This window comes from Streptomyces sp. NPDC048462 (assembly GCF_043200175.1).
GTDB lineage: Bacteria > Actinomycetota > Actinomycetes > Streptomycetales > Streptomycetaceae > Streptomyces.
The window spans coordinates 401,182-458,312 of record NZ_JBICXG010000002.1; the positions used below are offsets into that span (position 1 = coordinate 401,182).

At 71.3% G+C, this 57,131-nt stretch carries 48 protein-coding genes and 1 pseudogene (2 of these 49 only partly in view); 19 read left to right on the forward strand and 30 right to left on the reverse strand.

Annotated elements, in window-relative coordinates:
* The 3 genes from ACGFU6_RS04925 to ACGFU6_RS04935 form a co-directional block, all read right to left on the reverse strand.
* Positions 1-7,466, reverse strand: partial view of an amino acid adenylation domain-containing protein gene (locus ACGFU6_RS04925; RefSeq protein WP_393608098.1) — the 5' portion only. The gene continues 6,817 nt to the left of window position 1, outside the view; only the first 7,466 of its 14,283 coding nucleotides appear in the window; it begins with the start codon at positions 7,464-7,466; the stop codon falls past the left edge of the window.
* A 123-nt stretch (positions 7,467-7,589) separates the two neighbouring features.
* Positions 7,590-8,633 carry an iron-siderophore ABC transporter substrate-binding protein gene (locus tag ACGFU6_RS04930; RefSeq protein ID WP_393608099.1) on the reverse strand — a complete coding sequence of 348 codons (1,044 nt, stop codon included), beginning with the start codon at positions 8,631-8,633 and terminating at the stop codon, positions 7,590-7,592.
* Between the two features lie 283 nt (positions 8,634-8,916).
* Positions 8,917-10,266, reverse strand: coding sequence for a lysine N(6)-hydroxylase/L-ornithine N(5)-oxygenase family protein (locus ACGFU6_RS04935; protein ID WP_393608100.1), 1,350 nt, complete (start codon positions 10,264-10,266; stop codon positions 8,917-8,919).
* 249 nt (positions 10,267-10,515) lie between these two features.
* Between ACGFU6_RS04935 and ACGFU6_RS04940 the strand changes: the two genes are divergently transcribed.
* Positions 10,516-11,463, forward strand: a complete 948-nt coding sequence (locus ACGFU6_RS04940; protein WP_393608101.1) for a methionyl-tRNA formyltransferase — start codon at positions 10,516-10,518, stop codon at positions 11,461-11,463.
* Between the two features lie 177 nt (positions 11,464-11,640).
* Entirely contained in the window at positions 11,641-12,705 is a 1,065-nt protein-coding gene (locus tag ACGFU6_RS04945; protein ID WP_393608377.1) for a biotin/lipoate A/B protein ligase family protein, read from the forward strand.
* A 45-nt stretch (positions 12,706-12,750) separates the two neighbouring features.
* Here ACGFU6_RS04945 and ACGFU6_RS04950 read toward each other — a convergent pair whose 3' ends face one another.
* Positions 12,751-14,211 carry an amidase gene (locus tag ACGFU6_RS04950; RefSeq protein ID WP_393608102.1) on the reverse strand — a complete coding sequence of 487 codons (1,461 nt, stop codon included), beginning with the start codon at positions 14,209-14,211 and terminating at the stop codon, positions 12,751-12,753.
* 206 nt (positions 14,212-14,417) lie between these two features.
* Here ACGFU6_RS04950 and ACGFU6_RS04955 point away from each other — a divergent pair, with 206 nt between their 5' ends.
* Together ACGFU6_RS04955 and ACGFU6_RS04960 are read left to right on the forward strand one after the other, a co-directional pair.
* Positions 14,418-14,540 carry a hypothetical protein gene (locus ACGFU6_RS04955; RefSeq protein WP_393608103.1) on the forward strand — a complete coding sequence of 41 codons (123 nt, stop codon included), beginning with the start codon at positions 14,418-14,420 and terminating at the stop codon, positions 14,538-14,540.
* A 108-nt stretch (positions 14,541-14,648) separates the two neighbouring features.
* Entirely contained in the window at positions 14,649-14,816 is a 168-nt protein-coding gene (locus tag ACGFU6_RS04960) for a hypothetical protein (RefSeq protein WP_393608104.1), read from the forward strand.
* A 188-nt stretch (positions 14,817-15,004) separates the two neighbouring features.
* Here the strand turns inward: ACGFU6_RS04960 and ACGFU6_RS04965 are convergent, their stop codons facing one another.
* Complete coding sequence (locus tag ACGFU6_RS04965) at positions 15,005-15,373, reverse strand: MerR family transcriptional regulator (protein WP_393608105.1); 369 nt, start codon at positions 15,371-15,373, stop codon at positions 15,005-15,007.
* Between the two features lie 79 nt (positions 15,374-15,452).
* Here ACGFU6_RS04965 and ACGFU6_RS04970 point away from each other — a divergent pair, with 79 nt between their 5' ends.
* The 3 genes from ACGFU6_RS04970 (at position 15,453) to ACGFU6_RS04980 (ending at position 17,104) form a co-directional block, all read left to right on the forward strand.
* The gene (locus ACGFU6_RS04970; RefSeq protein ID WP_393608106.1) at positions 15,453-16,262 is read left to right on the forward strand and encodes an alpha/beta fold hydrolase; all 810 of its coding nucleotides are present in this window, start codon (positions 15,453-15,455) and stop codon (positions 16,260-16,262) included.
* Between the two features lie 67 nt (positions 16,263-16,329).
* Positions 16,330-16,659, forward strand: a complete 330-nt coding sequence (locus ACGFU6_RS04975) for a hypothetical protein (protein WP_393608107.1) — start codon at positions 16,330-16,332, stop codon at positions 16,657-16,659.
* A 187-nt stretch (positions 16,660-16,846) separates the two neighbouring features.
* Positions 16,847-17,104: a hypothetical protein gene (locus tag ACGFU6_RS04980; protein ID WP_393608108.1), complete on the forward strand. Its 258-nt coding sequence runs from the start codon at positions 16,847-16,849 to the stop codon at positions 17,102-17,104.
* Between the two features lie 43 nt (positions 17,105-17,147).
* Here ACGFU6_RS04980 and ACGFU6_RS04985 read toward each other — a convergent pair whose 3' ends face one another.
* Positions 17,148-17,510: a hypothetical protein gene (locus tag ACGFU6_RS04985; protein WP_393608109.1), complete on the reverse strand. Its 363-nt coding sequence runs from the start codon at positions 17,508-17,510 to the stop codon at positions 17,148-17,150.
* A gap of 240 nt (positions 17,511-17,750) precedes the next feature.
* Here ACGFU6_RS04985 and ACGFU6_RS04990 point away from each other — a divergent pair, with 240 nt between their 5' ends.
* The 3 genes from ACGFU6_RS04990 to ACGFU6_RS05000 all read left to right on the forward strand — a co-directional run bounded on the left by ACGFU6_RS04990 (position 17,751) and on the right by ACGFU6_RS05000 (position 20,730).
* The gene (locus tag ACGFU6_RS04990) at positions 17,751-18,524 is read left to right on the forward strand and encodes a hypothetical protein (RefSeq protein WP_393608110.1); all 774 of its coding nucleotides are present in this window, start codon (positions 17,751-17,753) and stop codon (positions 18,522-18,524) included.
* Positions 18,525-18,865: 341 nt separating this feature from the next.
* Entirely contained in the window at positions 18,866-19,219 is a 354-nt protein-coding gene (locus ACGFU6_RS04995; RefSeq protein ID WP_393608111.1) for a PRC-barrel domain containing protein, read from the forward strand.
* A gap of 242 nt (positions 19,220-19,461) precedes the next feature.
* Entirely contained in the window at positions 19,462-20,730 is a 1,269-nt protein-coding gene (locus tag ACGFU6_RS05000) for a cation:proton antiporter (RefSeq protein ID WP_393608112.1), read from the forward strand.
* A gap of 73 nt (positions 20,731-20,803) precedes the next feature.
* On the opposite strand, the gene ACGFU6_RS05005 is transcribed toward ACGFU6_RS05000, so the two are convergent.
* From ACGFU6_RS05005 to hydA, 4 genes are all read right to left on the reverse strand, one after another.
* A complete protein-coding gene (locus tag ACGFU6_RS05005; protein ID WP_393608113.1) occupies positions 20,804-22,849 on the reverse strand; it encodes a CocE/NonD family hydrolase in 2,046 nt (681 codons plus the stop codon).
* Between the two features lie 35 nt (positions 22,850-22,884).
* On the reverse strand, positions 22,885-24,198 hold the full coding sequence (locus ACGFU6_RS05010; protein ID WP_393608114.1) for an acetyl-CoA carboxylase biotin carboxylase subunit family protein: 1,314 nt from the start codon (positions 24,196-24,198) through the stop codon (positions 22,885-22,887).
* Between the two features lie 119 nt (positions 24,199-24,317).
* Positions 24,318-25,319: a TIGR03842 family LLM class F420-dependent oxidoreductase gene (locus ACGFU6_RS05015; protein WP_393608115.1), complete on the reverse strand. Its 1,002-nt coding sequence runs from the start codon at positions 25,317-25,319 to the stop codon at positions 24,318-24,320.
* A gap of 10 nt (positions 25,320-25,329) precedes the next feature.
* Positions 25,330-26,730, reverse strand: a complete 1,401-nt coding sequence (hydA, locus tag ACGFU6_RS05020) for a dihydropyrimidinase (protein WP_393608116.1) — start codon at positions 26,728-26,730, stop codon at positions 25,330-25,332.
* Positions 26,731-27,018: 288 nt separating this feature from the next.
* Here hydA and ACGFU6_RS05025 point away from each other — a divergent pair, with 288 nt between their 5' ends.
* A complete protein-coding gene (locus tag ACGFU6_RS05025; protein WP_393608117.1) occupies positions 27,019-27,957 on the forward strand; it encodes a hypothetical protein in 939 nt (312 codons plus the stop codon).
* Positions 27,958-28,049: 92 nt separating this feature from the next.
* Here the strand turns inward: ACGFU6_RS05025 and ACGFU6_RS05030 are convergent, their stop codons facing one another.
* From ACGFU6_RS05030 to ACGFU6_RS05050, 5 genes are all read right to left on the reverse strand, one after another.
* A complete protein-coding gene (locus ACGFU6_RS05030; protein WP_393608118.1) occupies positions 28,050-29,333 on the reverse strand; it encodes an aspartate aminotransferase family protein in 1,284 nt (427 codons plus the stop codon).
* A complete protein-coding gene (locus tag ACGFU6_RS05035; protein WP_393608119.1) occupies positions 29,330-30,172 on the reverse strand; it encodes a nitrilase-related carbon-nitrogen hydrolase in 843 nt (280 codons plus the stop codon). Before ACGFU6_RS05035 ends, ACGFU6_RS05030 begins: the two co-directional genes overlap by 4 nt.
* Positions 30,173-30,430: 258 nt before the next feature.
* Positions 30,431-31,738: a hypothetical protein gene (locus ACGFU6_RS05040; protein WP_393608120.1), complete on the reverse strand. Its 1,308-nt coding sequence runs from the start codon at positions 31,736-31,738 to the stop codon at positions 30,431-30,433.
* A gap of 183 nt (positions 31,739-31,921) precedes the next feature.
* Positions 31,922-32,302, reverse strand: a complete 381-nt coding sequence (locus tag ACGFU6_RS05045; RefSeq protein ID WP_123531351.1) for a PPOX class F420-dependent oxidoreductase — start codon at positions 32,300-32,302, stop codon at positions 31,922-31,924.
* A gap of 171 nt (positions 32,303-32,473) precedes the next feature.
* The gene (locus tag ACGFU6_RS05050; RefSeq protein ID WP_393608121.1) at positions 32,474-33,049 is read right to left on the reverse strand and encodes a TetR/AcrR family transcriptional regulator; all 576 of its coding nucleotides are present in this window, start codon (positions 33,047-33,049) and stop codon (positions 32,474-32,476) included.
* A 70-nt stretch (positions 33,050-33,119) separates the two neighbouring features.
* Between ACGFU6_RS05050 and ACGFU6_RS05055 the strand changes: the two genes are divergently transcribed.
* Complete coding sequence (locus ACGFU6_RS05055) at positions 33,120-34,013, forward strand: NADP-dependent oxidoreductase (RefSeq protein ID WP_393608122.1); 894 nt, start codon at positions 33,120-33,122, stop codon at positions 34,011-34,013.
* Between the two features lie 24 nt (positions 34,014-34,037).
* Here ACGFU6_RS05055 and ACGFU6_RS05060 read toward each other — a convergent pair whose 3' ends face one another.
* Positions 34,038-34,307, reverse strand: coding sequence for a helix-turn-helix domain-containing protein (locus ACGFU6_RS05060; protein WP_393608123.1), 270 nt, complete (start codon positions 34,305-34,307; stop codon positions 34,038-34,040).
* A gap of 41 nt (positions 34,308-34,348) precedes the next feature.
* On the opposite strand from ACGFU6_RS05060, the gene map reads away from it, so the two are divergent.
* Entirely contained in the window at positions 34,349-35,116 is a 768-nt protein-coding gene (gene map / locus ACGFU6_RS05065; RefSeq protein ID WP_393608124.1) for a type I methionyl aminopeptidase, read from the forward strand.
* Between the two features lie 5 nt (positions 35,117-35,121).
* Here the strand turns inward: map and ACGFU6_RS05070 are convergent, their stop codons facing one another.
* Positions 35,122-35,955 (reverse strand): glycoside hydrolase family 75 protein, encoded by an 834-nt coding sequence (locus tag ACGFU6_RS05070; protein ID WP_393608378.1) that lies wholly within the window; start codon positions 35,953-35,955, stop codon positions 35,122-35,124.
* A 151-nt stretch (positions 35,956-36,106) separates the two neighbouring features.
* A complete protein-coding gene (ggt, locus tag ACGFU6_RS05075) occupies positions 36,107-37,915 on the reverse strand; it encodes a gamma-glutamyltransferase (RefSeq protein ID WP_393608125.1) in 1,809 nt (602 codons plus the stop codon).
* A gap of 104 nt (positions 37,916-38,019) precedes the next feature.
* Here ggt and ACGFU6_RS05080 point away from each other — a divergent pair, with 104 nt between their 5' ends.
* Entirely contained in the window at positions 38,020-38,760 is a 741-nt protein-coding gene (locus ACGFU6_RS05080; protein WP_393608126.1) for a hypothetical protein, read from the forward strand.
* 347 nt (positions 38,761-39,107) lie between these two features.
* Here the strand turns inward: ACGFU6_RS05080 and ACGFU6_RS05085 are convergent, their stop codons facing one another.
* The 8 genes from ACGFU6_RS05085 to ACGFU6_RS05120 form a co-directional block, all read right to left on the reverse strand.
* The gene (locus tag ACGFU6_RS05085) at positions 39,108-39,449 is read right to left on the reverse strand and encodes a thioredoxin family protein (RefSeq protein WP_393608127.1); all 342 of its coding nucleotides are present in this window, start codon (positions 39,447-39,449) and stop codon (positions 39,108-39,110) included.
* 435 nt (positions 39,450-39,884) lie between these two features.
* Positions 39,885-42,005: a phosphocholine-specific phospholipase C gene (locus ACGFU6_RS05090; protein ID WP_393608128.1), complete on the reverse strand. Its 2,121-nt coding sequence runs from the start codon at positions 42,003-42,005 to the stop codon at positions 39,885-39,887.
* A 320-nt stretch (positions 42,006-42,325) separates the two neighbouring features.
* Positions 42,326-44,014, reverse strand: coding sequence for a murein biosynthesis integral membrane protein MurJ (gene murJ, locus ACGFU6_RS05095; RefSeq protein WP_393608380.1), 1,689 nt, complete (start codon positions 44,012-44,014; stop codon positions 42,326-42,328).
* 491 nt (positions 44,015-44,505) lie between these two features.
* Positions 44,506-45,378, reverse strand: coding sequence for an amino acid ABC transporter permease (locus ACGFU6_RS05100; protein WP_393608129.1), 873 nt, complete (start codon positions 45,376-45,378; stop codon positions 44,506-44,508).
* A complete protein-coding gene (locus ACGFU6_RS05105) occupies positions 45,375-46,019 on the reverse strand; it encodes an amino acid ABC transporter permease (RefSeq protein WP_393608130.1) in 645 nt (214 codons plus the stop codon). The genes ACGFU6_RS05100 and ACGFU6_RS05105 overlap by 4 nt, the downstream gene beginning before the upstream one ends.
* Before the next feature lie 16 nt (positions 46,020-46,035).
* Entirely contained in the window at positions 46,036-46,947 is a 912-nt protein-coding gene (locus ACGFU6_RS05110; RefSeq protein ID WP_393608131.1) for a glutamate ABC transporter substrate-binding protein, read from the reverse strand.
* A 14-nt stretch (positions 46,948-46,961) separates the two neighbouring features.
* Entirely contained in the window at positions 46,962-47,705 is a 744-nt protein-coding gene (locus ACGFU6_RS05115; RefSeq protein ID WP_393608132.1) for an amino acid ABC transporter ATP-binding protein, read from the reverse strand.
* Between the two features lie 158 nt (positions 47,706-47,863).
* The gene (locus ACGFU6_RS05120) at positions 47,864-48,304 is read right to left on the reverse strand and encodes a DUF6278 family protein (RefSeq protein ID WP_393608133.1); all 441 of its coding nucleotides are present in this window, start codon (positions 48,302-48,304) and stop codon (positions 47,864-47,866) included.
* A 506-nt stretch (positions 48,305-48,810) separates the two neighbouring features.
* Here ACGFU6_RS05120 and ACGFU6_RS05125 point away from each other — a divergent pair.
* Positions 48,811-50,031 (forward strand): Cmx/CmrA family chloramphenicol efflux MFS transporter, encoded by a 1,221-nt coding sequence (locus ACGFU6_RS05125; protein ID WP_393608134.1) that lies wholly within the window; start codon positions 48,811-48,813, stop codon positions 50,029-50,031.
* The gene (locus tag ACGFU6_RS05130) at positions 50,024-50,296 is read left to right on the forward strand and encodes a glutaredoxin domain-containing protein (RefSeq protein WP_393608135.1); all 273 of its coding nucleotides are present in this window, start codon (positions 50,024-50,026) and stop codon (positions 50,294-50,296) included. The genes ACGFU6_RS05125 and ACGFU6_RS05130 overlap by 8 nt, the downstream gene beginning before the upstream one ends.
* 13 nt (positions 50,297-50,309) lie before the next feature.
* Here the strand turns inward: ACGFU6_RS05130 and ACGFU6_RS05135 are convergent, their stop codons facing one another.
* The 4 genes and pseudogenes from ACGFU6_RS05135 to ACGFU6_RS05150 all read right to left on the reverse strand — a co-directional run bounded on the left by ACGFU6_RS05135 (position 50,310) and on the right by ACGFU6_RS05150 (position 53,584).
* Positions 50,310-51,089, reverse strand: a complete 780-nt coding sequence (locus ACGFU6_RS05135; RefSeq protein WP_393608136.1) for an exodeoxyribonuclease III — start codon at positions 51,087-51,089, stop codon at positions 50,310-50,312.
* A gap of 48 nt (positions 51,090-51,137) precedes the next feature.
* Positions 51,138-51,791, reverse strand: coding sequence for an MBL fold metallo-hydrolase (locus ACGFU6_RS05140; protein WP_393608382.1), 654 nt, complete (start codon positions 51,789-51,791; stop codon positions 51,138-51,140).
* A gap of 22 nt (positions 51,792-51,813) precedes the next feature.
* Positions 51,814-53,091, reverse strand: a pseudogene (locus tag ACGFU6_RS05145) (alpha/beta fold hydrolase).
* 337 nt (positions 53,092-53,428) lie between these two features.
* A complete protein-coding gene (locus tag ACGFU6_RS05150) occupies positions 53,429-53,584 on the reverse strand; it encodes a hypothetical protein (protein WP_123531410.1) in 156 nt (51 codons plus the stop codon).
* 482 nt (positions 53,585-54,066) lie between these two features.
* Here ACGFU6_RS05150 and ACGFU6_RS05155 point away from each other — a divergent pair, with 482 nt between their 5' ends.
* The 3 genes in view from ACGFU6_RS05155 to ACGFU6_RS05165 are tightly spaced (each overlapping or abutting the next) and all read left to right on the forward strand, a layout consistent with a single transcriptional unit that may run on beyond the window.
* Positions 54,067-55,719, forward strand: a complete 1,653-nt coding sequence (locus ACGFU6_RS05155) for a PP2C family protein-serine/threonine phosphatase (protein ID WP_393608137.1) — start codon at positions 54,067-54,069, stop codon at positions 55,717-55,719.
* A complete protein-coding gene (locus ACGFU6_RS05160) occupies positions 55,716-56,810 on the forward strand; it encodes a B12-binding domain-containing protein (protein ID WP_393608138.1) in 1,095 nt (364 codons plus the stop codon). The genes ACGFU6_RS05155 and ACGFU6_RS05160 overlap by 4 nt, the downstream gene beginning before the upstream one ends.
* Positions 56,807-57,131: the 5' portion of an STAS domain-containing protein gene (locus tag ACGFU6_RS05165; protein WP_393608139.1), read on the forward strand. It continues 95 nt past the right edge of the window; only the first 325 of its 420 coding nucleotides appear in the window; the start codon lies at positions 56,807-56,809; its stop codon lies off the right edge, out of view. The genes ACGFU6_RS05160 and ACGFU6_RS05165 overlap by 4 nt, the downstream gene beginning before the upstream one ends.

Here is a 57,131-nt window from a genome sequence, read left to right on the forward strand (position 1 = left end):
CGGCGCAGCAGGCCGAGGAGCGGCTCGTGCGGGGTGAAGGCGACGCGGGCCGGGATGGTGTTGAGGAACATCCCGATGATTCCGGCCGCGTCCGGGACGTCCGCGGGCCGTCCGGCGACGGCGGTGCCGAAGACGACGTCGGCGCGGCCGGTCATCGCGGAGAGCACCAGCCCCCAGGCCGCGTTCAGCACGGTGTTCAGGGTGAGCCCGTGGCGGCGGGCCGCGGTCCGCAACAGTTCGCTGGTCTCCGGGCCGAGCACCGTGTCATGGTCGGCCGGGATGACCGGGCCGGTGTCGCGGCCGGACGGGGCGAGCAGCGTCGGCTCGTCGAAGCCGGAGAGCGACCGGCGCCAGGCGTCCAGCGCGGCGCCGGTGTCCTGCTCGTCCAGCCAGCCGAGGTAGTCGCGGTACGAGCCGGGCACCGGCAGCCCGGTGGCGTCGCCGGCCCGCTCGTAGAGCGTGAACAGCTCCTCCAGGAACAGCCACGCGGACCAGCCGTCCCACAGGATGAGGTGGTGGGTGATCACGAGCCGGTCCCGGCCGTCCCCGAGCCGGATGAGGAGCAGCCGGCACAGCGGGGGCGCGGACAGGTCGAAGCGCTGCCGCCGGTCGGCGGCCAGCAGTTCCCGGACCCGGGTGTGCTGCTGCGGCGCGGGCAGCCCGGAGAGGTCCGCCTCGACGAGCGGGATCTCGGCCCCGTCCACGATGAACTGGACGGGGCGGGGCAGCCCGTCGGCGGTGAACCCGGCCCGCAGTCCGGTGTTGCGGGCCAGCAGCGCCCGGCAGGCGGCGCGCAGCCGGTCGGCGTCGACGCGGCGGTCGAAGTCCAGGGTCTCCTGGGAGAGGTAGACGTCGAGCGCCTCGCCCGCGTCGTAGGTGGCGTGGAAGTACATGCCCTCCTGGAGCGGGGAGAGCGGCCAGATGTCGTCGACCGGGAGCCCGGCGGTGGCGGCGACCCGGTCGGTCTCCTGCGCCGAGAGCTCCAGGCCGCCCAGCGGGGCGGGCCGGACCGGCTCGGGCTCGGGGCCGGCGGCGGAGGTCAGCTGGGCGAGCAGGGCCCGCAGGGCGGGGTCCACGTCGGCGCCGGACTGCTCCTGGAGGGCCAGCACGGCCTGGAGTGCGGCGGCGGCCTGTCCGGCCTCGGCCGCGGGCACGGTCACGGCGTCGGCGGGGGCGGCCGGTTCGGCGGCGCAGGGTTCGGACGGGGCGCAGGGGCCGGGTGCCGCTGTCCGCGCGGCGGCGGCCAGGGCGGCCGGGGTCCGGCTCTCGAACACGTCGCGGGGGCCGATCACCAGACCCCGGGCGCGGGCCCGGGTGGCGACGGCGATCGAGCTGAGGCTGTCGCCGCCGATGACGAAGAAGTCGTCGTCGACGCCGATCCCGGGCACGCCGAGCACCTCGGTGAAGATCTCGCACAGGGCGCTCTCGCGCTCGTCGCGCGGGGCCCGGCCGCCGCTGCGGGGGACGGGCGCGGCGGACGGCAGGGCGTTCTGGTCGAGCTTGCCGTTGGGCGTCAGCGGCAGGGTGTCCAGGACCAGGACGGTGCCCGGCACCATGGGCGCGGGCAGCGCGCCGGCCAGCGCCGCGCGCAGGGCGTCGGTGTCCAGGACCGCGCCGGGTACGGGCACGGCGTAGCCGGCCAGCGCGCCGTCCCGGACGGTCACCGCCGCACGGGCGACGCCCGGCAGGGCGGCCAGGGCGGCCTCGATCTCGCCGGGTTCGATGCGGTTGCCCCGGATCTTGACCTGCCGGTCGGTGCGGCCGAGGTACTCGACGGCACCGTCGGCGCGGCGCCGCACCAGGTCTCCGGTGCGGTACATGCGCTCGCCCGGTCCGCCGAAGGGGTCGGCCACGAAGCGTTCGGCGGTCGTGCCCGGCCGGTCGTGGTAGCCCCGCGCCAGCTGAACACCGGCGAGGTAGAGCTCTCCCGGCACCCCGTCGGGGACCTGGCGCAGGTACGGGTCCAGCACGTGCAGCCGGGTGTTCCACACCGGGCGGCCGATGGGCACGGCGGGCTCCGGGCCGCCGTCGTGGACGTAGGCGAAGGAGGTCACGTCCACCGCGGCCTCGGTGGGTCCGTAGAGGTTGTGCAGCGGGACGGGGGGCCGCCCGGAGCGGGACGTCAGCTCCGACCAGTGCGCGGCCTGGGCCCCGGTGAGCGCCTCGCCGCTGCAGAACACCCGCCGCAGGCTCGCCGCCCAGTCCGGGTGGTCGGCGGCGGAGTCCAGGGCCTGGGTGAACGCGGCCAGCATGGACGGCACGAAGTGCAGCGTGGTGATCCGCCGCGTCCGGATCAGCCCGGCCAGGTAGCCGGGGTCGCGGTGCCCGCCGGGGCGGGCGAGTACGACGGTCGCGCCCTCCAGCAGGGGCCAGAAGAACTCCCATACGGAGACGTCGAAGGCGGCCGGGGTCTTCTGCAGGACCCGGTCGTCCGCGCCGAGCCCGTACTCCCCCTGCATCCACGCGAGCCGGTTGACGACGGCCCGGTGGGTGACGGCGACGCCCTTGGGGCGGCCGGTGGAGCCGGAGGTGTAGATCAGATAGGCCGGGTGGTCGGGACCGGCGTGCCGCACGGGGGCCTCGGGGGCGCCCGTGTCCAGGTCGTCCAGGTCGTCCCCGTCGACGAGCAGCAGGTCGGTGTCCGGTACGGCGGGCAGCCGCCCGGCCGCCTCCGCCGTGGTCACGACGGTAGGTGTGCCGGAGTCGGCGAGCACGAGGGCGACCCGCTCCGCGGGGTAGTCGAGGTCGACCGGCAGATAGGCCGCGCCGGTCTTCAGGACGCCCAGCAGCGCCACCATCAGTTCGGCCGAGCGGGGCACGGCCACCGCGATGTACTGCTCGGGCCCTGCCCCGCGCGACCGCAGCCGCCGGGCCAGCGCCTCGGCGCGCCGGTCGAGTTCGGCGTAGGTCAGCGTGGTGTCCTCGAAGACCACTGCCGGGGCGCCGGGGGTACGGGCCGCCTGCTCGGCGAACAGCGAGGCGAGGGTGGCCCCGGGGACGGGCCGTGCGGTGGCGTTCAGCCCGGCGAGGTGCGCGTGCTCGCGCTCGGACAGCAGGCCGGTCCTGGCGACGGTGCGGCCGGGTTCGGAGACCAGGGTGCGCAGCAGTGCGGTGAACCGGTTGGCGAGGACGGCCACGGTCACCTGGTCGAAGCGGGCCGCGTCGTGCTTGAACCGCAGCAGCAGCGCGCCGTCGCCCGGCTCGACGACGAGCGCGAGGGGGTAGTGCACGGCGTCGGTGACGTCGTTGCCGGTGATGCGCAGCGCCTCCGTACCGTGGTCGGCGGGCGTCTGCGGGGCGGGGTGGTTCTCGAACACCACGAGGGTGTCGAAGAGTTCGCCGCCGCCGGCGATCCGCTGGATGTCGGCCAGGCCGAGGTGCTGGTGGTCCAGGAGCGCGGTGTGCTCGTCCTGGACGCGGCGCAGCAGTTCGGTGAGGGACTCCTCGGGCCGCAGGACCACCCGGGCGGGGACGGTGTTGATGAACAGGCCGACCGCCAAGTCCAGGCCCGCGACCTCGGTTGTCCGGCCGGACACGGTGGTGCCGAAGACGAGGTCGTCGCTGCCGGTGAGCGCGCCGAGCAGCAGCGCCCATACGCCGTGCATGACGGTGCTCAGGGTGAGGCCGTGGGTGCGCGCGTACGCGGTGAGGGCGGCGGTGAGCTCCTCGGGCAGCCGGGTGTCCACCTGTTCCGGCCTGGCGGGGGCCCGCTCGCCGTCCGCCGCGGCGGGGGCGGCGAGCCGGGTCGGCCCGTCCAGTGCGCGGAGCGCGTGGCGCCACGCCTCCCGTGCGGTGTCCCGGTCCCGGTCGGCCAGCCAGGCCAGGTAGGGACGGGGGTCGGCCGGTGCGGGGAGCTGGTCGCCCCGGTAGGCGGCGGTGAGTTCGCGCAGCAGTACGGAGACGGACCAGCCGTCGGCGACGATGTGGTGCAGGGTGAGCAGCAGCCGGTGGCGGTGGCCGTCACGGACGAGGGTGGCGCGCAGCAGCGGCGGCCGGGCCAGGTCGAAGGGCCGGGCGCGGTCGGCCCGCAGGACGTCGTCGAGGGCGGTCTCGGCGGTGTCGGCCTCCTGCCAGGGCAGGGTGACGTGGTCCGTGAGGCGCTGGACGACCTCGCCGCCGGGCAGCTGGCGGAACGAGGCGCGCAGCAAGGGGTGCCGGTCCAGGAGCAGTTGGAGTGCCGCACGCAGCCGGTCCGGGTCGACGAGCCCGTCGAGTTCCAGGAGTTCCTGGACGAGGTAGAGGTCGGCGGTGCCCTCGTCGAGGGCGGCGTGGAAGAAGAACCCCTCCTGGAGTGGGGAGACGGGCAGCGCGTCCTCGTCCAGAACGGTCGCCGGTGTCTGCGGGGCGGTCTTCGTCCCGGCGGCGCGGGCCAGGGCCGCCACGGTGCGGAGCCGGAAGACCTCGCGCGGGGTGATCGTGAGGCCGGCCTCACGGGCCCGGTTCACCAGCTGGATCGCGACGATGCTGTCGCCGCCGAGCTCGAAGAAGCTGCTCCGGACGCCCACGGCGGGCAGGTCGAGCAGTTCCGCGAACAGGGCGGCGAGGGTGGTCTCGGCCGGTCCGGTGGGCTCGTCGGTGCCGCTGACCGCGGTCCACCGGGGCTCGGGCAGGGCGCGGGTGTCGAGCTTGCCGTTGGGCGTGAGCGGTAGGGCGCCGTCCAGGACGACGACGGCGGTCGGCACCATGTGGTCCGGCAGGGCCGCGGCCACCTGGGCGCGTGCGGCGGTGACGGCGGCCTCGGTGGCGGCGGCGTCGTGTCCGTCCCCGACCAGGTAGGCCACGAGGCGCTTGACGCCCCGGTGGTCGTCGCGGACCAGGACGGCGGCCTGGGCGATCCCGGGGGCGGCCATGAAGGCGCTCTCGATCTCGCCCGGTTCGATCCGGTGGCCCCGGATCTTGATCTGGCCGTCGGCCCGGCCAAGGAACTCCAGATTGCCGTCGCTCCCCCAGCGGACCCGGTCGCCGGTGCGGTACATCCGGGTGCCGGGCTCGCCGTACGGGTCGGCGACGAAGCGTTCCGAGGTCAGGGCGGAGCGGCCGAGATAGCCGCGGGCGAGGCCGCGCCCGGCGACGTACAGCTCGCCCTCGACGCCCACCGGCACCGGCCGCAGCGCGGCGTCCAGGACGTAGGTGCGGGTGTTGGGGTCGGGCCGCCCGATGGGCGTGGGGCCCGGCCGGCCGGAACGGGCGAGCCACAGGGTGGAGTTGACGGTGGCCTCGGTCAGCCCGTACGCGACGACGACCTGGAGCCGCCCGGACCAGCGGGCGATCAGCTCGCCGGGGACCGCCTCGGTGCCGACGACGAGGACGGCGCCCTCGGGCAGTTCGCACTCCGGCGGCAGCGCCGAGACGAGCGAGGGGGGCAGGATCATGTGGGTGGCGCGGTGGTGTGCGATGTAGTCGGTGAGGGCTGGCCCGGCGACCCGCCGCTCGGCGGGGACGACGATGATCCGGCCGCCGGCGCACAGCGACATGATCAGGTCCCAGACCGTCACGTCGAAGCCGGCGGAGGCGAACTGCACGACGCGGCTGTCGCAGGTGACGCCGATCCGGTCGGTGGCCGTGGCGATGAGGCTGCCGACGCCGTCGTGGGTGACGATCACGCCCTTGGGGCGGCCGGTGGAGCCGGAGGTGTAGATGACGTAGGCGGCCTGGTCCAGGACGACCGGGGTGCCGGGGTCGGCGGGCTCCTGGGCGGCGAGGGCGGCGGCGGTCTCCGGGTCGTCGAGCAGCAGGTGGCGGGCGTCGGACTCCGGGAGGTGGGGCGCCAGGTCCCGGACGGTGAGCACGGTGGTGGCCCCCGCGTCGGACAGCATGTAGGCGGTCCGGTCCCGGGGGTGGTCGGCGTCCAGCGGGAGGTAGGCGGCGCCGGACTTCATCACGGCGAGCAGCGCCACCACGAGTTCCGGGGAGCGCGGGAGGGCCACGGCGACGACATCGGCGGCGCCCACGCCGCGCGAGACCAGGAGCCGGGCGAGCCGGTTTGCGGCGGCGTTGAGTCCGGCGTAGCTGAGCTCGCGGTCCTCGCACACGAGCGCGACGGACTCGGGCGTGCGCCGGACCTGCGCCTCGAAGGCGGCGGGCCAGGAGAGTTCGGCCACCTCGCGCGGGGAGGCGGCCAGCTCGCCCAGCAGCCGGTCGCGTTCGGCGCCGGAGGTGAGCTCGATCCGGCCGACGGGCCGGCCGGGGTGGTCGGTGAGGGCGCTCAGTACGGTGCGGAAGCGGCGCTCGTGGTCGCGGAGGGTCGCCTCGTCGCAGAGGTCCGCGTCCGCGTCGAGGTGGACGGTGAAGCCCCGGCCGTCCCGGGTCTCGGTGAGGGCGAAGGCGAGGTCGCTGACCGGGCCGAGCCACTCGGGCCGCAGCTCGGCGTCCAGCCCGTCGAAGCCGTATCCGTCGTTCCTGGGCAGGATGTTGACGGTGGGGCCGACGAGTTCCCGGACGCCGTCGACCAGTCCGAGGTCCCTGGCCAGGTGCTCGGCGCGGTGGCGTCCGTGCGCGGCCGCTTCGGAGATCTCGCGGCGCACGTCCGCGACGAGGTCCGCGCCCGTGGTGCCGGGGCGGACGGTCAGCCGCAGCGGGACGAGGTTGGAGACCATGCCGGGGACGACGGCCGACACCGCGTCCTGGCGGACGGCGACCGGCAGCCCGAGGACCAGGTCCTGTTCGCCGGTGACCCGGTGCAGGTAGGCGGCGACGGCCGCGACCAGCAGCCGGGAGGGCCGGACGGCGGCGTTCGCGGCCGCGGTGTGCAGCCGCTCGGCTTCCTGCGGGGTGAGTTCGACGGTGCGGCGCAGCCGTCGCGCCATCAGGGAGTGGCCGCGTTCGACGAGCCGTACGGGCTCGGGCCGGCCCTCCATGCGCTCGTGCCACCAGGCGCGGTCCGCCTCGTGCTGCGCGGAGTCGCGGTACTCCCGGTCGGCGTCGGCCAGCCGGCCGAGGGACCAGTCGGCGCCAGGGGCTCCCGCCGCGCCCAGGGTGTAGAGCTCACCGGCCCGGCGGGTGATCAGGGTCACGCCCATGCCGTCGAGGACGATGTGGTGGTAGCGCTGGTACCAGCGGACCCGGTCGTCCGCGAGCCGCAGCAGGGCCTGGGCGAAGAGCGGTGCCCGGTCCAGGGGTGCGGGCCGTTCGCGTTCCGCCGCCGCCCAGTGGTCGGCGGCCGCCTCGGGGTCGGGGGCGTCGCGCAGGTCCACGACGGGGACCTCGAAGCCGGTGGTGACGGCGCTCTGGAGCGGGCCGCCCTCCCCCGGGGTGAACTCGACGTGCAGGCAGCCGGCTTCCGCGACGGCCTGGCGGACGGCGGCGGAGAGCCGGCCGAGATCCGTGTCGCCGTGCAGGTCCAGGGCGAAGACGATGTTGTAGGCGGAGCTGTCTGGCTCGATCTGCTGGGCCGGCCAGATCCCGGCCTGCCCACCGGTCATGGGGGTCCCGGCGGTGGTCGTCCGGTCCGGCTCGGCGTCAAACATCGTACGAAATGGCCTTTCCCTGATGATGTGGGCAAGGAGAGGACGTCCCGTCCGATGGCGTGCCCGGCAGGCACGCCATCGGACGAGCACCCCTGTTCGGTCCTGCTGAGGTGGGGCGGTGTGCTACTTGACCGAGGTCAGCAGCGGCACGATCTCGTCGATCGCGTAGGGGATCGAGAGGACCGTGTTGAAGGAGAACGCGGCGCCGATGTCCGGGTCCTGGTAGGGCACGAACAGATCGCGCTTGTCCTTGCTCACCTTGAGGTTCTTGTAGAGCGGCTCGGCCTTGATCCGGTCGTTGGCGTCGGTGCTGGAGGTCACCCAGACCAGCCGGTCGACGTCGAGTACGTTCAGCTTCTCGGAGCTGAGTTCGGCGGCGTTCCAGCCCGGCTTGGCCAGCTTGTCGATCTCCGGCTTCAGCTTGAAGCCCAGCTCGGAGAAGAAGATCGACTTGGGGTCGGTCTTCGTGAACGCCGAGTACTTGCCCGCCTCGAAGCTGTCGGCCACGGCGAGGGTCTTGGCGGCGAACTCGGGGTGCTCGTCGCGGACCTTCTTGAAGTCGGCGTCGATGCCGGTGATCAGCTTCTCGGCCTGCGCCTTCCTGCCGAGCGACGCTCCGATCTGCCGGGTCATCACCTGCCAGGAGGCCCCGTAGTCGGGCAGGTCCTTGGGCTGGGCGACGACCTTGGTGAACTTGGAGAGCGTGTCGTACTGCTCCTTCTTCATCCCCGAGTACTGGGCGATGACCAGGTCCGGCTTGAGTGCGGCGATCTTCTCCATGTTGTACTCGTCGCGCTCACCGACGACGTCCGGTGTGTCGGAGCCCCACTTGGCCTTGGTCCAGGGCCACTTGCCGTACGGCTTCTCCTTGAACCAGTCCACCGATCCGACGGGCTTGATGCCGAGCGCGAGGACCGCGTCCTGGTCCGAGAGGCCCAGGGTGACGATCCGCTTGGGCTCCGACTCGATCGTCGTGCTGCCGTACTTGTGCTGCACCGTCACCGGGAAGGCACCGGACTTCGCGCCCGACTCGGCCGAGGCACTGGACGAGGCCTTGTCGTTGCCGCCCCCACAGGCGGCCAGAGCGACGGCGGCGACCGCCGCGACCGCCACTCGGGGTGCGAATCTGACGAGCCGCGTCAGAGCGGGGCGTGTACCAGTGGACACGGATGTTCCTTTCAAGGGGTTTTCACTGTGCGTGCCGGACCCGCCGCGTACGGGCGGCGGGCCTGGCGAAATGTGGGGGGGGGGGGGGGGGGGGGGGGGGCCCGGGGGGGGCCCCGGGGGGGGGGGGGGGGGGGGGGGGGGGGGGCCCCCGCCCCCGCCCCCGCCGCGGGGGCCGCCCCCCCCCCCCCCCCCCCCGCCCCCCCGCCGCCCCCCCCCCCGCCCCCGCCCCCCCCCCCCCCCCCCCCCCCCCCCCCCCCCGAGGGCGGACCGGGAACGGGGCGGGTCAGGGCGCGGCGAGGTCCCCGGCGAGCGGGCGGGGCCCGTCCGAGGCGTCCTTCAGGCCGCGCTCGAGGATCGAGTCGAGGATCTCGCCGACCCTGATCGCGGTGTTGGACAGCAGCGAGGAGGTGATGCCGTGGGTGTGCTCGGTGCCGCCCTGGAGGTAGATCCCGCAGCGCAGTTCGTCGTCCGTCGCGATGCGGTAGTCACGCTCGACCCGGACGCGGCCCGCCCCGTCGCGGTGGCAGTGCCGTGCGACGTCACCGAGGAGGCTCAGGGGGTCGACGGGGCTGTAGCCGGTGGCGAGGACCACGACGTCGGCCTCCAGCGTGCTCTCCTCGCCGGTGACCAGGGAGGTGACGGTGGCGCGGACCTTGTCCCCGTCCTCCTCGACGCCCGTCAGCCGGGAGATGTTGATGAAGTGCAGCCGCTCGGTGCCGAGCACCTTCTCCTGGTAGGCCTGGCGGTACAGGTCGTCGATCAGGTCGATGTCCACGACGGAGTAGTTGGTGTTGCCGTGATAGTCCATCAGCTTGCGCTTGACGTCGTCCGGGGCGGTGAAGTACTCGTCGACCGCTTCCGGGTCGAAAATCCGGTTGGCGAAGCTGCTGTCGTCGGCCGGGCTGTAGCCGTAACGGGAGAAGACCGCGCAGACCTCGGCCTGCGGGAAGCGGCGGTGCAGGTAGGCGACGTTCTCGGCGGCGCTCTGGCCGGCGCCGACCACCACGAACCGGGCGGGGTCGGTGCCCTCCAGGGAGTCGACCTTGGCCAGCAGGTCGGAGTTGTGCCAGACCCGGTCGGTGCGCTCGACGCCCTCCGGCATCAGCGGGCGCAGCCCGGTGCCGACGACCAGGTTGCGGGCGCGGTGGACCACCGTCTCGTCGCCCGAGCGGGCTGTCACGTCGACGTACTCCACCACCCCGTCGACCAGGACGGGTTCGACGGAGATCACGTCGTGTCCGTAACTGACCATGTCGTCGACCTTCGCCGCGGCCCACTCGAAGTAGTCGTGGAACTCGACGCGCAGCGGGAAGAGGTTCTTGCCGTTGACGAAGTCGATCAGCCGTCCCCTGCTCTGCAGGTAGCGCAGGAAGGTGTACTCGCTGGACGGGTCCCGCAGCGTCACCAGATCCTTGAGGAACGACACCTGCATCGTCGCGTCGTCGATCAGCATGCCGCGGTGCCAGCCGAAGGCCGGCTGGCGCTCGAAGAACTGCGCCGTGACCGCCTCCTGCCTGTCCACTCGCGCGTTGTGCTCGCTGAGCGCGATCGCCAGGGCCACATTGGACGGCCCGAAGCCGATTCCTATGAGGTCGTGGATCAGAGGTGCGTCGCCAGGATCAACCTGTGACATGTCACTCCCATCGTGCGGGACAGCCGCCTGTCAGGCGTGGACGAAAAGAACGGGACGCGGGCACACCGGATGCGGCAGCCAGTCGAACTTAGGTAAAGCTAACCTGACTTCAATGAGTCTGTCGACCAGACAAAACCGGACTAATCAGCAGGTGCCCTACCTAACGCGCCGGAAATCAGGGCCCGTTGCGCCATTAGGTAAGGCTTGCTTTACTTGACGTCGATCATTCGCTCACCTGAGGAGGAACCCATGCGGGTCGCCATGTTCGGTTACCAGACCTGGGGCCACCGCACCCTGCGAGCCCTCCTGGAGTCCGAGCACGACGTGGTGACAGTCGTGACGCATCCCAAGAGTGAGCACGCGTACGAGAAGATCTGGAGCGATTCCGTAGCGGACCTGGCCGAGGAGCACGGCGTCCCGGTGATCATCCGCAACCGGCCCGACGACGAGGAGCTGTTCCAGCTGCTCCAGGAGGCCGCTCCGGACATCATCGTCGCCAACAACTGGCGCACCTGGATCCCGCCGCGCATCTACAACCTGCCCCCGCACGGAACGCTGAACGTCCATGACTCGCTGCTGCCGAAGTACGCCGGGTTCTCGCCGCTGATCTGGGCGCTCATCAACGGGGAGACCGAAGTCGGTGTCACGGCCCACATGATGGACGAGGTGCTCGACGCCGGCGACATCGTGGACCAGCGCGCGGTGAAGGTGGAGCCCGCCGACACCTCCGTGGACCTGTTCCACAAGACGGTCGACCTGATCGCCCCGGTCACCATCGGCGCGCTGGACCTGATCGCCTCCGGGCAGACGGAGTTCACCCGGCAGGACCGCTCGCAGGCGACGTTCTTCCACAAGCGCGCCGAGGAGGACATCCGCATCAACTGGGACTGGCCCGCCGAGGTGCTGGACCGGCTGGTCCGCGCCCAGACCTCGCCGTACCCGAACGCCTTCACCTTCCACCGGGGCAAGCGGCTGGAGGTGATGTCCGCCGTCGTGTCCGAGGGCCGGTACGGCGGCACGCCCGGCCGCATCTTCTACCGCGAGGGCGAGGGCGTGGTGGTAGTCGCCGGCGCCGACGCGCGCACGGGCCTCAACCACGGCCTCGCCATCACCCGGGTGCGGACGGAGGACGGCCGGGAGCTGCCCGCGACCGAGTACTTCACCGCCATGGGCGGATACCTCACCAGCCGCCCCTGAGCACCGCGGAGCCCGCCGCCGGCCCGCACCGGACCGGCGGCGGGTTCCGGCCTGCCGCCGCGTGCCGGTGCACGCCCCGGGGGCGGCCGACACGGGATGATTCGGGCGCAGAAGCGCGTTATCGGTGCGTGCGTCCGGCTCACCCCGCGAGCCGTTCCCCGAGGTGGAGGCATGACTGTGCACGGTGAGTACAAGGTCCCCGGCGGCAAGCTCGTCGTGGTGGACCTGGACGTCGAGGGCGGCGCGCTGCGCGGCGTACGGGTGGCCGGGGACTTCTTCCTGGAACCGGACGAGGCGATCCTCGCGATCGACGCGGCGCTGGAGGGAACCCCGGCCAACGCCGGCACCGCCGACCTCGCCGCCCGGATCGACGCGGCGCTGCCCGCCTCGACCGTGATGTTCGGCCTCACCTCCGAGGGCATCGCCGTCGCCGTACGCCGGGCGCTGGCACACGCCACCGAGTGGGGCGACTACGACTGGCAGCTCATCCACGAGCAGCCGCAGTCCCCCGCCCTGCACATGGCCCTCGACGAGGTCATCACCGCCGAGGTCGCGGCCGGACGCCGCCCGCCCACCCTCCGGGTCTGGGAGTGGGACTCGCCCGCCGTGATCATCGGCAGCTTCCAGTCGCTGCGCAACGAGGTCGACAGCGAGGCCGCCACCCGGCACGGGGTGAGCGTCGTACGCCGGGTCTCCGGCGGCGGGGCGATGTTCGTGGAGCCGGGCAACACCATCACGTACTCCCTCTCCGTCCCCGACTCACTCGTCTCCGGGCTCTCCTTCGCCGACAGCTACGCCTACCTGGACGACTGGGTGCTCGAAGCCCTCGGCGACATGGGCATCAAGGCCTGGTACCAGCCGCTCAACGACATCGCGACCGAGGTCGGGAAGATCGCCGGGGCGGCGCAGAAGCGCGTCGTGGGCCACGACGGAGGGCCCGGCGCGGTGCTGCACCACGTGACGATGTCCTACGACATCGACGCCGACAAAATGCTCGACGTGCTGCGGATCGGCCGCGAGAAGATGTCCGACAAGGGCACCAGGAGCGCGAAGAAGCGCGTCGACCCCCTCCGCCGCCAGACCGGCCTCGCCCGGGGCGTCGTCATCGACAACATGATCGAGTCCTTCCGCACCCGCCACGGGCTCACCACCGGCAAGGTGAGCCGGGAGGAGCAGGACCGGGCCGAGGAGCTCGTCCGCACCAAGTTCGGCACGGCCGAGTGGACGGCCCGGGTGCCGTAGAGCCGGCGGCCGGGAACGGTCCGCGCCCGGCGGCGGACGCCCCGGTCAGGGCAACGGAGGCGCGGCCGGCGGGCGGTGTTCGTACCAGCGCCGGTCGGCCTCCAGCTGGGCGGCCAGCGAGATCAGCCGCTCCTCGCTGCGGGAGGGGCCGAGCAGCTGGGCCCCGACGGGGAGCCCGTCGGAGGTGAACCCGGCGGGGACGTTGATGCCGGGCCAGCCCAGCACGTTCCAGGGCCAGGCGTACGGGCACGCCTCCGTGATCGCCACGTCGGTGCGCCAGGCGCTCAGCCCGTCGAAGCTGCCGATCCGGGGCGGCGGGAGGGCGGTCGTCGGGGTGAGCAGCACGTCGAAGCCCGATCCGGCCCGGCCGCGCGCGGGGTGGAACAGTGCCCCGATCCGGCGGTGCTGGCGCAGCTCGCGCTCCCTGGCCGCCCGCACCACCCGGCCGCCGAGCCGGGTGCCGGTGCGCAGGGCGCTGCGGGTGCGCGCGTCCAGGAGCGCGGGTTCGGGGTGCAGTGCGGCCAGTTCGGCGATCCCCGCGGTGGCGCGGGGCACGAAGCCCAGGCCGATCAGCCCGTAGCGGGGTCGGGCCTCCTCGACGTGGTGGCCGAGCGCCGCCAGGGCCTCCGCGAGCTCGGCGACGGCGCGCCGTACCTCCGGGTGGGGCGCGGTCCTGGTCAGGGTGAGCGGCGGCCGCCAGGCGACGGCGATGCGCAGCCGGCCCGGGTCGCGGCGGGCGGCGGCACGGGCCTCGACGGGCGGCGGGCGGTGCGGGTCGTCGGGGTGCGCTCCCGCGACGGCGTCCAGGAGGAGCGCGGCGTCCGCGACGGTCCTGGCCAGCGGCCCGTTGACGGTGAGGCCCTGGAAGGCGTCGCTGTGGGGGTGGACGGAGATCCGGCCGCGCTGCGGTTTGATGCCGACGAGGTGGGTCCAGGCCGCCGGGATGCGGACGGACCCGGCGCCGTCGGAGCCGAGCGCGGCGGGCACCAGGCCGGCGGCGACGGCGGCCGCCGATCCGCCGGACGATCCGCCGGGGGTGTGGTCGGTGTTCCAGGGGTTGCGGGTGGCGCCGAAGGCCGGGCCCTCGGTGAACGGCCACTGGCCCAGTTCGCAGGAGTTGGTCTTCCCGACGATCACGGCCCCGGCGGCCCGCAGTCTGCGTACGGCCTCGCTGTCGGCGGTGGCGGCGGGCACCTCCCCCGCGCAGCCGAAGTAGGTGGGCATCCCGGCGACATCGGTGTCGTCCTTGACCGCGACGGGCACCCCGAGGAGCGGCAGCCGCTCCCCCGCCGCCAGCCGGCGGTCGGCCTCGGCCGCCTCGGTGAGCGCGGCCTCGGCGCGCAGGTGCCGGAAGGCGTTGAGGGTGCCCTGGCTCGCCTCGATCCGGGCGAGGGCCTCGGAGACCAGCCGCGTGGCGGTGCCGCGCCCGTCCGCCAGGGCCCGTGCGCTGTCGGCCAGCCCGGCCGGGGCCGCCGTATCCGTCTCGATGGACTCCGCTGAGGACATGTACTGCCCGCCTCCCTCGTGCCGTCAGGTGCGCGCACCTGTCCGCCCGGTCGCTACTGGAGGGTAACGAGTCGGGGCGGTCCGCTCAACCGTTCGGCGTGCAGTGTCCGCAGCGCTTGCCGGGTTCGCTGCCGGAATCTATGGGCCGTATACGGGGCAACAGCGCCGTGGACGGTGATGAACGACGAAGGCACAGGTGGGGACGCGTGGAGGCGGAGTTCGCGGGCGAGTTCGAGACGCACCTGACGGTGCGTCCGTTCCCCGGGCGCGGCGCGGGTGATGCCGAGGAGTCCGTCCGGCTGGGGCGCTGGGCGGCGGAGCACGTCTGAAGTTCACCCGCATAGGGGTGCGACCGAGGTACGCACCAAAAGGGCAACGGGATGGTCTTGAAACCCTGGGCACTCGTCGCCCGCCACCCATTCGGCCCAGTGCCGTTGGTGGTGATGTTGAGCGTCGTCCGGGTCCTGGTCCGCAAGCAGGCCGGGGTGACGTACGACCAGGCCAAGGCCCGCGGGATCATCGAGCAGTCGATCCGCAAGGAGGCCGCGGCGAAGAACCGCCAGGCAGATCTGATCAACATCGCTGGTCAAAGCTCAAGAATCTGACCAAGCGTCTGGAATGGCTGGACGATCTCGGCGGCACCGACGTGTGGACAGTCTTGGCGGTGACGCCAGTGAAGTTCTGGTTGCGTTCTGGTCAAACATCAACCCTTAGGACGCCTTCCGCCTGGGAACGGCAAGCGGCTCGATCAGGGGCTTCCTTCTTACCTCGGCAGCGGGAGGTTGAAGCGGACTCAGTGTCCCGGCGCTCCTGAGGGCGCGGCGGTGATGATGGTGTCGAGGATCGCGCGCGAAGCCTGTAGATCTTCGATGGTGTGGGTGATTCGCTCGCCTTCCCGGCGCAGTTGGGCGAGCAGGTCCGGGCAGGTGGGCACGAGGTGCTCGTCGTCCGCCCGGATGCACGGCAGAACCTGGGCGATCAGAGCGGTCGGAAGCCCGGCCGCCAGCAGACAGCGAATGCGGCGCACTGTCTCGACGTCCGACTCGCCGTAGATGCGGTAGCCGCTGGGCAGCCTGTCGGGCGTCAGGAGTCCTTGCTGTTCGTAGTAGCGCAGCAGCCGTTCATGGACCCCGGTACGCCGCACCATCTCCTTCATGCGCATGGCGCTCGCCCCATTCCTGCTCCCCTTGCCCACGCCGCGACTTGACTCTGACACTGATGTCGGAGTTTAGCTTCGGCGCATGACCACTGATCACGTGCTTCCCACTTCTCACCTCGACGTTCTCGTGCAGGGGCGCGGCCCCGCACTCCTGCTCGCACACGGCGCCGGCGGCGGCATCGAGGGGAACTTCGGCCTCGTCCTCGACGACCTCGCCCAGGACCACACCGTCGTCGGCCCGCACTACCCCGGGGCCGGCGGCTCTGCCGTAGCCGTCGAACCCCTGGCCCTGGACGACCTCGCCGACCGCCTGGTCGCAGCCGCCGTAGCGGCCGGCCAGGACTCGTTCGCCGTCCTCGGGGAATCCCTCGGCAGCGCCGTGGCCGTCCGGATCGCCACACGGCACCCCGCCCGTGTCCGGGCCCTCGTCCTCACCGCTGGCTTCGCTGCCGCCGATCCCGTCCTGGCGCTCGCCGCCCAGCTGATCAAGTCCCTGGCAGCCGCGGGTCAGTGGGAGGACGTGGCACGGCTCGCCCTTCTGTCCTGCATGTCCCCGGTGGACCTGGCGGACCTCGAACCGGCCGCACTCGACAAACCGGTCGCCCAGACCCTGACCGCGATGCCCCCCGGCATGCTCGACCACTTCGACCTGGTGTCGCGCGTGGACGTCCGGGCCGACCTGGCCAAGGTATCCGCCCCCACCCTGGTGGTGGTGCCGACCGGCGACCGACTGGTGCTGCCCGAGAGTTCGTACCGTCTGGCGGCCGGCATCCCGGGCGCCCGGCTGGTCGAACTGCCCGGTGCCGCCCACGTCCTGAACCCGGCAGACCGGGCGACCTGGCTCCGCCACGTACGCGAATTCCTCGCCGCACTCCCCACCACATCGGCGTGAGCGCACCATTCCTCACGGGCCAGGCCGTTCCGCCCCGCACACCGTCCTGCTCGGCACCATCGCCCTGATGGTCGGCTCACTGGTGCTGCTCGGCGCGAGCATCCGACTGCGGCCACTCGCCGTGGTGGCCGTGGCCCTATGGGGCGTTGCCTTCGCCGCTCTGCCGATAGCGCTGCAATCGAGCGTGCTCCGTCTGGGCGCCACCGCACCCGACGCCGCGTCCTCCTGGTACGTCTCCGCGTTCAACCTGGGCATCGGAGGAGAAGCCCTGACCGGCGGACTGCTGAGCAGTTCCCCGGTGGCGATGCTCGCGTGGATGGCGCTGATCGCCGTGGTACCGGCCTTCGCCTTTGCCTGGACCACACAGGCAGCCCTCTCGCATTCACAGCCGCGGTAAATGCCGGATTTACTGCGGCGACGCGGGAAGGGCGGAGCGGGCGGGACGATCGAACTGAGGCCGCTCCGCGGAACGAGGACGTACCGCGGACGGCCGAGGAGGCCGCCGCGCTCGATCCCCTCTGCCACTTCGAGCATCACATCAAGCTGCTGCTCGGGGCGGGGCGGAGGTCGCCGCCGCCCGCTCGGTGGCCGTCCGGCACGGCGCCCACCTCTCGCGCAACGCCCGGCGCGCCGTCGGCGGGGGCCGTCACGAACGGTTCGTCACCCAGCGCTGCCACGCGGTCGGCCGGGCGGGGGCCCGCGCCGGGCTCGGCGCGCTCCTCGCCGCGCTGGGCGCCGCCGGGCTCCAAGTGAGCGAGTGCGAGGAGAGGTTCGTGGTGCACGGCGACCGGCCGGCGCTGGACGTGGGCTGGATCGAGGAGCGGCCCGGGTCGCGGGCGTGAAGCCGGCCACGCGCCTGCTCCACGCCCCACGGCCCCACAAGCCCTACGGCTGCACCGTGATCTCACCGATGCCGGTGCCGAGGCCGGCGCAGTGCGCGGTCGACTGGCCTGACTGGCCCGGGTTGAGCGTGACGTGTTCGCCGTCCACGTCCGGGGACCAGCCGCAGACCAGGTGCACCCAGAAGGTCTGCGTCGCGGAGCCGTTGTTCCGGCACAGCGCGTAGCCGGTGTAGTCGTCGACGGCGTGCTTGCCCGTGTCGCAGGACAGCCCGGGGGGCGTGGCCGCCAAAGCAGCGGCGGCGGCGGGCGTGGCCAGGCCGGTGGAGGCCGCGAGCGCCGCGGTGAGGCCCGCGACAGCGGCGCCCCGGAGCACGGTCGCGGACAGGTTCCGCACGGTCTTGTTCATGGTTTCCTCTCGGTCGTGACGAACCGGCCGCCCGCGCCGCCGTCCCTCGGGCGGCGACGGCAGTCTGACGGCAGGCCCTGGCTCCCATAACCGAAATCGCCGCAGGACGTCACGCCGGCTGCCCGTCCGGGTGGCGTTCTCCCCGTCGGGCGGCGGCCCCTGCCCCGGCGTACGCTCGAAAGACCGGACTGCGGACCTGAACGCCCGCACAGCCCCGCCATGACCCTTCGAGGAGGCGACGTGACCGGTCCACACCTCGGTACCCGCCCGGCCGCATGGACCGCGGCGATCGTGCTCTCCGTCACCGGCGGCGGCCTCGTCGGCGGCGGCGTGGCACACGCGGACGACATCGGCACGCTCACCGCCCAGCAGATCGCGGACCGCGCCCGCGACGCCCTCCTCGACGCGCACTCCATGCACCTGAGCACGCGCGGTGACCTGGGCAGGGACAGTACGCCGATGTCCCTGGAGCTCACCCTGGACCGGAGCGGCAACTGCGACGGCTCGGTGGACCTCGGCAACAGCCAGGGCTCGGTGGAGATCGTCAAGCGGGGCAACGAGGTCTGGGTCAAACCCGACGCGGACTTCTGGAAGAACCAGGTCCCCGACGGCGGCCAGGCCTTCGCCGCGATCCTGAACGGCCGCTACATGAGGGCGTCGGCCACCGACTCCAGGCTGCTCCCGCTGACGAAGGCCTGCGATCTGGACACCTTCCAGAAGCTGGTCAGTGACAACGCGGACAACGAGACGGGCACGCTCAACAAGGGCACGAGGACCACGCTCGGCACGGAGCCGGTCATCCCGCTGACCAGACTGCGGGACGGCACGACGATGGTCCTGTACGTGGCGGCCAGCGGAAAGCCCTACCCCCTGCGGCTCACTCTCCAGGGCGACGGGGCGGACGCGACCGTGGACTTCTCCGCCTTCGACAAGCCGGTGCCCACCTCCACCCCGCCGCCGGACCAGACGTTCGACATCAACGCGCTGCTGGGCCGCTCGACGGGGACGGCCTGAAGCCCGCAAGTACCGACCGTCACACGCTGCGGGACATGCCGTGCGACGATCCGCGTCCACGGCCGGGATTCACGCCACTGCGGGTTCCGTGGGGAATCAACGCTTCAATTCGACGAATACCGTGGCCCGGGACGACAGGAATACCTGACGGACGCCCCCACCCGGGCGTCGCACCATCTCATGCTTCACAGCGAAGATAATCTGCTGCCCTATACGTGTGTGGGGTCCAGGATGCAGGGCACCCGAAGTTCTGAGAGCGCGTCACCGCCTATTCCAAAGACGCCGGCCGACTCCACTGGTTCGACGGTGGAGCAGGAAGAATCTCAGTGAGGGAGCAATGTATGAGTGACAGCATCTGGGGCTACCAGCCGACCACGGGCCACACGGCGGGAACCGACCTCATCGGATACAAGGTCGAGGCCACCGACGGCAGCATCGGCAAGGTCGACAAGCACTCGGACGACGTCAACTCCTCGTATCTCGTCGTCGATACGGGCGTCTGGATCTTCGGCAAGCACGTCTTGCTGCCGGCCGGTACGGTACGCACCGTCGACCAGGCCGAGCGCAAGATTTTCGTCGACCTGACGAAGAATCAGATCAAGGACTCCCCCGAGTTCGACAAGGACAAGCACGTCGGTGACGCCGGATACCACGACCAGGTCGGCGGCTACTACGACGGCTACCGCCGCCGCTGACATCACGGCACCGTCCACAAGCCAGGACCGGCCAGCAGTTTCTGGCCGGTCCTGGCTTGTGACGTTCTTGTCTTTCTCCAACACCAATCCTCATCCTGCGCCCGGGGCAATTCAATCAGGGCCCCTTTTCTTTTATCGTCCCCCTGTCCGCCGGGCTGCCGCTCCGACGGAATGAATTCCACCGGTCCCATGTGCGGGCGGGTGCGGGGAGGTTCCGCGACAACCGAAAGGAGCGGCCGGACGTGGTAACCACCACCGGTGCCGTCTACGCCTGTCTCGGCATCGGCGTCCTGCTCGCCGCGGTGCTGCCCAGACTGCTGTTCCGGCTGCCGGTCTCCGTTCCGATGGTGTTCCTGGCAGCCGGCACGGTCACGTACTTGCTGCCGCTGCCTCTTCCCTCGGTCGACCCCGTCACGGACCGGATCTGGGTGGAGCATCTCACCGAGCTGTGCGTCATCATTTCGCTGATGGGCGCGGGGCTGGCCATCAACCGTCCGTTCGGGTGGCGTCAGTGGTCCACGACATGGCGGCTGCTCGGACTGGCCATGCCCCTGACGATCGGCGCCACCGCGCTCGCGGCCTGGTGGCTGCTCTCCTGGCCGCTGTCCGTCGCGCTTCTGCTGGCCGCCGTGCTCGCACCCACGGATCCGGTACTCGCCTCCGAGGTGAGAGTCGGCGAACCCACGGACGCCGAGTACGACGAGGACGAGGTGCGCTTCGCGCTGACGAGCGAGGCCGGCCTCAATGACGGGCTCGCCTTCCCCTTCGTTCTCGCCGCCATCGCGCTGGCGGAGGCCGGCGGAGGCCGGTCCACGGGTTCGCTCTCGCACTGGATCGTGAGCGACGTTCTCCTCAGGCTCGGCGTCGGCCTTGCGGTCGGCGTGGGCGCCGGCCTGCTGCTCGGACGGATGGTCTTCCGGTCCGACACGCGATCCTTCCGGCTCTCCGAGAACGGCGGAGGCTTTGTGGCGCTGGGAGCGACGTTCGCCTCCTACGGCATCACCGAGTCCCTGCACGGCTACGGATTTCTCGCCGTGTTCGTGACTGCCTGCACCTTGCGCAGGTTCGAACACGGCCACGGCTATCACAAGGTCCTGCACGAGTTCACCGACCAGATCGAAAGGCTCCTGATGGCGGTCCTGCTCTTCGGAGTGGGCGCCTTCGTGGCGACGGGCGCCCTGAGCCACCTCACCTGGCGGGGCGCCGCCGTGGGCCTGCTCCTGCATCTGCTGATACGACCGGCGTCGGGATGGTTCGCACAGTTCGGCGGGGCGGGCGGCCGGAAGGAGCGGCTGGTCACCGCGTTCTTCGGGATCCGCGGAATCGGATCCCTCTTCTATCTCGCCTATGCCTTCGGAGAGGGCGACTTCCGGGCGTACGAGAACGAGATGTGGTCGGTGGTGGTCTTCACCATCCTGGTATCAGTCCTTCTCCACGGCGCCTCGGCGCCTCCGGTGATCGCCCACCTCGACAGGCTGGGCGACAACGCACCGCAGACCCGCACTGAGTGACTGACCGCCAGATCTCGCCCGAGCCGCCCCGGGCGACGCCCCCGGCGCCCACAGCCGTCGGGGGCGTCGCGACTCAGACGTTCACCCTCGGAACGCTCTCGTTCCAGGTGCGGGAGAAGACCCTGCGGTCTCCCTCGTAGCCGTCCAGCGTGGCGTCGACGTGGAATGCGTTCTCGTCCGACGTCAGAAGGGTGCGCGTCTCCACCCGGATGTCCCATTCGGGGCGCCTGAACCGCATGGTCCAGGCGGACTCGCCGCTCACCGAACCGAAGTCGTCCGCGACCGACGTGTACTTCTCGATGGCTCGCAGCCCTACCTCGATCCCGTTCTCCTCGTACCGCTGGAGTCCGCGGTCCTTGATGATGTCGAGCGAGGAGTGGTAGTCGACCAGATTCCTCGACACGGTCCAGGCCTGTTCGGGTTCGGTCAGCTGGGTCACGTCCGCCGGTGCACAGCCCTCGGGTTCACCGAAGGGCTGCGAGGTCTCGTCGTCCCGGGTGTCGTTGGGCCGGATCGGCAGCGTGAGGGAACTGCCGTTCTCGTGGACGCTCAGGAGGGCGGGTGCGGGCGCCGGCCAGACCAGCGGCCAGTACGAGGTGGAGAGCGAGAGCCGGATGCGGTGCCCGGCCGGGAAGACCTGAGCGACCCCGTTGAGGGGAATGCGCACGCGGTACGGCCGGCCCGGTTCGAGTGCTTCGGGGCTGTCGCCCGCCCGGTGGGCGAGGTTGAGCACACCGTAGGTCACCCTGGTCGCCCGGCCGTCGGCCGCCACGTCGGACAGCCGGACGGTGAGCTGTGCCGTCTCCTTGGACGAGGACACCAGTAGGTCCACGGCGGGCGCGCCGAGGATCTCCACGCGTTCCGTCAGCGGCTCGGTGTCGAAGACGAGTGAGCCGCCGTCCTCCTCCCGTTGGTCGTACGGCAGATCCGGAGGGGCGTTGTACGAGGCCCACTTTCCCGCGAACTGCCCGACCGAGAGCGGCGACTGCACCGTGTGGACCCGGCCTGCGGGTTCGCCTTCCTCCGATGAGGCAGGTTCTTGCCCGGCGCGCACGATGGTGCGGTCGCGCAGAGGGTGCGACACCTCCTGGATGTGCGGCGAGGGCCAGCTCGGCTCCCCCACCCAGCGGCCCGGCCGCTCCTCGTAGGAGGTGGACGGCGGCACGCTCTCCTGCATCCAGGCGCGGATCATGGGTCCGTCCATCACGCCGTTGTCCACGCCCTTGAGCCAGTGGTCCCACCACCGGACCACCTCCTGCAGGTAGCCGATGGCCGGTCCCGGCTCGCCGAGGTGCGGCATCTTGTGCGACCAGGGCCCGATCAGGCCCTTGCGCGGCACCTGGACACGGCTCAGCAGCCGGGTGACTGCATTGGAGTACCCGTCCGCCCAGCCGCTGGAGGCCAGCACGGGGCAACGCAGGGCCTCGTAGTTCTCGTTGAGCGAGGCGTGGCGCCAGTACTCGTCGCGGTGCTGGTGGCGCAGCCATTCGAGAACCCAGGGGCGCGCGGACGCCAGCCGTTCGTGCCACATGTCCCGCCAGCGCTCGCCGACCACGGCCGGATCTGGAGGGCAGGTGGCGTAGGCGAACATCGTCCCGGCCTCGGCCAGGTTGTCGGACAGCATGGCACCGCCGACGTAGTGCATGTCGTCCGCGTACCTGTCGTCCGTGAAGGACGCGATGACGATGGCGCCCAGGCTCGGCGGTTGCCGAGCGGCGACCTGGAGTGCGGCGAACGCTCCCCAGGAGATGCCCATCATCCCCGTGGTTCCGTCGCACCAGGGCCGCTCGGCGAGCCAGGCGAGCAGCTCTTCGATGTCGCACTGCTCCCGTTCCAGGTACTCGTCCAGCAGGACGCCCTCCGATTCGCCCGTGCCTCGCAGGTCAACGCGTATGCAGGCGTAGCCGTGGCCGGCGATGTAGGGGTGGTGGATCGCGTCACGGGTGGAGGTCAGATCGTTCTTCCGGTACGGAATGGCCTCCAGGATCGCTGGTACCGGCTCCCTGTCGGAGGTGACCGGGCGCCAGATCCTCGCTGACAGCCGGACCCCGTCCGACATCTGGATGGTGACGTGGTCCTCTCGCCCGACCGCATGGGGAAGCCGGTCGACGTGTCGCATACCGATGGGGTGCTCCTTTCCTCTCCGGGGCCTCGTCACGGCGTCTTCTGGTCGCGGCCGCCCGGAGCGGTGTCGTCGAATGTGAGGCCCAGGGCCGCGACGCACTGGTCGAACTTGCGCCGCAGGCCCTCCTCGTCGTCCGCCCCGGTGAAGATGTGGGCGATCTCGTAGCTGTAGCTGTCCTGCTGGGGCACCGAGGAGAGCCTCTGCCCCTCGGCGGGCACCACGTCGATCCGTACCCCGGGTATGTCCCGCTCGATCGCCGCGAGTTCGTCGGGGGTGGGCACCTGATGCACCGTGCCCTGCCCGAACCACCTGTAGTACCACTTGGCGGCCACGCCGTACGGGCCCTGCCCACCTGGCAGGGCGGGGTCGTTGCCGAGTGCGAGGCTGATCATCCGGTGGTGGTTGGGGGCGCCGTCGACGTAGTCGAACAACTCCGCGTGCGACTGGGAGTGCCGGGGATTGATCTCCAGCAGGCTGACGTCCCCGGTCTTGGGGTCGTAGAAGTACTCGATGCTGAAGGTGGCGGAGTCCATGCCTATCTGTCGCATGGTCCGCTCGCTCACCTCGTGCAGTTTCCGGATCACCGGGGCCGGCAGAGCGCTCGGGTACTGGTGACGCAGGAAACAGGAGGAACCGGAGTAGTTGATCGAGTCGAGTACTCCGTAGACGGTCACCTCCCCGTCGTGCACATATCCCTCGACCGCCACCTGAATGCCCGTCATCGCTTCCTCGGCCAGACAGACCTGACCTCCCACCCCCGCCATCTCCGGCGGAAGTTCCAGGAGTTCCAGCACCGCGTTGAACGGCCTTCCGACCCGGTCGATGCCCTCACGGATATTTTTCACGGCCGTACGGAACTCCGTCATGTCCGAGACGCCGTATGCCAGTTCCGACGAGTACGCGAGGGCGGGCTTGAGCCACATGGGGAAGCCCACGCCTTCCGGTGGCTGAGGATCCGCGCTCTCCAGATCGACCATTCCGAAGTTCGGGTACTCGTCGATCACCTTCTGCTGTTCCAGCCGGCTCCAGTATTTGTGCTCACATTTGACGACGGACTCGAGGCTCGTCGTGCGCGTGCCGTACTCTCTGCCGAGCATCGGCACGAGCGTGCTCACGGGGAAGTCCCAATAGCCGACGATCGCGTCGATGCTGCCCTCGTGCGCGTCCAGGATCTCGCGGGCGCGGCTCATCAGACCGGCCACCGAGACCTCGCCCTCCTGCAGCTCGCCGATGCTCAGCAGGGGATGGAACCGGTACGTCCCGGATCCGGGGACGGATTCCAGAGTCGGCAGATTGGCATCGTCCAGGCCGAGTATGAAGATGTTCTTCCGCTGCACGGACACGACGTGGTCCTTTCGTCGGGTCCACGGCGCGTACCCGCCGCACAGGATCCAAACCGGCCCGCCCGGCCGCCGCCGTTCACGGCGGGGGCGCGGGGCGGCCGGTGGCCCGGAGGAAGCGGTCAGCCGGACAGCGCGGGGATGATCTCGGCGCCGTAGGCGTCGATGGTGGCCTCGCGGGCGTCGTGCATGTTGTACACGGCGAACTGGTCGACGCCCAGATCGCGCAGGGCCCTGAGCTTCTCGATGTGTGCCGCCGGTGGCCCCAGCAGGCAGAACCGGTCGACGATCTCGTCCGGTACGAAGGTCGTGTCGGGGTTTCCGGCGCGGCCGTGGTGGCTGTAGTCGTAGCCGGAGCGTCCCGCGATGTAGTCGGTCAGCGCCTCGGGGACGAGACCGGAGTGCTCGCCGTAGCGGGTGACCAGGTCGGCCACGTGGTTGCCGACCATGCCGCCGAACCAGCGGCACTGCTCACGGGCGTGGTCGAGGTCGTCGCCGACGTAGGCGGGCGCGGCGACGCAGATGGTGACGGAGTCCGGGTCACGGCCCGCCCCGGCCGCCGCGTCCCGGACCGCTTTGATCATCCATTCGGTGAGGAAGGGGTCCGCGAGCTGGAGGATGAAGCCGTCGGCCTTCTGCCCTGCCAGCGCCAGCGCCTTGGGCCCGTACGCGGCCATCCAGACGGGCAGCCGTCCGTCCTTGATCCAGGGGATCTGGATCGGCCGGCCCTCGACCAGGGCCTCGCGCCCCTCCGCGAGGTCGCGGATGGCATCCATCGCATCGCTCAGCCTGGCCAGCGTGTTGGGGCTGCGGCCCGCCACCCGCATCGCGGAGTCGCCGCGGCCGATGCCGCAGACGGTCCGGTTGCCGTACATGTCGTTGAGGGTGGCGAACGTGGAGGCGGTGACCTCCCAGGTGCGGGTGGAGGGGTTGGTGACCATGGGCCCGACCATGAGGCGGTCGGTGTGTTCGAGGATGCGGCTGTAGATGACGAAGGGCTCCTGCCAGAGCACCGCCGAGTCGAAGGTCCAGCCGTAGCGGAAGCCGTTGCGTTCGGCGCGGCGCATCAGCCCGACGACGGCCGAGGCGGGCGGGTCGGTCTGCAGGACGAGTCCGAAGTCCATGCCAGATCTCCTAGTCCAGGTACTGACAGGTGGCGCGCGGGGTGTACATGCCGTGTCCCGCGCGGCCGGTGAACGTGCGGCGGTCGATGACGACCTCACCGCGCGAGAGCACGGTCTCCACCTGTCCGGTGAGCCGCTTTCCCTCGTACGCCGAGTAGTCGACGTTCATGTGGTGGGTCTCGGCGGAGATGGTCTGGACGGCGGCCGGGTCGTAGACGACGAGGTCCGCGTCGGCGCCGGGGGCGATGGTGCCCTTCTTGGGGTAGAGGCCGAACATCCGGGCCGGTGAGGCGCAGGCGATCTCGATCCACCGGCGGCGGGAGATCCGGCCGTCGACGACCGCCTGGTGCAGGAGGTCCATCCGGTTCTCGACGCCCGGCATCCCGTTGGGGATCTTCGAGAAGTCGCCCCGTCCCATCTCCTTCTGCCCGGAGAAGCAGAACGGGCAGTGGTCGGTGGAGACGACCTGGAGTTCGTTGTTCCGCAGGCCCCGCCACAGCGCTTCCTGGTGCTCCCGGGGCCGCAGCGGCGTGGAGCAGACGTACTTGGCGCCCTCGAAGTCCGGCTCGGCGAGGTTGTCGGTGGAGAGGAAGAGGTACTGCGGGCAGGTCTCCCCGAAGACGGGAAGCCCCTTGTGCCGGGCGGCCGCGACCTCGGCGACGGCCTCGTCGGCGGAGACGTGCACGATGTACAGCGGGGCTCCGGCGACGCGGGCGAGCTGGATGGCGCGGTGAGTGGCCTCGGCCTCCAGCGCCACCTTGCGCACGTCCCCGTGGAAGCGCGGGTCGGTGCGGCCCGCGGCGAGCGCCTGCTCGACCAGGACGTCGATGGCGATGCCGTTCTCCGCGTGCATCATGATCAGGCCGCCGTTGGACTCGGCCCGCTGCATGGCGCGCAGGATCTGCCCGTCGTCGCTGTAGAAGACGCCGGGGTAGGCCATGAACAGCTTGAAGGAGGTGACGCCCTCCGCCACCAGCAGGTCCATCTCCTTGAGCGAGGAGGCGTTCACATCGGCCAGGATCATGTGGAACGCGTAGTCGATCGCGCAGTTGCCGTCCGCCTTCGCGTACCAGGCGTCGAGCCCCTCGCGTACGGAACGCCCGACGGACTGGATGGCGAAGTCGACGATGGTGGTGGTGCCGCCCCAGGCCGCCGCCCGGGTCCCGGTCTCGAAGGTGTCGGCGGCGTAGGTGCCGCCGAACGGCATCTCCATGTGGGTGTGCGCGTCGACGCCGCCCGGGATGACGTATTTTCCGGTGGCGTCGATGGTCCGGTCGGCGGTCCAGCTCGCTGCGGCGTCGGTGCCGTGCGCGGCGAGTGCGGCGATGCGGCCGCCCTCGACGAGTACATCGGCGTGGATCTCGTCGGATGCGGTGACGACGAGGCCGCCGTGGATGACGGTGCGGCTCATGTACCCCTCCTCACTGTGGACTGTGGCGGAACGGGTCTACGCACGTAGACCGGTGCGTGGTGAAGAACGTAGAAGTGGGCTGCCCACTGTGGCAATACCGCTGCGGTCAACCGCTGAAGACGTTTCCGTTTCATCCGTCCGGCACTCCACCGGCCCAGCGCGCGGCGCCGCGCCCGGTCCGCGCCGGGCTCCGGACGGACGAGTGGGGCGAGTCCGTGCGGGGGAACCCACCGGACGGCGGGCGGCGGTCCGCCCCGGACCCGGCCGGCCGCACCCTAGCTTCGCTCCATGATCAGAATCGCAGTCATCGCCTCGGCCGCCCTCTGCGCCGCCCTCGCCACCGCTCCCCCGCCCGCCGGCCCGTCCGACGGCTGGCAGCGGGTCGGCTCGGGCACCTTGGGCGGGGTGAGCGGCATGGCGCCGGCCGCGTGGGCACCCGAGGGACACGGCCTGGCCGACCTGGTCGTCGTACGGGACAACAGCGGGGACCGCGAGTCCAGGGCGGCGACGGTACGCCTGCGGGCCGGCCGCGCCCCGGCCGTCCGGGAACTCCCGTGGTTCGGCGCGCTCCCCGTCGGCCTGCAGGCGATCGACGCGGTTCCCGGCCGCCCCGGCCACTACGTCGCCGTCACGGACGGGGGCGACGCCTTCCACCTCGTCGTGGCGCACGGCCGGGCGACGGCCGAGGGTGCCCCCGTCGCGCTGCCCGGCCGGCGCGACGGTGACAGCTACGAGAGCTTCGCGCTGCACCGCGACAGCTCGGGCCGGACCTTCGCCGTCTGGGCGACGCGCGGCAGCGGCGAGCGGCCGGCCGTCGCGCGCGCCTCCTCGGTGCGCGTCGGGGCGGACGGCCCGGAGTTCGGCACCGTCAGCGCCCGGCAGGAGTTCGCCGTCCCGTACCCGGACCGGCCCGGGGTCCGGCACATCAGCGATCTGAAGGTCCTGACGGACGGCACCGTCATGGTCTCGTCCTCCTCCGGCCCCGAGGAGGACGACGGGCCGCCCACCTGCGCCGTCTACGACGCCGGCCGGCTCACCGTCAACGCGGCCCATGACGCCGTGCTGCGCCTGAAGCCGCGACGTGAACTGACGCCGCTGAGCCTGTTCACCGAGCGGGACAACCGGAGGATCGAGGCCATCGCCTTCCTGCCCGGCGGGCACGCGGTCTGGGGCACCGACGACGGGAGCGACGGCGGTTCCCTGCGGTTCGAGCACCTCGGCGGGTAGCCCGGCGGCCGGAGCCGGCGCTGTCCGGCGGCGGGCGCGCCGCCCCGGCGGCGCCCCCTCGCCGGTACCGGGAGCGCCGCGCCGCCCGGTGCTCACCCCGCCGCTCGCAGCGCGTCGGCGAGGATCACCGCACCCTCCTCCGCCTCCGGGATGGAGAGCGAGAGGGGCGGGGCGATACGCAGCACGCTGGTGTTGTGGCCGCCGCCCTTGCCGATGAGCAGGCCGCCCTCGCGGGCCGCCTCCAGCACGGCCGAGGCCGCTTCGGGGTTCGCCTCGTCCGTGCCGGGCTTCACCAGCTCGATGCCGATCATCAGCCCCCGGCCGCGTACCTCCCGGACGCAGTCGGAACCGGCCGCGATCGCCCGCAGCCGCTCGATGAGCAGTCCGCCGACCCGGCGGGCGTTGCCCTGGAGGTCGTGTTCGAGCAGGTACCCGAGGTTGGCGAGACCGGCGGCCATGGTGACCGGCGAACCGCCGAACGTCGAGATGGAGTTGGCGTCCAGGCAGTTCATGACGTCGGCGCGGGCGATGACACCCCCGATCGACATGCCGTTGCCGATGCCCTTGGCGAAGGTGACGATGTCCGGCGGCCCGTTCTCCGCGTGCGCCTGCCAGCCCCAGAAGTGCTCACCGGTGCGGCCCCAGCCGGTCTGCACCTCGTCGGAGATCCACAGGATGCCGTGCCGGTCGAGGACTTCGCGGAAGGCCGCGTACAGACCGTCGGGCGGCGAGGTGAACCCGCCCACGCCCTGGATGGGTTCGGCGATCAGCGCGGCCGCGTCCCGGGTGTGCCCGAGCAGATCCTCCAGGTCCGCCACGCAGGCCGCGATGAACTCCCCGTCGCTCAGGTGCGCGTACGGTCCGCGGCCGCGGACGCCGCCGTGCACGTACAGCGTCTGGAGCGGGGACAGCGCGGTGGGCGACCAGGCGTGGTTGCCGGTGATGGAGACGGCGGAGAACGACCGGCCGTGGTAGCTGTTGCGCATCGCGAGGATCTGGTTCGACCTGCGGTACGCGGTGGCCAGCAGCAGCGCCGTGTCATTGGCCTCGGTGCCCGAGGTGGTGAAGAAGACCCGGGCGTCCGGGATGCCGGAGAGGCTGACCACGCGCTCGGCGAGCTCGACCATCGGCCGGTTCAGATAGAGCGTGGAGGAGTGGATGATCCGCTCCGCCTGCTCGGTGACCGCCTTGGTGACCTCGGGCAGCGCGTGGGCGGTCATGGTGGTGAGGATGCCGCCGAAGAAGTCGAGGTAGCGGTTGCCGTCCGCGTCCCAGACGTGGCGGCCCTCGCCATGGGTGATCTCCAGCGGATGCCGGTAGTAGAGGGCCAGCCAGTCCGGGCTGACGGCGAGATGACGGTTGTGCAGACTGCTCACGGCTCCACCAGTCCCTCGTACGCGTCGGGACGGCGGTCCCGGTAGAAGGCCCACTGCTGCCGGACCTCCTCGATCAGCCCGAAGTCCAGGTCGCGGACGAGGAGTTCCTCCGCCTTGTCGCTGGCCACGTCCCCGACGAACTGACCGCGCGGGTCAACGAAGTAGCTGGTGCCGTAGAAGTCGTTGTCGCCGTACTCCTCCTGGCCGACGCGGTTGATCGCGGCGATGAAGTACTCGTTGGCGACGGCGGACGCCGGCTGCTCCAGCTGCCAGAGGTAGCCGGAGAGACCGCGCGAGGTCGCGGACGGGTTGTACACCAGCTGGGCGCCGTTGAGACCGAGTTGGCGCCAGCCCTCGGGGAAGTGCCGGTCGTAGCAGATGTATACGCCGACCTTGCCCACCGCCGTGTCGAAGACCGGCCAGCCGGCGTTGCCGGGCTTGAAGTAGTACTTCTCCCAGAACCCCTTGACCTGGGGGATGTGGTGCTTGCGGTACTTGCCGAGATACGAGCCGTCGGCGTCGATCACCGCTGCGGTGTTGTAGTAGAAGCCGGACTGCTCGACCTCGAAGACCGGGACGACGATCACCATCCCGGTCTCCCGGGCCAGCTCCCGCATCCGCTGCACGGTCGGGCCCTCGGGCACGGCCTCGGCCCAGCGGTAGTGCTCGGGTTCCTGCACCTGGCAGAAGTAGGGGGCGTTGAACACCTCCTGGAAACCGATGATCTTCGCCCCCTGCCGGGCGGCCTCGCGGGCGTGTTCCTCGTGCTTGGCGATCATGGATTCGGTGTCGCCGGTCCAGGTCGCCTGGACGAGTGCGGCGCGTACGACTTGGGACATGAGCTGCTCCTTCGACGCGGCGTCAGAGAGCCTCTTGGCAGTTTCTACGCCCGTAGACACGTGCGTAGAGGAGAACGTAAGCCCCGTCACACAGCGGGGCAAGACCATCGCCGTGAACCAGCGGAGTCGATCTTGTTTCGCACCCGTGCGGTCCAGCCCGGGAGCGCGGGACGGGCCGCTCCCGGCCGCGCTCACGAGCCCGGCATGCACCGGGACCCCAGGATGCGCCGGAGCGGCCCCGGCCCGATCCCCCGTTCCTCAGCCGATACCCGCGACCCTCAGTGCGTGCACCACGTCCCGCTCCCTCGCCTCGGACACCTCCCGCGCAGCCGCGAGCAGTTGCGGTACGAGGCGGCCCGGATCACTCTCGGCGACCCTGGCCGCGTCCTGCGGTGTCCGGACCCGGACGAAGGCGCCGAGCAGCGCTTGCGCCTGCGGGCCCCGGCCGGCCCGGTCCAGTGCGGCCACGGCGTCGGCGATCTCCGCGGCGGGCCGGGCCACGCCCTGGCGCAGCAGCCGGTCGCAGTCCTCCGGCCACCCCGCCTTGGACAGTGCGGCGGCCGCCGCCGCGAGTGCGGCCGGCGGCAGCGAGGAGATCTCCCACAGCAGGGTCGCCCAGTCCGCGTCGAGCCCCGCCAGTCGGAGCTCCGCCGCGAGCACCGGCAACCGGTCCGCGGGCCGCGCGGCCGCCTCGCAGAGCACCCCGTGAGCCTCCCCGCTGCGGCCCTCCGCCCGCAGCCGGAGCAGCGCCGCGACGGTGTACCGGGCGGCCTCCACCACCTCGGCGTCCACCGGGACCTCGGCCGGACCCCGCTCCGCGCCCGCCGACGCGCCGCCGAACCGGGCGCCGCGCGGCACGGCGGCCGCGACCGGCGGCACGGGCAGGAGGGGCGCCACGGACGCGGGGCTCTCGTCCTCCACGTCCAGCCCGGCGAACCGGGCACCGCGCGGCCTCCTGCGCACGGGCCGTGCGGGGGCGGATGCGGCGGGAGCGGGGGCCGCTGCCGCTGGGGTCTCCGGTGGCGGCGGGGCGTGCGGTGACGGCGGGGCCTGCGGTGACGGCGGGGCTTCCGGGACGGCGTCGCGCACCGCCGCGAGCCGCCGGCGCAGCTCCGCGCAGCGGGCCGAGGCGCGTTCGTGGTCGTCCCGGGCCCAGGCGGCCGCTTGGGCGTCCACCGCGTCCGCCGCACCGCGCTCGTGGGCCGCGAGCAGCCGCTGGGCGGCGTGCGCCTGCTCCCGCAGCATCAGTTCCAGCCGCTCCACGAGCTGCTGCCGCCCGCCGGGGCGGCGGTCGTGACCGGCGGCCGAGGCGGCGTGGAGCCCGGCAGCGCGTACCGACTCCTGTCCGGCGAAGTCGGCGCCGCGCGCGGTCGCGAGATCCCGCAGGAGCGAGTCCACCACGTCCCATGGCGGGATCTCGACGCCCTCCAGACAGGCCCGCATCCCCTCCGGATCGCGTTCGCAAAAGACGCCGTACCAGCCCTGGGAGGGATCGAGCAGCCGGGTCAGATACCGCAGGTAGTGCGCGAACTCGCTCAGGGACACCGCATGCTGATGCACTGTCATTTCCGCCCTCGGGCCGCCGTCGGCTGGAACCTTCCAGTCCGCAGGCATTCGACCGCAGGCGTGTTACGGGACGGCTACGCGCTCTTTTCGGTACCGGTGCGAGCGGCGTACGACCCCGACGGCGAGCGCCCCACACGCACCCGTCGAGCGAGTACGCGTCGAGCGAGTACGCGCGGGCGGGGTTCAGAAGGTGATGGCGATCCCGGTGTGCGGCCGCTTGCCGAGCCGGAAGACCAGCGCCGGGTAGTCGAGCAGCCAGTACTTCCAGGTGTACTTGCGGCCGATGGCCTTGCGCACAGCGGCCATGTCCTTGACGTCGAGCAGCCGGCCGGTGCCCTCGGCGCTCGGGGCACCTTCCGCGATGCGCCCGCGCACGTCACAGACGGTGACGAGGACGCGGGTGTCGTTGCGAAGCCGCTTGACCTTCCACGAATCGGCTTTGGTCCACACCAGCAGCTCGTCCCCGGCGGCGGCGGCCCACACCGGTGTGGCGACGGGGGTGCCGTCCTTCCGGTACGTGGTGAGGCTGACGTACTCACTTCGGGCGAACTCCTGGAGGCTCATGGCGCAACCTTACGCACCTCACGCCCGGGTTCCGCGCACGGCCGGGACTTCCCCAATCAGCCCCCGGCCGCCGCCGGTTCGGCCAGAAGCCGTCCGGCCGTCCATGCGTGCGGCCGGATGACGCGCGCCGCCGCGGGGCCTCCGCCGCCGGACGGCCCGACCGCCCCCGGCTCAGGGCGCGGTGGCTTCCCAGGCGGCCTCGATCATCCGGAAGACCTCGTCCACCGTGGCCCCGGGATCGTCCGACCGGCAGGCCAGCGCGTAGGCGTCGATGGTGAACCGCGCGGTCGCCCGGCAGGCCGTCGCACTCCGGGACAGGTGGGGGTCGGCGGCCAGCGCCGCGGCCAGGGCACCCGCATGACGCAGGCTCATCGCGTCCTCGTACTCCCGCAGGGCGGGTGACTCCTCGATCAGTCGCCGGACGGGCGCACTGCCCTGCGCCGTGCAGTGCCGCACCAGGGCCTGGACCTCGCGGTGCAGGGCCGGGACGACCGGCCCGCGCGGCGGCCGATCGGTCACCGCCCGCGTGAGGCGCTCCTCGAAGTCCTGGTCGCGCTCGAACACCAGCGCCTCCTTCGAGGCGAAGTGAGCGAAGACGGTGGTGACGGCCACATCGGCCCCGGCCGCGACGTCACGGATGCCCACGGCGTCGTATCCGCGCTCCAGGAAGAGGCTCAGCGCGGTGTCGGCGATCTTCTGGCGGGTCGCGGCCTTCTTGCGTTCACGGCGTCCGGGCGGCTCGGTCATACCCGGACACTACCAGGTATGAATTCCTCACCACTATGAAATCCTAACGGTTAGGGTTATTGTCGGCCGCATGAAGAAAATCAGCTTCGCCGAGTTCGGCGGTCCCGAAGTCCTGCAACTGGTGGAAGCCGAGGAGCCGCACGCGGGCCCCGGCCGGATACGCATCGCCGTACGGGCGGCGGGCATCAACCCCGTCGACTGGAGGATCCGGGAGGGCCAGGTCCTGGGAGCCCACCCGATCGAGCTGCCCTCGGGGGTCGGGCTCGACGCCGCCGGGGTGGTGGACGAGATCGGCGAGGGCGTGGAGGGGGTCACCGTCGGCGACCGCGTGTTCGGCGAGGGCGTCGACACGTACGCCGACTTCACCGTGCTGTCGGCCTGGGCCCGGATGCCCGAGGGGCTGGCCTTCGAGGAGGCGGCCGGGTACCCGTCGGTGGTGGAGACCGCGCTGCGCGTCATCCGCGAAGTCGGCGTGCGGCCCGGCCAGACGCTACTGGTCAGCGGCGCGTCCGGCGGCGTCGGGTCGGCGGTGCTGCAGATCGCCCGTGCGCGCGGCATCGCGGTGATCGGCACCGCCGGGGCCGCGAACCAGGACTATCTGCGGAGCCTGGGCGCGCTCGCCACGACGTACGGCGAGGGCTGGGTCGAACGGGTGCGGCACCTGGGCCGGGTCGACGCGGCCCTCGACCTGGCCGGCTCGGGCGTGATCCGCGAACTCGTCGGGCTCACCGGGGACGCGCACAAGGTCGTCTCCATCGCCGACCTCGGCGCCCCGCAGCTGGGCGTCCGGTTCTCCGGAGTGGCCGGGAGCGTGCCGGACGCGCTCGCCGAGGCCGTCGATCTCATCTCCGGGGGCAGGCTCCACATCCCGGTCGAGAAGTCGTACCCGCTCACCGGGGCAGCGACGGCGCACGCCGACAGCCGGGCAGGCCACACCCGGGGCCGCCGGGTCCTGATCGTCTGAGTCGCGGCCTGTCCCCGTCCGCCCCTAACCGGCCAGCGGGACGGCGAGCGGCTCCGCGGCGCAGCGCAGGAGCAGTTCGTCCATCGAGAGGCCGAGCGCCCCGGCCAGCGCGGCGACGGTGAAGAAGGCGGGGGTGGGGGCGCGGCCGGTCTCGATCTTGCGCAGCGTCTCGGCGGAGATCCCGGCGCTGCGGGCGATGTCGACCATGCTGCGGCGGCCGCGCGCCTCGCGGATCAGGCGGCCGAGCCGCTCGCCGCGCAGGTGCTCTTCGGGGGTCAGGGGCGTTCGTACCATGCCGTCATTCTAATACCGCCTGAACCGGTATAGTAATTGGCATGGTGCAACTCAAGACAGACACATCCATCGAAGCCATGCGCGAGGCCGGCCGGGTCGTGGCGCAGGTACTGACGGCCACCCGGGACGCGGCGGCGCCCGGCGTCTCGCTGCGCGAGCTCGACGAGGTGGCCCGGGGCGTCCTGCGCGAGGCGGGCGCCGGATCCCCCTTCCTCAACTACCGGCCGGACTTCGCCCCGGTCCCGTTCCCCGGCGCGATCTGCACGTCCGTCAACGACGCGGTCGTGCACGGAATCCCCACGGACCTGCGGCTGCGCGACGGCGACCTGGTGAGCGTCGACGCGGGCGCGACGCTCGACGGCTGGGTCGGCGACTCGGCGATCAGCTTCACCGTCGGCCGTGCCAGGCCCGCGGACACCCTGCTGATCGAGACGGCGTTCGCGGCGCTGGACGCGGGCATCGCGGCGGCCGTCGTCGGCAACCGGATCGGTGACATCGCGCACGCGATCGGCCGGGTGTGCCGCACGGCCGGCTACGGCATCCTGGAGGGCTTCGGCGGCCACGGCGTGGGCCGGTCCATGCACGAGGACCCGGGCGTCCCCAACGAGGGACGACCGGGCCGCGGGATGCCGTTGCGGCACGGCATGGTGCTCGCCATCGAGCCGATGCTGCTCGGCGGCGGCCTCGACACGTTCCACACCGACCGGGACGGCTGGACGCTGCGCACGTCCGACGGCAGCAGGGCCGCCCACGCCGAGCACACGGTGGCGATCACGGACGACGGCCCCAGGATCCTGACCGCACCGTGACGGGCTCAGTTGTTCTGCAGGAACTCCTTCGCCAGCACGTCCCCGGCACTCACGGCGGCGTCGTGGCTCTCGATCGGTGACGCCTGCGAGTTCTTGAACAGGATGTACGTGACGCCGGACTCGGCGCCGCCGGTCTCCGGATCGGGGTCGATTCCGAGGGCCTTCGCCGTGGCGTACGAGGCCTCGCCGATGATCTTGTCGGGGCCGGTGTCACCGACGACGGCGTACTCCACCTTGCCGTTGTGGATGACGGCGACGACGCCTCCGCCCTTGATGCCGGCGCTGCCGTAGTTCCAGATGGAGCTGCTGCTCGGCACGACGACGTACGGCAGCTTCTCGGCATTGAGCGGCTGGTCGCCGGAGGTGTGGAACGCGGTGTCGTCCTGGAACCACGGGTCGGTGTCCTCGTTGCAGGCCGCGGTGATCTGTCCGTCGCAGTCGACGTCCATGTCGGCCTTCCAGAACACGGCGCCGTTCGCGCCACAGACCGGCACCGTGGCCGAGGTCTCCTCGTCCGTACGGTACTTGCCGTTCGAGATCTGCGAACAGGACGAGACCTTGGCCAGCAGGTCGGCCGCACTGACGGAGCCCTCCTTGATTCCGGAGGACGGCTTATCGCCGGACGCGGCACTCCCCGACGAGGCGGTGCCGGAGGGGCCGTCGTGGGGCAGCCGGGCGGTGTGGGCGACGGGCGCCAGCCGCACCGTCGCCGGGTGCGCGTTCCGCGCCGCTGCGGCTGCGGCGGAGGGGGTGGGGGAGCCGCCCGAGGCGGCCGGTGTCAGCGATCCGGCCGCGAGGAGAGCGGCGCCGGAGGCTGCGGCGAGGGCAAGCGCTTGCATACGCATGGTGGGGGTGCCCTTCTATTAGGAAAGTTTCCTTACCGAGATGCCAAGATGCTCCCCCGGTCATGTCCTCGTCAAGACCCCCGAGGCCGGCCACCTCGGTTCTCCCGCGGCGACCGGCCCCCCTGCAACGACTATTGATGGATCGTCAGGACCGCCCGGTGGGCCTCACCACCATCGCCGAACCGCCGCCCCGGCGAACCGTCTCGGCGGCCGCGAGCCAGCGCCCGTCCGGCAGCCGCTGCACACCCGTCGCCGCTCCGATCTCCGGATTCGGCGTGAAGACGTGTCCCAGCGCTTCCAGCCGGGCCCGCACCGGGCTGTTCCACAGCCCCGGTTCAAGCTCCGTCTTCGCCGCGTTGCGCTGGCTGGCGCGGGGCGCCGCGATGGCGTCCACCAGGGGAAGCCCCCGGTCGACCTTGCCGATCAGTGACTGCAGCACGGTCGTGATGATCGTGGCGCCGCCCGGCGACCCCAGCGCCAGCACCGGCTGTCCGTGCTTGAGCACGATGGTCGGGGAGATCGACGACCTCGGCCGCTTGCCCGGACCCGGCAGGTTCGGGTCGTGGACGGCCGGGTCGGCGGGCGCGAACGAGAAGTCCGTCAGCTCGTTGTTGAGCAGGAACCCGCGCCCCGGCACCGTGATCCCGCTGCCTCCGGTCTGCTCGATCGTCAGCGTGTACGCGACGACGTTGCCCCACTTGTCGGCGGTCGTCAGGTGAGTGGTGTTCTCCCCCTCGTACGTGGTCGGCGCGGCTTTCCCGCCGGTGGCGCAGTCGGCCGGATGGCGCGGGTCGCCCGGCGCGAGCGGGCTGGTCAGCACCGCGTCGTCCTTGATCAGGCACTCCCGCGAGTCGGCGAAGCGCTGGCTGAGCAGTTCCTTGGTGGGCACGTCCTCGAACTTCGGGTCACCGACCCAGCGCCCTCGGTCGGCGAACGCGATCCGGCTCGCCTCGATGAACCGGTGCAGGTACCGCGTCTCGCTCGCCCTCGACAGGTCGGTCGACTCCAGGATGTTCAGGGCCTCGCCCACCGTCGTACCACCGGAGGAGGACGGCGCCATGCCGTACACGTCGAGTCCCCGGTAGCCGGTCTTCGTCGGCGCCTGCCGCAGCGCCCGGTAGGAGCGCAGGTCCTTGGTGGTCAGGTCGCCCGGCCGCACCACCCGGGACGACTCGGGATCGACGGGCGGGTTGCGTACCGTCCGCACGACGTCCTCGGCCAGCTCGCCCCGGTAGATCTCAGCGAGTCCCTTGCGGCCGACCTCGTCATAGGTGCGTGCCAGGTCGGGGTTCTTGAACACCGATCCGACGACTGGCAGTTGGCCGCCCGGTAGGAAGAGCTTCCGGGTTGCCGGGAAGTCCGCGAACCTGGCCTGATTGCCCTCGGTCTGGGACCGGAACGTGCTGTCCACGACGAACCCGTCCCGGGCGAGACGCTCGGCCGGCTTCAGCACCTGCCGGAGCGACTTGCTGCCCCAGGTGTCGAGCGCGGTCTCCCAGGTGGCCGGGGTGCCGGGCGTGCCGACGCCGAGTCCGCTGGTGACGGCGTCGGCGAAGGCGAGCGGCTTGCCGTTCTCCATGAAGAGCGAGGAGTTGGCGCTGTGCGGCGCGGTCTCACGGCCGTCGATGGTCTGCACGGTGCGGGTCCGCGCGTCGTAGTGGACGAAGTAGCCACCACCGCCGAGACCCGCAGAGTACGGCTCGGTCACCCCGAGCGCCGCCGCTGTCGCCACCGCCGCGTCCGCCGCGTTGCCGCCCTTGCGGAGCACCTCGATACCGGCGGCGGTCGCGTCGGCGTCGACGCTGGAGACCGCTCCCCCGTATCCCACCGCCACCGGGGACTTGGCTGTCGGCACTGCCGGTGGCGCGGACGAGGACGGGGCCGCCGCCCCGACCGACACCACAGCGGCGAGAACACCTAAGAACGACACATTCCGCGCGACGGAACGTCGCATGCGCACCTCCAGTGAAGGATCGTCCGCGCAGGGTAGCGCCGCCCCGGCCGCCCCGTCAGGACCGCCTCGAACTTGAGGCCGAATGCCCGCTAACATGCCCGCCCATGACTGACGACGTACGCAACATCGCGCTGGGCGTGATAGCCGCCGGCATCAGTGCCGCCCTCGGCTGGCTCGCACGCACCTACCTCTGGCGCCGCAGACTCCGCCGCAAGCAGGCGTTCTTCGGACTGCCCGGGAACTCGGAGTGCCTGCTCGTCGTCAACCGCGACGCGGGCGGCGACGGCGCCGTCCACCGGCACGACGTCTTCGCACTGCTGGAACTGGCCGCGCTGATCAAGGACTGCTCGGCGCACGCCCAGATCCTCTCGCACGACGTCGCCCAGCAGGGGTTCGGCGAACGGACCGAGTTCTGTGTCGGCGGGCCGGTCTCGAACCGCCGGATGGCCGCGCACCTGCATTCGCTGCTGCCCGGCGTGAAGGTGAACACCGACGCCGAGCCCGGCCCGGACCGCGGTGCCTTCCAGATCGGCTCGGAGCGCTACCGGGCCGAGAAGGGCGTCGCCGAGTACGTGCTGCTCGCGCGGCTGACCGCCGGCCAGGAGGCCCGCCCGGTCTTCCTGTTCTGCGGACAGCAGGCGATCACCAACCAGGCCGCCTCCCGGTACCTGGCCCGCAACTTCGAGCGGCTGGCGCGCAAGCACGGCAACAACACCTTCTGCCTGCTGCTGAAGGTGGTCAACTCACAGGCGTACGGCCCCGATGTGGTGGAGCTGGTCGGCGATGTGACCAGGGCGGCCCAGGCGCCGGCACCCGCGCCGCGCACCTCGCACCGCGCGGGCTGAGCCGCTGAGGGGGCTCAGCACCGCCACAGCCGGCTCCGCACGGCCGCCAGCGCGGTACTGATCCCGGTCAGCCGCGGCGGCCGGGCCGGCAGCGCCACGACGACGCCGAGGAGTGGACGATCGCCGCCGGCACCCCCACCCGGCCCATCCTGCCCCACCGAGCCGTATCGGCGTCTTCGCGCTGCCGCCGGATGCTCTGATAGGCGTCGGATCTGCGTGAGCAACGTGGTTCCGGGCACCGGCGAAAGGCCGGTGCCGGGCCGAAGCACGAGCTGGCGACTTCAGCTCATCTCACAGACATGCTCTGCCGCCGATCGAGCCATGCGCGTCCTTCGCGCTGTATGCCATCAGATGTGGCCGTGCAGGAACTCTTCGATCTCGACGGTGGTCAATGGCCCCGCGGCGAGCACCGCCGCCTCCCTCTCCTCCTTCAGCAGGACGCAGGACGGGGCGCCAGCGATCCCGTAACGCCGTGTTACCTCCGGACATCGCGAAATGTCGGTCCGCACGACAGTCAAACGGCCCACGTACTCCTCGGCAATGCCACCCACGACGAGGTCCATCGCCCGACAGGGCTCGATTGCCTTGGGCCATGTCCCGATGAAGTACGCGAGAACCGGCACCGCGCTCATCCTGAGGATGAAATCGAACTCCGCGTCCTCACGGGGCTGGTGCACCCGGCTCGTCATGGAAACTCCTGACCTCGATGCCCGTCTTCCTGTACCCATCATCCCCCCGCGCGGTACGGCGGCCCGACCTGGCCACCGCCCCTCCGGCTGCGTCCGACCAGCAGGAGGCCATTGGTCTCAGTGACCTCTGTCCCAGCTCTGCCCCTCAGCTCGCAAGGGCGGCTGCACGCCTGTGTCACCAGACCATCGCTCGGGCCGACCGCTCCCATTGCCCCGTGCCTCCGCACGCTGCGAAGCACCTGGACGTCGCCGATCGCCAGTGCCGGCGATCGGCGCCGCCCGAGGAGCGGGGAGACTGAGCTGCCGAGGGCGGTGAGCCGCTGACAACTCCCGACTGCGAGCGCAGATGGACCGACGTCCGACACACCCGTGCCCGGCCTGACGCCGTTCCGGCGGGCCGCCGGAGACGAGGGGCGGCCAACGCCCGGACCCGGGTCAGCCCGAGACGCTCGCGCGGCCGTTCTCGATGTGCCCCATCAGCCGACGCCGGAAGGTCTCGTCCCCGCCGACCGTGACGTCCAGGTCGTACCAGCCATGCGCGTCGGCCGCCGAGTGCACCACCGTGCGGCTGCGCCCCGGCTTGACCTTGACGGTCCTGGTCCAGTCGCTCAGGTCCGCCTCGTCGACGTATGCCCGCGGCCGCACCGTGAAGGTGAGCGCCGTCCGGCCCGTGTTGCGCAGCGTGAGATGCAGATCGCGCTCACGGGCGTCGATCCGCGACGCGACCTCGGCCGGGGCACCGTCCTTCGTTGACCCGGCGAACTCGCGGCGGAAGCCGTTCGGCCCTGTCACCGTGAACCGGTACGCCGCGCCGGTGGCGGGCACCGTCCACTGTGCCGTGCCCTTCACGTCCCGGTGCTGCGGCGCGGGGAACTCGCCCGCGTACGGATACAACGCGAAGTGCGCCGACGAACGCCCCGTGTTGCTGAGGGCCAGCCGCACCGCGCCATCCACCACCTTCGCCCGCGCGTCCGGCTGGTACGGCAGCGCACGGGCCGGACGCGCGCCCCGCTCCTGCACGGGCATGTGCTGCACGAGTGGCGGCCTGGGCGACCAGCGTCCGCTGAACGGCGGGATAGCGCCCGGCTGCTCCACCTCGGGTCGGCGACGTCCTCGCGAGAAGTCGAAGGCCGAGGTCAGGTCGCCGGTGACGGTGCGCCGCCAGTCGCCGATGTTCGGTTCCCTCACCCCGGTCCAGCGCTCCAGGAAGCGGATCACAGAGGTGTGGTCGAAGACCTCGGAGCAGACGTAGCCGCCGATGGTCCATGGCGACACGACGAGCATCGGAACCCGCATGCCAAGGCCGGTGGGCTTGCCCTCCCACTGCTCCTCGGTCACCTCGGGCGAGGCGACCGGCGGGGGCACGTGGTCGAAGAAGCCGTCGTTCTCGTCGTAGTTGATGATGACGGCGGTGTGCCGCCACACGTCGGGGTGCTTGCCCAGTGCGTCCAGAACCTTGTAGACGATCGTCGCGCTGTGGATCGGCGAGGAGACGCTCGGGTGCTCCGAGTCGACGGCGGAAGGCACCAGATAGGAGACCTCCGGCAGTGTGCCCGCCGCCACGTCCTTGGCGAACTCGTCGGCCAGCGTTCCGGTCTCCACCCGGCGCAGCGCCCTCTCGAAGAGACGGCGTTCGGCCTTGTCCAGGGTGGCGACGCCCTCCTCCAGCAGGCCGAACAGCCGCTCCCGCCCGGCTGCGTCCGCGTCCCGCACGACGGAGTAGAAGGACTCCATGTACGTGTGCCCGCCGGTCTTCGCCAGCGCCTTGCGGGCGATGGCCTTGAAGGTGGCGAAGAACTCGATCTGGTTGTCGGTGAAGTTCTCCCACTCGGTGTACGTGCGCCAGCTGTGCCCGGCCCTCTCCAGCCGTTCCGCGTAGGTGCCCCAGTCGTATCCGGGGTGGGTGCCCTCGTCGTACGCGTCATTGCCGACGGCCCGCTTGCCGTTCGGCTCATTGCCCGTCTTCCCGCTCCACAGGTGGTTGCGGTTGGGGCTGGTCGAGGAGTGGATGGAGGAGTGGTAGGCGTCGCAGACCGTGAAGGTGTCGGCCAGCTCGTAGTGCAGCGGGATATCACGGCGGTCGTAGTACGCCATGGTTGCGGCCGACTTCGCGGATACCCAGCCGTTCATCCACCCGCCGGCCCACGCCTTGCCGCCACCGCTCCAGGAGTGGTCGAGCGCACCGATGTACTGGAGGTCCTTCTGCTGCGTCTCGGCGGCGCCGCGCACCGGGAACGGCAGAACGGAGGTACCCAGCGTTGCGGGCTGCTCGAAGACCGGCTTGCCCGAGGGCAGCTCGACGGCGTTGCGGTCACCGAAACCGCGCACGCCCCGGAGCGTGCCGAAGTAGTGGTCGAAGGAACGGTTCTCCTGCATCAGGATCACCACGTGCTTGATGGCCCCGAGCCCGTCAGCGCCTCCGGACCCCACCGAATGTGCAGGCTGGGCGGCTATCGCGGCCTGCAGCGAAGGCGGCAGCAGCGATCCCGCCGCCGCAGCGCCGAGCGCACCGCCGCCGAGCGCGAAGAGCCGTCGCCGTGAAATGTCCGTGGTCAAGTTGAGCCTCCCGAGTCCTGTCGTACAGCCGGGAAGCTAACCAAGCCGGGTGGCGCGGGGAAGGATTTCGTACGGCGTCGCGGTGAACCTCCAACAGGTCGTACCGGAAAGTCCAACCGTCCAGCAGGGGCACTGCGCCGGCCCCTGCCCGTGATGCCGCGCACGCCACGGCGTACGTGCGGCTCGCGCGGCTGACCGCCGGCCGGGAGGCCCGCCCGGTCTTGGCCCGCAGCTTCGAGCGGCCGGCGCGCGCACACGGCAACAACAGGGCGGCGCAGGCACCGGCACCCGCACCGCGCGGGCTGAGCCGCTGAGGGGGCTCAGCCCCGCCGCAGCCGGCTCCGTACGGCCGCCAGCGCGGTACTGACCTCGGTCAGCCGCAGCGGCCGGGCCAGCAGCGCAACGACCAGGAGGAGGACCGCCGTCCCGGTGCCCGCCGCGCCGAAGTCGCGGAGCCCGGGCCCCGCCGTGTCGACGGCACGGGCCGCCGCGTACGCCAGCAGCCCCGCCGGCACGCAGGCGGCCACCAGCCGCGCGTGCGCCCGCACTCCGGGTGAGCGCGGCAGCGACGGCCGCTGCCCGCCGCTTCCGGAGAGCCTGCGGTGCAGCACGTACGCGGTGACGGCGAATCCGGCGAACAGCGCGACGGAGTACGCCCCGGCCATCCCGGTGACCGCCCAGCGCGCGGGCAGCAGCAGATAGGCGGCGACCGCGAGGCCGGCGTTGAGCGCCGCGATGACCAGGTTCAGGAGGAACGGGGTACGGGTGTCGCTCATCGCGTAGAACCCGCGGGAGAGCACGTACTGCCCGGAGTAGGCGATGAGCCCCGGCGCGAAGGCGGCCATCATGCCCGCCATCACGGTGATGTCGGCCGGGCCCGTCTGTCCGTAGCCGAACACCGCCCCCACCACCCACGGCGCGAGCGCGAGCAGCGCGGCGGCGGCCGGGACCACCACCGCGGCCGAGGTCCGCAGCGCGTACGAGACGTCCCGCCGAACCCCGGCCAGGTCGCCCCCTGCCGCCGCCCGGCTCATCCGGGGCATCAGGGCCGTTACGAGGCTGACGGTCACGATGCCCTGCGGCACCACCCACAGCTGGTAGGCGTAGCTGTACGCGGTGTAGCCCGCGCCGCCCGCCACGTGCTGGTCCACCGCGTGCTGGCCGCTCGCGGTGGAGAGCCGGGTCACCACCCAGTAGGCGGCCTGGTTGGTCAGCACGAGCATGACGAGCCAGCCGGCCGCGCGCAGCGGCCGGGTGAGACCGCTGCCGCGCCAGTCGAACCTCGGCCGCCAGCGGAACTTCGCGGCGCGCAGGGCGGGTACGAGCGCCAGGGTCTGCACGGCGATCCCGGCGGTGGTCCCCCAGCCGAGCAACCGGGCCTGCGCGGAGGTGAGGCTGCCGTCGGAGTCCACCGCGGTCCAGAGGTAGAGCCCGAACACGGCAATGATCACAACGTTGTTGAGGACCGGGGTCCACATCATCGCCCCGAACCTGTTGCGTGCGTTGAGGACTTGGCCCAGGAGGGTGAAGAGTCCGTAGAAGAGGATCTGGGGCAGGCAGTAGCGGGCCAGGGCGATGGTGAGTTCGGCCTGGTCCCCTTCGTAGGTGGGCGCGTACAGGGAGATGATCAGTGGGGCGGCGACGACGGCGAGCGCGGTGAGGGCGAGGAGCCCGGCCGTGCAGAGGGTGAGGAGCCGGTCGGTGTAGGCGGTCCCGCCGTCGGTGTGCTCCTTGGCGACCCGGACGAGTTCGGGGACGAACACCGCGTTGAGGGCGCCGCCGATCAGCAGCATGTACAGGATGTTGGGCAGGGTGTTGGCGACCGTGTAGCCGTCGGCCCGCAGTCCGGTGCCGAGTGCGGCGACGACGACCGCCGAGCGTATGAACCCCGTGGCCCGCGAGACGACGGATCCGGCGGCCATGACGGCGCCGCTGCGCAGCACCGAACGGGAGGCCGGCTGCTCGTGCTCCTGGGTGGCGGCCCCGGTGGCCGCGTCCGAGGCCGTCACCGGCGCGCCGGGCGGGCCCGGGACATCCGGGGCCGGGTGTTGCCGACTGCTGCGCGCACCGATGTCTCCCACTCTCCGAGGGTCTCCACGACCTCTCCTCGGTGGCCGCCTGCGGGGCGAGGAGGGTGGTCGTCGGGATCGAAGGGGGGAGAATACCGGACGCGGGGCGCCCGGATCGGCGCCGGTGTGCTCGCTCGGGCCCGATCGGTCCGTGGTCCCGGCGGAGTGTCGCGGGCGGACGCCGGGCCGGCCGTTCCCCGTGGGCCCGGAGTGGTTCTCCGGCTCCCACGGCGACCCGGCCGGTCACCGACGCGCCCCGATGGCCGACACCGTCGGCCCGTTGCGCACCGAGCACAGCCCGGCCGGCTCACAGCTGACCTTCCCCTCGCAGGCGCGGACCGTCGTGCGGTCCGTGCCGTGGCGCGAGAAGTGATCACCGGCTGCTGCCGGGCGGGCACCGCTCCCGGGTACCACCGCGAGGCGGTACCCGGCTACTGCGCTCCCGGCGGGAGCGTTCCTGGGCCGGCCGGTGCGACGTCCACCGCCTCCGTCTTCGGATTGCGCCGCTGTCGCTTGGCCACCCAGGTCGCGAACCAGGAGAGCAGCATGCACATCCCGATGTAGATCGGCGAGATCACCATCACCACGGGGATGAAGGGAAGATCGTAGTCGAGGTTGGAGGCGATGAGCTTCCCGGCGTGAAGGAATTCCTCGTAAGTGATCAGATAGCCCAGCGAGGTGTCCTTCAGTGCCACCACCAGCTGGCTGATGATGGTGGGCAGCATCGCGCGGACCGCCTGTGGGGCCAGGACGAAGGTGGTGACCTGCGTCTTGCGCAGGCCCAGGGCGAACGCCGCCTCGTGCTGGCCGCGTTCCACCGAGTTGATGCCGGTGCGGAACACCTCGGCGAGCACCGAGCCGTTGTAGAGCGTCAGTCCGGCGACGAGCGCCGGCAGCGGCTGGACCTTCAGGGCGACGAAGACGAAGAAGATCATCACCAGCACGGGCATGGCGCGGAAGAACTCGACGAGGACCGTGGCCACCCACCGCACCGGCCGGTGGTCGGAGAGCCGCCCGACGGCCAGGACGGCCCCGAGGGCCAGGGAGAGCACCGCGGCGTACGCGAACGCCTTGAGGGTGTTGCCGAGGCCGCGCAGCAGCAGTTCCTGGATGCCCTTGTACTCGAAGGGTGTCCATTTGGCGCTGGTGAACTGGTCGGTGTCGAAGAGCAGGTAGATGACCCAGCCGACGAGGGCGAGGATCAGGACGGTCGAGACGACTCCGTAGACGAGGTGCCGTTTGCGGGTCAGTGGTCCGGGGATGTCGTAGAGCGCGGTGGCGGAGGGTGCGGAGTGGGAGGTCATCGGTCGACCCCCCAGCGCTTCTCCATCACGTTGAAGACCGCGCTGATGGACAGCGTGATGATCAGGTAGCCGACGGCGATCCAGACGAAGGTCCAGATGATGCTGTATCCCAGCTCGTTGAGGGTCTTGTAGGTGCCGAGCAGTTCGGTGACGCTGAACGCCCCGGCGATCGCGGAGTTCTTGGCCAGTGCGATGAGCGTCGAGCCGATCGGCGGGATCACCGAGCGGAAGGCCTGCGGGAGCACCACGTTGCCGAGTGTCTGCCCGAACGTCATCCCGAGGCTGCGCGCGGCCTCACCCTGGCCGGTGGGCACGGTGTTGATGCCGGAGCGCAGCACCTCGCAGATGAAGGCGGAGGTGTAGCAGCCGAGTGCGATGACCGCGAAGACCTTGAACGGCAGTACGAGGCCGAAGCGCGGCAGGCCCAGCAGTACGGCGAAGAAGAGCAGGGTCAGCGGGGTGTTGCGCAGCACCGTGACCCAGGCCGTGCCCAGTACCCGGAACGAGCCGACGGGCGCCACCCGGCAGGAGGCCATCACGAAGCCGAGGACCATCGCCAGGATCGAGGCGTAGACGGTGAGTTCGAGGGTTCCGAGGAAGCCCTTGCCGTAGAGCGAGAAGTTCTCGGTGAGTACGTCCATGGTTCTGGTCGTCCTCTCAGGTCGCCGGGTAGCGGTCGATGGGCGGCGGCTTCGGCGCGGGCGCCCCGGAGAGACCGAGCGTGGCCTCGTAGGCCTTCTTCCAGTTGCCGTTCTTCTCGTTGGTCTCCAGCGCGTCGTTGAGTGCGGCCCGCAGGGCGTTGTCGCCGCGCGGGACGCCGATGCCGTACGGCTCCTCGGAGAACGGTTTGCCGACGACCTTCATCTCGTCGGGCGCCTTGGCGGCGAAGCCCAGCAGGATCGCGTCGTCGGTGGTGACGACGTCGACCTGGTAGGTCAGCAGGTTGTCGACACAGATGGAGTAGGTGTCGTAGGAGACGAGATCGGCCTTGGGGTAGTCGGCGGCGATCCGCTGGTACGGGGTCGAGCCCGCGGCCGAGCAGACCGTCTTGCCGGCCAGGTCCTGCGGGCCGTGGATGTCGTTCTCGTCGGTGCGGACCAGCAGCCCCTGCCCGGCCATGTAGTAGGGCCCGGCGAACCCGACGAGCTTCTTGCGCATGTCGTTGATCGTGTAGGTGCCGACGTAGTAGTCGATCTGACCGTTCTGCAGCGCCGTCTCGCGGTTGGCGGAGGCGATCGTCTTGAACCGGACCGTCTTCGGGTCGAAGCCGAGGGAGGCCGACATCATCCGGGCGATCTCGATGTCGAAGCCGGAGTAGACCCCGGTGGCGGGGTCCTTCTCGCCCAGGTAGGGCTGGTCCTCCTTGGCGCCCACCCGCAGGTATCCGCGCTTCTTCGCCTTGGTCCAGGTGCTGGAGTCCGGCAGCCGGAAGCCGGTGTCGACGCGGTACACGGGCAGCGCCTCGGCCTTCGGTCCCTTCACCGGGGGGCTGCCGTCCTTGCCGCAGCCGGCGGCGAGGACGGCCAGCAGGAGGGCGGCACAGGCGGCCAGTACTTTTCTCGTACGCAACGCGGGACCTCCCGTCAGTGCTTGAGGATCTTGGACAGGAAGTCCTTGGCGCGGTCGCTCTGCGGTGCGGTGAAGAACTCCTCCGGGACGCGGTCCTCGACGATGCGGCCGTCGGCCATGAAGACGACCCGGTTGGCGGCGGAGCGGGCGAAGCCCATCTCGTGCGTGACGACGACCATCGTCATGCCCTCCCGGGCGAGCTGCTGCATCACCTCCAGCACCTCGTTGATCATCTCCGGGTCGAGCGCAGAGGTGGGCTCGTCGAAGAGGAGCGCCTTGGGGTCCATGGCGAGGGCGCGGGCGATGGCCACGCGCTGCTGCTGGCCGCCGGAGAGCTGGGCCGGGAACTTGTCGGCCTGCGAGGCGAGTCCCACCCGCTCCAGGAGCTCCCGGGAGCGCTGGTCGGCCTCGTTCTTCTTCCGCTTGCGGACCTTGAGCTGGGCGAGCGAGACGTTCGCCAGTACGGTCTTGTGCGCGAACAGGTTGAACGACTGGAAGACCATGCCGACTTCGGCCCTCAGCTCCGCGAGCCCCCTGCCCTCCTCGGGAAGCGGTCTGCCGTCGAGCGTGATGTGGCCCGACTCGATCGTTTCGAGCCGGTTGATCGTCCGGCAGAGCGTTGACTTGCCGGAGCCCGAGGGGCCGATGACCACCACCACCTCTCCGCGGCCGACGGTGAGATTGATGTCCTGCAGTACGTGCAACTTTCCGTAGAACTTATTGACGTCACGCAGCTCGATCAACGGATCGACGGCCATACGCTGCCCTACCCACTTGTCGCTTGGTCCAGGTCAGCGCAAACTATCCATCCCGGCAAGGGACTTCACACCCGACACGCGTAAATAGGGCATAAGGCTTTTTATCGCGCCGGGCCGCGAAGTGGCCCGGCGGGCCCCCGGTCCGGGCGGCCGCCGCCTCAGCCCTCGGCCGACTCCGAGTAGAGCTGGGACAGCTCAGGGCTGCCGGACATCGCCCAGCCGAGACCGGCCTCGACCACATCGATCTCACGTCCGGACGCGAGCCGCACCACGGGCTGACCGCTCGGCCAGATGTGCCAGTGCGCGCCGGGAACGTTACGGACCAGTACGGTGCCCAGGTAGAGGCCCGCGTCGTTGCCGAGCCAGGGCAGCTCCTCCGGGTCGTCGCGCCAGCGCGGCGGAAGCTGGTCCAGCGCCGCCAACGAGGCAGGGTTGTCGTCCAGTTCGAGCCCGCGCTCCCCCGCCCGGACGCGGAGCAGGTCACATTCGGCGAGCAGCTGGGCCACGCCTTCCGGATCGGCGTCGACGGCGGCGGCGAGCCCCGCCTCCGGCGTACCGTCGTGACGCTTCCGCCAGTTGTCCAAGAAAGGGATGTTCATACTGCTCAGGGTCGCATCCCGGCAGTCATCCGCACCACAGGACGCGCGGCCTGCCGTTCGAGCGCTGAACACCTGAAGTACGTCGCGAATTCGCCCGGACACACCCCGGCGCTCCCCCGGACACGGGCGGCTGCTGCTCCGCGGCCACCCACCGAACCGGTACAGCGGTGGTGGCGGCCCGGCACGCGCTGATATCTTCGCCGTCATGCGCAGCCCCGAGTCCGACAGAACCTAGCCACCGGTCCCCGGTGGCTTCCGGACCGGCCGGACCCCGTCCGCCCCGGTCACCTACGGCTGCCGCCCCGGACCCAAGCGGTTGCGGGTTGCCTTTTTCGGTATACGCGCCGGGGTGAGGATCCCCCGGCGGTAACGGCTCCGCCGGCGCGCCGTCTCTCACGGCCACCGTGGCGCCGGCCGTTGCGCCGTGTTGCCGCTCGCCGATGCGAGCGGGTGCGGCCCCGCATCCCCGTCCGGTTCTGTCCATCAGCCGTCCATGGGGTTCCTTCATGCCATTTTCCGTATACGCGCTCGGGCTCGCCGTCTTCGCCCAGGGCACTTCCGAGTTCATGCTGTCCGGCCTGCTCTCGGGCATCTCCGCCGACCTGCACGTCTCCATCCCCGCCGCGGGGCTGCTGACCTCGGCGTTCGCCGTCGGGCTCGTGATCGGCTCGCCGCTGATGGCGCTGCTGGGACGCAACTGGCCGCGCCGGCGTGCCCTGTTGTTCTTCCTCTGCGTCTTCGCGGCCGTCCATGTCATCGGCGCGGTCACCTCCAGCTACGGCCTGCTGCTCGCGACGCGCGTCCTCGGCGCGCTGGCGAACGCCGGCTTCTGGGCGGTCGCGCTGGTGACCGCTGTCGCCCTGGCCGGGCCCGGGGGGCGGGCCCGCGCCACCTCCGTGGTGGTCGGGGGTGTCACCGTCGCCTGCGTGGCGGGGGTACCCGCAGGGGCGTGGCTGGGCGGGCAGTGGGGGTGGCGGGCGGCGTTCTGGGCCGTGGCCCTCGTGTCGCTGCCGGCGATCGCCGTGATCGCGGCGGCGATTCCGGCGGGGCGGCCCCTGTCCGCCCTGCCGAGCGCCCGCTCCGAACTGCGCAGCCTGGCGGGGCGCGGGCTGCGGCTCACGCTGCTGACGAGCGCCCTGGTCCAGGGCGCGACCTTCTGCGCGTTCTCGTATCTGGAACCGCTCGCCACCCATGTCACCGGGGTCGGCTCCGCATGGGTGCCGGTGCTGCTCGCCCTGTTCGGGGCGGGCTCGTTCATCGGGGTCACCGTCTGCGGCCGGGTCATCGACTCCCGGCCGGTCGCGCTGACCGCCGCCGGGCTGGTGTCGCTCACCCTGGGCTGGGCCCTGCTCGCGTGCACGGCGGGGAGCCCCGTCGCGGTGACCGCGCTCGTTCCGGTCCAGGGGATGCTGGCGTTCGGCACCGGCACCGCGTTGATCTCGCACGTGTTCCGGCTGGCGGACGGAGCGCCGAGCCTGGCGGGGTCGTTCGCCACCGCGGCGTTCAATGTGGGCGGCGCGCTCGGGCCCTGGCTCGGCGGGCTCGCGATCGGTGCGGGGTACGGGTTCCGGGCGCCGCTCTGGGTGAGTGCGCTGCTGATGGTCCTGGCGCTCGGTGCCGCCCTGGCCGCGCATGCCTGCCGTCCGGCACCGGCGTCGTCACCGTCGTCGGCACTAGGATCCGACGCACACGCGCACACGTACGAGCAGGGGAGTTCGAGTGGCTGAGGACCGTGCCGGGGTTGTCGTCTACTGGCGCCCCGGCTGCCCGTACTGCATGAATCTGCGCCTGCGGCTGCGGTTCACAAAGCTGGAGTACACCGAGGTCAACATCTGGCGCGACCCCGACGCCGCCGCGTTCGTCCGCTCCGTGGCGGACGGGAACGAGACCGTGCCGACGGTGACCGTGGGCGGGAAGGCCATGGTCAACCCGTCGAAGCGCCAGGTGATGGCGGCCGCGGCGGCGACTCGGGCGCCCGGACCGGACGCCTGAGCACCGGCCGTGCTCAGAGGTCGAGGTCGACGACCACCGGGGCGTGGTCGGACGCGCCCTTGCCCTTGCGCTCCTCGCGGTCCACATAGCTGTCCGTAACGGCGGCGGTGAACGGGGCGTTGCCGTAGACGAGGTCGATCCGCATGCCCTTGTTCTTCGGGAAGCGCAGCTCGCGATAGTCCCAGAAGGTGTACGGGCGGTCGTACTTCAGGGGGCGCGGCATGACGTCGGAGAGGCCCTCCTCGCGCAGCGCGGCGAGGGCGGCCCGCTCGGCGGGTGTGACGTGGGTGGCGCCCTCGAAGAGGGCCGGGTCCCAGACGTCCTCGTCGGTCGGGGCGACGTTGTAGTCACCGATGACCGCGAACGGCAGCGCCCCCGCCGCGTCCGCCGCGACCGCCTTGCGCAGCGCCTCGAACCAGCGCAGCTTGTACGCGTAGTGCTCGTGCTCGACCTCGCGGCCGTTGGGGACGTACACCGACCACAGGCGCAGCGGGCCGCAGGTCGCGCTGATCGCGCGGGGCTCCTGAACGCCGTCGTACTCGGGGCCGTCCGGCAGCCCCGTCACGACGTCGGACAGGCCGGCCCGGGAGACGATCGCCACCCCGTTCCACCGGCCGGTGGCATTGACCGCGGACTCGTAGCCGAGCTCGCGGAGCGCCTCGGTGGGGAACTGCTCGGCGGTGCACTTGGTCTCCTGGATGCACAGCACGTCGGTGCCGGTGCTCTCCAGCCAGGCGAGCAGCCGGGGCAGGCGGGCGGTGATCGAGTTGACGTTCCAGGTGGCGATGCGCATGTACGTAAACCTAGCGGCTCCCACTGACAGCCGCCGGGGCGCCGCCCCTCACACGCCCGTGGAGTCCCCCGGCGCCAGCCGTCCGTGGTCGGTTCCGCCGAGGCCGCCGATCTGGCTGTCGTAGATCGGGCGGGCGAGATCGGTGAGCAGCGCGTCGTGGATGTCGATGGCGCGGCGCGGCGCGACCTCGCGTACGTAGTCGATGACCTCGTAGATCTTGTTCCACGGGGCCATCACGGGGAGCATCAGGGTGTCGACCTGCTGGTCGGGCACGGTGAGCGCGTCACCGGGGTGGAAGAGCGAGTCGTCCACCAGGAAGCCGATGTTGGTGATCCGCGGGATGTCCGGGTGGATCACCGCGTGGAGTTCGCCGTGCACCTGCACGTCGAACCCGGCTGCCGTGAAGGTGTCGCCGTGGCCGACGGTGTGGACGCGCCCCGGGAACGCCGCGCCCAGCTGATCGGCCACGCTGCGCAGGGTCCAGATCTCGGCACCCGGACTTGCCTCCAGACCGGCCCGCAGCCGCTCCTCGTCGAAGTGGTCGGGGTGCTCGTGCGTGACCAGGATCGCCTCGGCGCCGACCGCGGCGTCCTGCTCCGAGAAACCGCCCGGGTCGATGACGAGCGTGCGCCCGCCCTTCTCCAGACGGATGCAGGAGTGGGATTTCTTGGTCAGCGTGAGCGCGAACGGCTCGGGGTTCACAGCGTTCATGTGCCCCATCCTGCTACGCGGGCGGTGTCGTTTCGGCCTGAATCACCGACTGCGCGATCGTGAAGGCCGCGCTCGCCGCCGGAATGCCGCAGTAGACGGCCGTCTGCAGCAGGACCTCCCGGATCTCGACCGGGGTGAGGCCGTTGCGCAGGGCCGCGCTGACATGTGCGGCCAGGCTCTCCAGGTGCCCGGAGGCGACCAGCGCGGTGAGCGTGACGGTGCTGCGCATGCGCCGGTCCAGCCCCTCCCTGCTCCACACCTCGCCCCAGGCATAGCGGGTGACGAGCTCCTGGAAGTCGTCGGTGAAGCCGTCCGAGGCGGCCGTGACGCCGTCCACGTGGGCATCCCCGAGCACCTCGCGGCGGATCCGCATGCCCTGCGGGTACGGATCCGTGCGCCCCTGCGAGGGGTCCGCGGGCCGCGCGGTGGCCGCGGTGATCTCCGCGACGGGCAGTACGGGGGCGGAGAGCCGCGGGGCGTAGGTGAGCGCCGGAATGGCCGCCTGGGTGTCCTGCCAGGCGGCGGAGAAGTGGGTGAGCAGTAGATCGGTGACGGCTCCGGGCTGCTCGACCGGGGCCAGGTGCGAGGCGCCGGGGACCAGGGCCAGTCGGGCGTCGGGGATGCCCGCGACCAGGGTGCGGGCGTCGCCGGGGCCGGTGACCTTGTCCTCGGCCCCGACCAGGACGAGCGTGGGGACGCCGATCCGGTCAAGTGCGCCACGGATATCGAAGGCGGCGAGGGCCTCGCAGGCGGCTATGTAGCACCCGGGGTCGGTGGTCCGGACCATCTGGACGGCCCACTACACGATGGCAGGCTGTGCGGCGGCGAACCCCGAGGTGAACCACCGCTCGGGGGCGGCGCGGGCCATCGGCTCCAGCCCGTTGGTGCGGACGATGACGCCGCGCTGCCGGAACTCGTCGGCGCTGCCGAACCGGGCCGAGGAGGCCACCAGGGCCAGCGACGCGACCCGGTCCGGGTGCCGCAGCGCGAGCTCGGCACCGATCGCGCCGCCGATGGAGCAGCCCGCGTATCCGAAGCGCTGGACGCCCACGCCGTCGAGGGTCGCGAGCAGCCGGTCGGCGAGTTCGCCCACGGCGGTGGCCGGGCGGGCGGGTGCGCCGCCGTGGCCCGGGAGGTCGAAGCGGAAGACTCTCCAGTGCTGGGTGAGCTCGGCTATCTGCCGGTCCCACATGTGCCAGGTGGTGCCCAGGGAGGGGCCGATCACCAGGACCGGAGCGTCTTCTGGCCCGTCAAAGCGGTATTGGAGGGTGTTCGGTAGTGTCTCGCTCACCCGTCCGACCCTCTCATCACTCGCAAAGAGTCACGCCGCCGGGGTGGACCCGGCCGAGGTGGACCAGCCGAGCTTGCTGCGCTCCGGCGCAGGCAGGTCTGCTCACAGAGGTCCGAGCGCGAGATGCTCACGGCACAGGGTGTGGCTCACCGCCCAGGCGAGTATGACTCAGCGTCTCACTGGCCCGGCACGTTCCTGGCGGCCCCGGATTGCACCCCCCCACTGGGGGTCTCCGGGGCCGAGCCCGGCAGCGTCCCTGCCAGGCGCCAGGATTCCGCACCGCGCAAACAACGTGGTTCCTGTCACCGAATTGACGAGAACTCATGAAGAGCCGGGACTAGAAGTAATGCTTGCGCCCGCCGACCTTGCGTCCGGTGGAGCCAAGGATCCACAGTACGGCGCCCACGACGACGAGAATTCCACCGACGGTAGTCAGCAGCGAAACGCCGACGAGCAAGCCGACTATGAGCAGAATCGCACCGAGAAGAATCATGTCATTTCCCATCATCAGTTTCTTGTTCCGCGTACGAGAATCCGCTCTGCAGCGGGCTCAGCGCAATCGGCCGGTTCATTCTGGCTGTCTTCGCATCGAAAGTAACCGGATTACTGTCTCGCCCTCCGTCTGCCCTGCGCCTGCAGGCTCACACATCCCTTTCCGATCCAAAGCCGAGTCGGGGTGAATCACGGTGTCGGCAAGCGAGCCCCGCGGCGGGCCCGACGTACTGCTCAGCGGCAAGGACTACGGCTGCGACGCCGAGGCTTGTCCCGGGGATCTGTCACGTGATCATCCGGCGAACGGTCGGCGGCGCGGACCGCGACGCATCGGCCGCCGACCTGCCCCACCCGTTTCGCAGCCCCCCGGCTACCCCGTCCGAGGGCGGTTGCAAACTTCGTAGATCGTGCGGGAGTGTTTCCGTACAGCAAACTTTCTTCGAGCTGATGAGGTGAGGGATTCGCACAGCGGGTCCTCTGTGTATGGGTATTTCGACCCAAGCGGCAGTCGGCGTGGGCGGACAGGCGGACTCTCCGTGGAGTGCCGCTCCCTGCCCGGTGTTGATCGTGGACGCCAGGGGCGCCCTGGTGCTCGTGAACGACACAGCGGGGGCCCTCCTGCCCCAGGCCCGGCCGGGTGCCGTCATGGCGGACGCCGTTCCCTCCTGGCTGTGGCGTGCGCACGAAAGAGTCGGTGCGCAGTCCCAGGAGTCCACCGACAGCGAGGTGTTCTCGGGCGCTGTGGGCGAGCGAACCTTCGAGGCGCATCCGACCGTCCACGCCGATGACACCGTGTCGTGGTGGCTGGTCGATGACACGGACTGCCGCCTGGCGCGTGACGCTCTGGCAGTGGAGCGCGAGCGCACCGCGTTTCTGACGCACTCGTCGAACCTGTTGCTCTCGTCCCTCAACCTGGACCGGTGCATGGACGTCACCGCGCAGATGGCTGCCGAACACCTCGCCGATGCGGCCCTGGTCGTCGTCCCCTCCCGGGCACACCACCTGCCGATGGTGACGTGTCTGCGCGGCGGCAGCCCCGTGATGTCACACCCTCGGGTCGATCCGGATGAAGTGCCGGGCCTGGGAGAGGCTTTGCAGGGGTTCCCGCCGGTGCCCTCCCGCTGGCTCGACCCTGCCGTCGCCCCTGCGTGGCTGGTGCCCGAGGGGTTCGGGAAGGTCGGTTCGATCGTGATCACTCCGCTGCCGGGGCACGGGGTGCCGGCGGGAGCACTTGTTCTGCTGCGCCATTCGGAGAACCCGGCGTTCACCGAACGCGAGGAAGTGTTCGCCCGGCTGTTCGCCGCGCGGGCGGGTGCCGCCATGTCGGCCGCGCGCCTGTACGCGGAGCAGTCGGCGATCACGGAAGTCCTGATGCGTGAACTGCTCCCGCCCTCACTTCACCAAGTGGCCGGGGTCGACTTCGCCGGTGGCTACCGGCCTTCTGAGGACCACGAGCGGATCGGCGGGGACTTCTACGACGTACACCCTTCCGCGACCGAGGGCGAGGCTTCGCTGGTGGTGCTGGGGGACGTGTGCGGCAAGGGACTGGAAGCCGCGGTGCTGACGGGCAAGATCCGCAACACCCTGCACGCCCTGCTGCCCATGGCCGGTGACCACCAGCGGATGCTCAGTCTGCTCAACACATCACTCCTGGACTCCCACCACACCCGCTTCGCGACGCTGGTCCTGGCCTCGGCGATCCGTGAGGGACACGAGGTGCGGTTGACGCTGACCAGCGCCGGGCACCTCGCACCGCTGATCCTGCGGACCGACGGCGAGGTGGAGGAAGCGGAGACGCTGGGCACTCTGGTCGGGGCGATCCCCGACGCCCACTCCAGCAGCACGGCGCTCACCCTGGCGCCCGGGGAGACCTGCGTCCTCTACACGGACGGGATCACAGAGGCCCGCGGCGGGCCCCTCGGCGAGACACTGTTCGGGGAGGAGCGTCTGCGCCGCTCGCTGTCGGAGTGCACGGGCATGCCGGCGGAGGGGATCGTGGAACGGATCCAGATGCTCGCCTCGGAGTGGGTCGGCAAGGGCCGCCACGACGACATGGCCATCGTGGTGATCTCCGCTCCCCGCTCTCACCATCTGAGCGCGGTGAACGGTCACACTCGGGGCAGGTACACCGCATGAGCACCAACGCCTTCCACTCCGCACAGAACGGCCGAACACCCCGCCGGTGGGTGGATGGGTTGTGGAAGGCCGTCACGGACGGGAACGAGCACGCCGCGACCGAGGTGGTGACGCGCGCCCTGGAACAGGGCCTCGACGCGGAGAGCGTACTGCTCGACGTCATCGCTCGGGTGCAGGGCAGGGTGGGTGAGGAATGGGCCGCGAATCGACTCAGCGTCGCTTCTGAACACACCGCCACCGCGATCAACGACCGCGCCGTGGCCGCACTGTCCCTGCACCCCGCCTCCCGCACCACCGCCGAACGGGGAAGGATCACGGTGGCCTGCGTCGACGGCGAGTGGCACGCCCTGCCGGCCCGCATTCTGGCCGAGGTACTGAAACTGAGGGGCTGGCACGTGGACTACCTCGGAGCACAGGTGCCCACTCCGCACCTGATCGCGCATCTGCACCGAACCAACTGCGACGCGGTCGCGCTCTCCAGCTCGATCTCCACCCGGCTGCCCACCGCTCACGCCGCGATCACCGCCTGCCAGGCCGTCGGCGTACCCGTACTCGTCGGCGGTGCCGCCTTCGGAGCCGACGGCCGCTACGCCCGCCTGCTGGGCGCCGATGGCTGGGCGCCCGATGCCCGCGCCGCCGCCGAACGCCTCGCCCTCGGCCCGCTGCCCCGTCCACAGCCGAACCACCAGCCGATCGACGACCTGCCCCACCTGGCCGACCAGGAATTCACCCTGGTCGCCCGCAGCAGCACGACCCTGGTCCGTACGGTGTTCACCGGCCTGGAGTCCCGCTTCCCCGCCATGCGCGCCTACAACGACCAGCAGCGTGAACACACCGCGGCGGACCTCGTCCACATCGTGGAGTTCCTCGGTATCGCCCTCTACACCGGCGACGACGACCTCTTCGCGGACTTCCTCACCTGGACCAGCGGCATCCTCGCCGCTCGCAACGTTCCGCCGCACAGCCTGCCGCCGGCCCTGCAGGTCCTCGCCGACGAGTTGAAGGACTTCCCCCGCGCCACCCGAATCCTCCGGCTCGGCATCGAACGCCTCACCTCCGCCGCCCTCGTCCCTGTCGGGAACACCGCATGACAACGACGCCCCCCAGCCACCTGCGCCTGACGACCGTGGACACCGAAACCACCGTCCGCATCGAAATCCAGGGCGACCTCGACTACGACAACGCCGACCAGCTCCTGGCCACGGCCAACGGCAAACTCGCCGACAACCCCCACCTGCTCGACCTACACCTCCACTTCGCGGGACTCGGCACCACCGATTCCACGGGCCTCTCGATCCTGTTGATGATCCGCCGCCGCGCCACCGGGGCCGGCGTCCGCCTCCACCTGGACGAGCGCCCCTCGGCCCTGGACCGCATGCTGACGATCACCGGCACGCTCGCCCACCTCACGG

Bases quoted from the DNA above. Each gene is read 5' to 3' on its own strand.
- ACGFU6_RS04935 (WP_393608100.1), bottom strand. From the start codon at position 10,266: ATGTCACAGGTTGATCCTGGCGACGCACCTCTGATCCACGACCTCATA.
- ACGFU6_RS04940 (WP_393608101.1), top strand. From the start codon at position 10,516: ATGCGGGTCGCCATGTTCGGTTACCAGACCTGGGGCCACCGCACCCTG.
- ACGFU6_RS04950 (WP_393608102.1), bottom strand. From the start codon at position 14,211: ATGTCCTCAGCGGAGTCCATCGAGACGGATACGGCGGCCCCGGCCGGG.
- ACGFU6_RS04965 (WP_393608105.1), bottom strand. From the start codon at position 15,373: ATGCGCATGAAGGAGATGGTGCGGCGTACCGGGGTCCATGAACGGCTG.
- ACGFU6_RS04970 (WP_393608106.1), top strand. From the start codon at position 15,453: ATGACCACTGATCACGTGCTTCCCACTTCTCACCTCGACGTTCTCGTG.
- ACGFU6_RS04975 (WP_393608107.1), top strand. From the start codon at position 16,330: ATGGTCGGCTCACTGGTGCTGCTCGGCGCGAGCATCCGACTGCGGCCA.
- ACGFU6_RS04985 (WP_393608109.1), bottom strand. From the start codon at position 17,510: ATGAACAAGACCGTGCGGAACCTGTCCGCGACCGTGCTCCGGGGCGCC.
- ACGFU6_RS04995 (WP_393608111.1), top strand. From the start codon at position 18,866: ATGAGTGACAGCATCTGGGGCTACCAGCCGACCACGGGCCACACGGCG.
- ACGFU6_RS05005 (WP_393608113.1), bottom strand. From the start codon at position 22,849: ATGCGACACGTCGACCGGCTTCCCCATGCGGTCGGGCGAGAGGACCAC.
- ACGFU6_RS05015 (WP_393608115.1), bottom strand. From the start codon at position 25,319: ATGGACTTCGGACTCGTCCTGCAGACCGACCCGCCCGCCTCGGCCGTC.
- hydA (WP_393608116.1), bottom strand. From the start codon at position 26,730: ATGAGCCGCACCGTCATCCACGGCGGCCTCGTCGTCACCGCATCCGAC.
- ACGFU6_RS05025 (WP_393608117.1), top strand. From the start codon at position 27,019: ATGATCAGAATCGCAGTCATCGCCTCGGCCGCCCTCTGCGCCGCCCTC.
- ACGFU6_RS05035 (WP_393608119.1), bottom strand. From the start codon at position 30,172: ATGTCCCAAGTCGTACGCGCCGCACTCGTCCAGGCGACCTGGACCGGC.
- ACGFU6_RS05040 (WP_393608120.1), bottom strand. From the start codon at position 31,738: ATGACAGTGCATCAGCATGCGGTGTCCCTGAGCGAGTTCGCGCACTAC.
- ACGFU6_RS05045 (WP_123531351.1), bottom strand. From the start codon at position 32,302: ATGAGCCTCCAGGAGTTCGCCCGAAGTGAGTACGTCAGCCTCACCACG.
- ACGFU6_RS05050 (WP_393608121.1), bottom strand. From the start codon at position 33,049: ATGACCGAGCCGCCCGGACGCCGTGAACGCAAGAAGGCCGCGACCCGC.
- ACGFU6_RS05055 (WP_393608122.1), top strand. From the start codon at position 33,120: ATGAAGAAAATCAGCTTCGCCGAGTTCGGCGGTCCCGAAGTCCTGCAA.
- ACGFU6_RS05060 (WP_393608123.1), bottom strand. From the start codon at position 34,307: ATGGTACGAACGCCCCTGACCCCCGAAGAGCACCTGCGCGGCGAGCGG.
- map (WP_393608124.1), top strand. From the start codon at position 34,349: ATGGTGCAACTCAAGACAGACACATCCATCGAAGCCATGCGCGAGGCC.
- ACGFU6_RS05070 (WP_393608378.1), bottom strand. From the start codon at position 35,955: ATGCAAGCGCTTGCCCTCGCCGCAGCCTCCGGCGCCGCTCTCCTCGCG.
- ggt (WP_393608125.1), bottom strand. From the start codon at position 37,915: ATGCGACGTTCCGTCGCGCGGAATGTGTCGTTCTTAGGTGTTCTCGCC.
- ACGFU6_RS05080 (WP_393608126.1), top strand. From the start codon at position 38,020: ATGACTGACGACGTACGCAACATCGCGCTGGGCGTGATAGCCGCCGGC.
- ACGFU6_RS05085 (WP_393608127.1), bottom strand. From the start codon at position 39,449: ATGACGAGCCGGGTGCACCAGCCCCGTGAGGACGCGGAGTTCGATTTC.
- ACGFU6_RS05100 (WP_393608129.1), bottom strand. From the start codon at position 45,378: ATGACCTCCCACTCCGCACCCTCCGCCACCGCGCTCTACGACATCCCC.
- ACGFU6_RS05105 (WP_393608130.1), bottom strand. From the start codon at position 46,019: ATGGACGTACTCACCGAGAACTTCTCGCTCTACGGCAAGGGCTTCCTC.
- ACGFU6_RS05115 (WP_393608132.1), bottom strand. From the start codon at position 47,705: ATGGCCGTCGATCCGTTGATCGAGCTGCGTGACGTCAATAAGTTCTAC.
- ACGFU6_RS05120 (WP_393608133.1), bottom strand. From the start codon at position 48,304: ATGAACATCCCTTTCTTGGACAACTGGCGGAAGCGTCACGACGGTACG.
- ACGFU6_RS05125 (WP_393608134.1), top strand. From the start codon at position 48,811: ATGCCATTTTCCGTATACGCGCTCGGGCTCGCCGTCTTCGCCCAGGGC.
- ACGFU6_RS05135 (WP_393608136.1), bottom strand. From the start codon at position 51,089: ATGCGCATCGCCACCTGGAACGTCAACTCGATCACCGCCCGCCTGCCC.
- ACGFU6_RS05150 (WP_123531410.1), bottom strand. From the start codon at position 53,584: ATGATTCTTCTCGGTGCGATTCTGCTCATAGTCGGCTTGCTCGTCGGC.
- ACGFU6_RS05155 (WP_393608137.1), top strand. From the start codon at position 54,067: ATGGGTATTTCGACCCAAGCGGCAGTCGGCGTGGGCGGACAGGCGGAC.
- ACGFU6_RS05160 (WP_393608138.1), top strand. From the start codon at position 55,716: ATGAGCACCAACGCCTTCCACTCCGCACAGAACGGCCGAACACCCCGC.